Source organism: Microbacterium sp. MMO-113 (assembly GCF_037148555.1).
In the GTDB taxonomy this organism is placed as follows: Bacteria; Actinomycetota; Actinomycetes; order Actinomycetales; family Microbacteriaceae; genus Microbacterium.
The window spans coordinates 170,248-226,428 of the sequence record NZ_JBBCTD010000002.1; the positions used below are offsets into that span (position 1 = coordinate 170,248).

Genomic DNA, 56,181 nt, shown 5'->3' on the forward strand with positions numbered 1-56,181 from the left:
CGGCACTCCCGAGGCCATCGCCGTCGGGCTGCGGGAGCGCGTGCGCGCCGAGGCGGGCCTCGCGATCTCGGTCGGCGTCGCCCGCACGAAGTTCCTCGCCAAGGTGGCGAGTGCGGTGAGCAAGCCCGACGGACTCCTCGTCGTCGAGCCCGACCGGGAGGAGGAGTTCCTGCTGCCGCTTCCCGTCGAGCGGCTGTGGGGAGTTGGTGCGGTGACGGCGGAGAAGCTGCACCGTTACGGCATCCGCACGGTCGGACAGCTCGCGGAGCTCGAGGCCGCGACCGCGGAGCGCATGCTCGGAAAGGCGACCGGAGCGCACGTCCATGCTCTCGCCCGCCTGCGAGACCCCCGCCCCGTGGACACGACCAGGCGCCGGGGATCGATCGGGTCGCAGCGGGCGCTCGGCGTCCGTCCGCGGTCGCCGGAGGAGCTCGACGTGATCCTCACCCAGATCGTCGACCGGCTCGCGCGGCGTCTCCGCGACGGTGACCGCGTGTGCCGCACGGTGGTGCTGCGGCTGCGCTTCGGCGACTTCACGAAGGCCACCCGTTCCCGGTCGCTGCGGGCGCCGACTGACCGCACCGCGCTGCTGCTCGCCGTCGCCCGCACGCTCCTCGCCGCGGCGCAGCCCGAGATCAGCGGTCGCGGCATCACCCTGCTCGGCCTCTCGTTCACCCAGCTCGACGCGGCGGACAGCGTCCCGCCCGAGCTGCCGATCGACTGGGGCGACGAGTCCCGCCTCGACACCGTGCTCGACACGCTCCGCGACCGCTACGGCGCCGCCTCGGTCTCCCGCGCCGCTCAGCTCGGCCGCGACCCCGGTTGGTCGTCCCCGGTCCTGCCGGAGCATCACTGACCCCTTTCGAATCGCTTGACTGGTCCCATTTCGGCCGGAAGTACAGCCAATCGGGCGATTCGAAGCGGGTCAGGCCTTGAGCATCGACGCCCGCGAGATCACGCCGTCGACCACGTCGAACGTCGCGATCGTCTCCGTGGCGACGCCGGCGTTGATGACCCGCTCCTGTGCGACGAGCCAGCGGGAGCCGAACAGGACGCTCGTGTCGATCACGCAGGAGAGCTCGGGATTCTGCAGCCGCGGTTCGTAGAAGGCGCGGATCGCGGCCGACCCGACGAGGGGCTCCGGCGCGACCCCGGTGACCACGGCATCCTCGGCATAGGTCGCGACGAAGGCGTCGAGGTCGTGGGCGTTGAAGGCGTCGAGCTGCGCCTGCACGGTGTCGAGGGCAGAACGGTCCTGGGCGGTGCGGTCAGTCAATGCGAACTCCTCCGTTGACGTCGTAGGTGGCTCCGGTGATGAAGCGGGCCCGCTCCGAGGCGAGCGACGCGATGATCCAGGCGACGTCCTCCGGCTGCCCGAACGCACCGAGCGGGATGCCCGACTCGAGCTTCGCGCGGCCCTCGCCCTGGAGCTGATCCGTGATCGCGCTGGCGACCGGGCCGGGTGTGACGGCGTTGACGCGGATGCCCTCGGCGGCGAGGTGCCGGGCGAAGCTGCGGGTGATCGCGAGGATCGCCCCCTTGCTGGCCGCGTAGTGGATGCCCGTCTGCAGCGCGCCGACCTGCCCGGCGATCGAGGCGATGTTGATGACCGAGCGGTCGCCGTCGGCGGCCCGGAGCAGGGGGAGCGCCGCGCGGGTGAGCAGGAAGGTGCCGCGGGCGTTGGTCTCCAGGACGAAGTCCCACTCCTCGATGTCGATCTCGGGGTACGGGGTGTAGGGGCAGACGCCGCCGTTGTTGACGAGGACATGCAGGTCGTCCCATGCCGCCGTGATCTCGGTGATGAGCGCCGCGATGGAGTCGGGATCGCGGAGGTCGAGGCGCGACACGTGGACGTCCGGGGAGCCCGCCGCTCGGCACTCCTCCGCCACGCGGACGGCTTCGGCCTCCCGTCCGGCGTAGGTGATCCAGAGGGCGACGCCCTCGCGGGCGAGTTCGAGGGCGGCGGCGGTTCCGATGCCGGAACTGGCGCCCGTGACGAGTGCGCGGCGAACAGTCATGCCTAAACGCTATAGCAAGAAGGGGTCTCGCGACAGCGCTGTACGCGAGCTTGCTAGATGCTATAGCATCGCATCCATGACCGCGCCGCTCATCCTCGTCACCGACTGCGACCTTCCGGGAACCGTCATCGAAGACACCCTCCGCGCCGCCGGCCTCCGTGCCGAACGGGCCACCTCCGGGAGTGCGGACGACGTCGCCGCCGCCGGAGCCGACGCCGAGGCGCTGGTCGTGCAGTGGGCGCGCATCGACGGCCCCCTCATGGACCGCCTGCCGAACCTCCGCTTCATCAGCCGCGTCGGCATCGGCTACGACATGATCGACGTCGAGGCCGCCACGGCCCGCGGCATCGCCGTCGCGAACACGCCGAGCTACTGCATCGAAGAGGTCGCCGCGCACACGGTCGCGATGATCATGACCCAGGCCCGCGGCCTCTCCGCCTACGACCGGGCCGTGCGGGAGGGCGTCTGGAAGGCCGTCGACGCCCGGCCGCTCGCCGTGCGGCCGTCCTCCACCACCGTGTCGGTCCTCGGATTCGGGCGCATCGGATCGATCGTCGCCCGCGGGTGCCGGGCGCTCGGCTTCCGCGTGCTGGTGGCCGACCCGTATGCCTCCGACGACGCCGTGCGCGACGCAGGCTGCGAGCCCGTCGACATCCCGTCGGCGATCGCCCGCGCCGACATCCTTACCCTGCACGTGCCGCTGACGGACGAGACCCGCCACCTGATCGACGCCGCGGCCCTGGCGACGATGAAGCGGGATGCCGTGATCGTGAACACCTGCCGGGGACCGCTCATCGACGAGGACGCCCTGGCCGCGGCGCTCCGCGACGGCCGGCTCGCCGGTGCCGCTCTCGACGTCTTCGCGGAGGAGCCCCTCCCCGGCAGCTCCCCGCTGCGCGCGCTCGACACCGTGCTGCTCACGCCGCACGCCGCCTGGTACTCCCCGGAGGCTCTGGCGGATCTTCCCGTGCACGCCGCCGAGAACGTGATCCGCTCGCTCGCCGGCGAGGCCGTGCCCATCGTCAACCCGGCCTTCGCCGCCGCGCGCTGAGAGGACTCCCATGGAACTGCTGCGACTCGGCGCGATCGGCCAGGAGCGTCCCTACGTCCGCGATGACCAGGGCGTGGTGCGTGATCTCAGCTCCCTGACCCGCGACATCGACGGCGCCTTCCTCGCCGCGGACGGCATCGCCCGCGTGCGCGCGGCACTCGCCGACGGCTCCCTGCCGCAGGGGGAGACCACCGGGCTGCGCGTCGGTGCCCCTGTGGCGCGGCCGACCGCGGTGATGTGCATCGGCCAGAACTACGCGGCGCACGCGGCGGAGTCCGGCGCCGAGCCGCCCGCACACCCGGTGGTGTTCTTCAAGCACCCGAACACGGTCGTGGGTCCGGACGATGTCGTGCTCCTGCCGCCGGGAGCTGAGAAGGTCGACTGGGAGGTCGAACTCGCGGTCGTCATCGGCCGCACCGCGCGGTACCTGCCCTCCGTCGAGGCCGCGCGCGACGTGATCGCCGGCTACACCATCTCGAACGATGTGTCCGAGCGGGCGTATCAGCTCGAGGTCTCCGGCGGGCAGTGGTCGAAGGGGAAGTGCTCCGAGACGTTCAACCCCCTCGGCCCCGCGCTGGTGCCCGCCGACGAGATCGACCCCCAGTCGCTGCGCCTCCGGTCCTTCGTGAACGGCGAGCCGCGGCAGGACTCCTCCACCGCCGACATGATCTTCCCCGTGCTGCAGCTGGTGCACGAGCTCAGTCACTACCTCGTGCTCGAACCCGGCGACGTCATCAACACCGGCACCCCGCAGGGTGTCGCGCTGTCCGGACGCTTCCCGTACCTGCAGGACGGCGACGAGATGACCATCGAGATCGAGCGGCTCGGCCGCCAGCACCAGCGCACGGAGCGGGTCCGTCTCGGGTGAGGCCTGTGCCCGGGGCACGGTTCCTTTCGCTGAGTGCAACCGTGTCCCGGGTAGAGGCCTCTCCCACCGCTGTCGTCCGTGAACTCAGGCATCCGCGCGGGCTCAGGCGAGGGGAGGGGAAAGGTGCCTGATGCCGCGCGAACGCCTGAACCCGCGGGCGGGTCAGCCGGCGAAGGGGAGGACAGGGAGGCCGTGCACCCCGGGACGCACCGCGAAGACCGAGCCCGCGGCGGTGCCGTGATCGGACGGCAGACCCTGCGCGGAGGTCGTGATGAAGAGCGTGCCGAGGTCGTCGCCACCGAACGTGCAGGCACTGACCTGGGGCACCGGCAGCACGATGTCCTCGCGCACGGCCCCGGACGGCTCGAACCCCCGCACGCGGCTCCCGCCCCACAGCGCGACCCAGACACTGCCGTCTGCGGCGACCGTGAGGCCGTCGGGCACGCCGTCGTCTTCGGGGATGTGCGCGAACACCCGGCGCCCGCGGAGGTCGCCCTCGGTCACGTCGAACACGTCGATCCGGCCGGTGTCGGTGTCCACGTAGTAGACGCGGCGACCGTCCGGGGAGTAGCTGACGCCGTTGGACGAGGTCACGCGGGGGAGCACCGTGGTCACGTCGAGGGCGGCGTCGATGCGCAACACGGTCCCGGCGCCTTCGGTGGAGTCCGTGGACATCGATCCGGCCAGGAGCCGCCCTCGGGGGTCGCAGCAGCCGTCGTTCATGCGCACCGGGCCGTCGTCGAGCAGCGTCGCGACGGGACGGGCCTCCGCGTCGGGGCTGTCGGCGAGGTACAGGGTGCGCGCGCCCACCGCCGCGAAGCCCCCCGACGTCCGCGGACGGAAGAACGCGAGGTACTCGTCGTCGACGTGCTGGCGGACGATCTCGTCGCCGCGGAGGGTGAGCAGGTCGCCCGCGTCGCCGTCGACCCAGCGCAGGCCGCCCCACCCGGGCCACCAGACCGGGGCCTCGGCGTGGACGGCGACCGGGCCGGTCACGTCCTCGGGAGTCATGCGCCCTCCGCCGTCCGCCGCGGGTCGGTCACGGGCAGCGGCTCCGGAACGGGGTCGGCATGATCCGCCGAGGCGGCAGGGGCGGACGGGAGCTCCTTCGCCACCTGCTTCTCGAGCACGGTCACGGCCTCATCGGAGAGCAGGATGAGGCCGTCGAGCTCCTCGCGCACCCGCTTGTAGGCGATGTTCCGCTCGGACTGCGTCGCCGACTCGTCCACGGCGACCTTGAGGAGCTGCTGCGCACGGTCGAGGCGCTTGCGCTCGGCCTCGGTGAACGTCGAGTCGCGCAGCCGCCGGGCGTCCTTCTCCGCGATCTCGAACGCGACCGCGTAGTCGCCGACGGCCTGCAGGTACTCTGCGATCTGCTGCTCCGTGAGCTTCGCGTCGGCGGAGGCCGGACGCAGCGCGTCCGCGGTCTTCTTCGCGCGGAGGAAGGCGGCCGTGAGCGGCTGGCGGCCGTCGCTCATCGCAGGGAAGGCGATGAGCTTGGCGACGTCGAGCTCGTAGTCCAGCCACCGTGCGGTGATCTCGTCGTGCTCGGCGAAGAGGCGGGCGAGCAGGTCGTCGGGCGCCGCGGAGGCCGTGGTGTCGATGACGGTGGGACCCCCGTGCTTCGCCTGCCGGGCGGCCGCGCGCGCCTCGATCTCGGCGGTCTTGACCTGCGCCTTCATACGCAGGGCCTCCAGCCGGCGCTCGTGCCGACGCTTGGAGCCGCGCTCCCAGGCCTTGGCGACCCCGCCGGCCATGCCCATGATCGGGAAGACGAGCCACCAGTAGTCACCCGCGAAGTTCCAGAAGCCCCGGATGAACTCGTCCATGATGGGTTCAGCCTACTGCGCGACCGCGGGTCGCCGGGGGCCCGCACGAGAGGGAGGACGGCCGCATGAAGAGCGTCGGCATCGTCGGGATCGAGAACAGCCATGCCACGGAGATCGTCCGCTTCCTGAACGCCGAGGCCGCGGACGTGCCCGTGCGGATCACGGCCCTCGTGGCAGGGGTGCCGGAGCGCACGCGGGAGCTGGCGGCACTCGGCGGCATCGGACGCGTCGTCGACGAGGCGGCCGCACTCTTCGGCACGGTGGACGCGCTCATCGTGACCGCCCGCGACGGTGCCGATCACCGCGCCCTCGCCGTTCCCTTCCTGGAAGCCGGGGTGCCGGTCTGGGTCGACAAGCCGCTCGCGGCGACCGTTGCCGATGCCGACGCGATCCTCGCCGCCGCGCAGCGTGGGCGGGCGCCCGTCACCTCTTCGTCCACGCTCCGCTGGCTCGCCGACACCGCGGAACTCGTGGCGGAGGCGGACCGCATCGGCGAAGTCCAGGCGGTCACCGTCACGGGGCCGGCCGATCCGGACGGCCCGTACAGCGGCATCTTCTTCTACGGCATCCACCTCGCCGATCTCGCCCAGGTGCTGCGGCCCGGCACCGCGGAGGACGTCGAGGTGCAGTTCCTGCCGGCCGGCGTCGTCGCCCGCTACCGGGTCGGCGGCGTGCCGGTGACGTTGGAGTTCGTCCGGCCGGAGGACGACCGGCAGGTGCCGTTCCGGGCTACCGTCGTTGGTCGCCGGGGCATCGCGAGCCGGGAGATCCCGATCGGCCCCGGGTATGTGCGACCCGGCGTCCGGGCCTTCGCCAGGATGCTGAAGACCGGCGAGCCTCCGGTTCCCGGGTCCGAGATGCGCGCTTCGATCGCCGTGCTCGAGAAGGTCGCCGAGGCCCTCGCCTCCCGCTGATCCGGGCACAGCTTCGGAGATCGGGCCCGGCGCGCCGTCGACAGGCCCTGGGCGGCGGCGTGTCGCCTCCGGCTCTCCGAAGCCGTGCCCGGGGTCGGAATCAGGCCGTCGTGAGGTCCTGCGCGAGCATGAGGATGATTCCGCTGGGGCCGCGGAGGTAGGTCAGCCGGTAGATGTCCCGGTAGTTCGCGACGCCGCGCAGGGGATGGAATCCGTGCCGGGCGGCGATGGCGAGGGAGGCGTCGATGTCGTCGACGGAGAAGGCGATCCGGTGCATGCCGATCTCGTTCGGCCGCGTCGGCTCCGTCTCGATCGCCTCGGGGTGGATGTACTCGAACAGCTCGATCTGCCCGTGCCCGTCCGGGGTCTGCAGCACGGCGATCCGCGCGTGGTTCCCGTCGAGACCGACCGCGGTGGACGCCCACTCGCCGCTGACCTCGTCCCGTCCGACCACGGAGAGCCCCAGGTCGGTGAAGAAGGCGATGGTGGCGTCGAGGTCGCGCACGGCGATCCCGATGTTCTCGAGGGCGATGGCCATGCCCGCGATGCTACTCCGGCGTCAGCGACCCCGCTTTTCGGCGCAGGCCACGCAGTACTCCGCGAACGGGCGCACCTCCAGGCGCTCCGGGGGGATAGGTCGCCCGCAGTGCGCGCAGATGCCGTAGGTCCCGGCGCCCATCCGCACCAGCGCCTCGTTCACCTGGCGGAGCTCCCCCTGCGCCGCCTCGGCGAGCCCCGACAGCCGGGACCACTCCGACGAGAGCGTCACCCCCTCCGGGTCGTGCTCGTCGTCGTCGTTCGAGCCCTCGCGGTCGTGCATGAGCTCCGCGAGCGTGGCCGCCGTCGCCGTGACGCGGGTTTCGGCCTCGGCGCGGCGCTCTTCCAACAGCGCTCGCAGATCCATCCGCCCACTTTAGGCCCGCCCTGCGACACTGGCGTCGCCCCCCGATCAGGCATCCCCGCGGATTCAGGCGACATCGGCAGCAGGTGCCTGAACTCCCGCGCCTGCCTGTCCTCGCCAGACAGCCTGCCCCCGCGACTGCTCGCGCAGGATCAGGCATCCGCGCGAGATCAGGCGACCCTGGTGACAGGTGCCTGAACCCGCGCGAACGCCTGAACCCGCGACCGAACGCGACTCAGCCGCGGGTGCGCGGAGCCTCCACGGCGGGGACGGAGTCGGTGTGCACGCTGGGGTGATCCCGCTCCAGCGCCGCGCCCTCCATGTCGACGTTCGGGATGATGCGGTCGAGCCAGGTCGGCAGCCACCAGGCCGAGCGTCCGAGCAGGTGCATGAGTGCGGGCATCAGCAGCATTCGTACCACGAATGCATCGAGCAGCACGCCGAACGCGAGACCGAACCCGATGGAGCGGATGATGGTCGACTCCGAGAACACGAACCCGCCGAACACCGACACCATGATGAGCGCGGCCGCGATGACCACCGAGCGCCCGGCCCGGAAGCCCTGTGCCACGGCATCGCGCGCGGAGGCGCCGTGCACATAGGCCTCCCGCATCCCGGACGCGAGGAAGAGCTGGTAGTCCATGGCCAGTCCGAACAGGATGCCGACGAGGATCACCGGCAGGAAGCTCAGGATCGGACCGGTGCTGTGCAACCCGATGAGGTCGGCGCCCCACCCCCACTGGAACACCGCGACGATGAGCCCGTACGTCGCGAAGAGTGACAGCACGAACCCTCCCGTGGCGATGAGCGGCACGAGCAGCGAGCGGAACACGACGATCATGATGAGCAGCGACAGGCCCACGACGACCACGAGGTACAGCGGGAGCACGCTCGCCAGGGCCTCGGAGATGTCGATGTTGGTGGCGGCCTGACCGGCGACGCCGAGGGTGATGCCGCCGTCGATCTCGGGGAGACCCCGGAGGTCCTGCACCAGCTTCTCGGTGGAGGCGCTGTTCGGGCCTTCGGCGGGCAGCACCTGGAAGGCGAGGAGCGTGTTGTCGTCCGACGTCGCGATGGGGGCCACCGCGACCACGTCGTTCTGCTCGGCGATCTTCTCCGCGACGGTCACCTGCGTGGCCAGCAGGTCGTCGTCGCTCACGGCGTCGTCGAGGGTCGCCGTCACCAGGAGCGGACCGTTCGCGCCCTCGCCGAACTGCTCGTCGACGGTCTGGAACGCGCGGTAGCTGGTGGAGTCGGCGGGTTCGCTCGACCCATCGGGGAGGCCGAGGCGCATCGACATCGCGGGGATCGCGATCACGAGCAGCGCGACGACGCTGACGAGGGCGGTGACGACCGCGCGCAGCGTCGACATCCGGCGCACGGGCTTCCCGGCCGCGTGCTCCTGGCCGATGGTCGCCCGCGCCGTGCGGCCGAGCAGACGGGTGCCGACGAGGCCGAGGATCGCCGGGGCGAGGGTCACGGCCACGAGCACGGCGACCGCGACGCAGACCGCGCCCACCGTGCCCATGAGGCCGAGGAACGGCACGCCCGTCACGTTGAGGGCGAGGAGCGCGACGATGACCGTGGTCCCCGCGAACACCACCGCGGTCCCGGAGGTACCCGTGGCGAGACCGATGGACTCGCGCACGGGCGACCCCGCCAGCAGCTGCTTGCGGTGCCGGTTCACGATGAAGAGGGAGTAGTCGATGCCGACCGCGAGCCCCAGCATCACGCCGAGGACGGGAGTGACCGAGGCCATGTCGACGACGCCGGAGAACGCGAGGGACGCCGTGACGCCCACGCCGACGCCGACCACGGCGGTGACGATGGGCAGGGCCGCACCGATCAGCGAACCGAGCATGACGATGAGCACGACCGCGGCGAACGCGAGGCCGATGGCCTCGCCGACACCGAAGATCTCCGGCACGCCCTGGGCGATGTCGGTGCCGAAGTCGACCGTGACGCCGTCGATCTCCTCGTCCTGGAAGTGGGCGATGGTGCTCTGCTTGGTCTCCTCGGCGAGCTCCAGGCGCGGGTCGACGAAGGAGACGTTGACGATGGCCGTGGAGCCGTCCTCCGAGACGACGCCGATGCCGTCCGCGAGGTCGAGGAGGGATGTACCGAGCTCGAGCTGCTCCGCGTTGTCGGCGAGCTCGTCGCGGTTCGCGTCGATGGTGGCCTGCTGGGCCTCGAGCTGCGCGAGCTGGGCGTTCAGCTCCGCGAGCTGCGCGTCGAGCGCGGCGGTCTGCTCCGGCGGCGCGCCGGCGGCCTCGGCCTGAGCCCGCGCGCCTTCGAGCTGGGTGATCCCGGCCTCGAGCTGTGTCCGACCGTCGTCGAGCTGCGCCTGGCCGGCGTCGAGCTGGGCCTGCCCGTTCTGGAGCTGGGCCTGGCCGTCGGTCAGCTTCTTCGCCTGCTCGTCCTGCTGCCGCTGGGCGTCGAACGGGTCGACGACGGAGGCGACGCCGTCGAGGTCTTCCGCGCTCGCGGCGAGGTCGGAGATCGTCTGCTTCTGCTCGTCGGTGAAGGGCTCGCCGTCGTCCGTCCGATAGACCACCGTCCCGGTGCCGCCGGCGGTGTCCGGCAGCTTGTCGGCAAGCTGATCGGTGACCTCGCCCGAGGCGGTGCCGGGGATGTCGAAGCTGTTGCTCAGCGTGCCGCCGAAGGTGAGGAAGGCGCCGACGCCGAGCCCGAGGATCAGCACCCAGGAGACGATCACCGTCCACGCCTTGCGCGCAGCGAAAGAACCCAGACGGAACAGCAACGAAGCCACGTGATCTCCTTCAGACGAAATGAGCATACGGCACGTCTCGTCTAGGGATCTGTGGCTATCCTGAACGCATGGTGAACGAGCATCGCAGCGGCCCGGTGCGCAGCACGGCGGCCCGCGAGGCGATCCTCGACGCGACGGCCCGGCTCTTCCACAATCAGGGGTACGACCGGCTCACGATCGAGGGCATCGCCAAGGAGGCCAAGGTCGGCAAGCAGACCATCTACCGCTGGTGGCCGTCGCGCGGCGCCCTCATCGGGGAATGCCTGGCCGAGGGACGCCTCATCCCCGTGGACTTCGTCGTGCCGGACACCGGAGACCTCTCCGCCGACGTGGAGACCTGGCTGCGGAGCGTCCTGTCGATCCTCGAAAAGCCCCAGGGCGGTGTACTGCTGCGGTCGCTCGTGGCCGCAGCCACGGAGGATGCCTCCGTCGGCGCGCACCTCGGCGAGAGCCTCGGGGTGGAGAAGTACCTGTCGGAGCGTCTCCGCGGCGGCATCCGCGACGGTCAACTGCCGGAGGACGCCCCGGTCGAGCAGCTCGGTCGCGCGATCCTCGGGGCCATCATCGTGGAGTCCCTCGGCCGCGAGGCCCACGATCCGGGTTCCGTCGTCGCCCTGACCCGCTACCTCTTCGCTCACTGAGGTCGCGGATTCGCACGAGGTCGCACGGATTCAGGGAATCCCCGCGACGCGGGCGCGAATCTGCGACGCGGGCCCGGATCAGCCGAGGAGCAGGGTGAGCACGGTCGCGCCGCCGCCGCCGAGGATCAGCGCCACGATGACGGTCCACGCGATGATGCGGATGCGCCGGTTGCGCTTCTCGCCGAGGTCGCCGTAGTCCTCGCTGAGGCCGTCGTTGCTCATCAGGCCACCGGCTCGGTGACGGTCGGACCGAAGTACGACGGCAGCGTGGCCCGGGAGCGCTCGCGGAGCTCGGCGGCCGAGACGGTGAAGACGTCCTGCACCTCGAGCTGCGGCTCGCTGTCCGTGACGCCGATGCGGGCGACGGGGTAGCCGCGTCCCTCGCAGAGGCCCCGGAACTTCACGTCGTCCTCGCGCGGCACGGTCACGATCACGCGGCCGGTCGACTCGGAGAACAGAGCGGACGCGGCGTCCACGCCATCGCGCTCGATGATCTCGTTGAGCCAGACGCGGGCGCCGACGCCGAAGCGCATGACGCCCTCGGCGAGGGCCTGCGCGAGACCACCTTCGGAGAGATCGTGCGCCGAGGAGATGAGCCACTCGTCACGGGCCGCGGCGAGCAGTCCGGCGAGGCGCTTCTCGCCCGCGAGGTCGACCTTCGGCGGGCGGCCGCCGAGGTGCTGATGCACGACCTCGGCCCACGCGGAGCCGGAGAGCTCGGTCGACGTGGTGCCGAGCAGGTAGATGTTCTGCCCCTCGTCCTGCCAGCCGGACGGGATGCGGCGCGAGACGTCGTCGATGATGCCGAGCACGCCGACGAGCGGGGTCGGGTGGATCGGCACGTCGCCGGTCTGGTTGTAGAACGAGACGTTGCCGCCGGTGACCGGGGTGCCCAGCTCGTAGCAGCCGTCAGCCAGGCCGTCGACGGTCTGGCCGAACTGCCACATGACCTCGGGATTCTCGGGAGAGCCGAAGTTGAGGCAGTCGGTGATCGCGGTCGGCACGGCACCCGTGACGGCGACGTTCCGGTACGCCTCAGCGAGGGCGAGCTGCGCGCCCGCGTACGGGTCGAGCTGGCAGTAGCGGCCGTTGGCGTCGGTCGCGATGGAGAAGCCCAGGCCGGACTCCTCGTCCACGCGGATCATGCCGGCGTCGTCGGGGAAGCTCAGGGCCGTGTTGCCGAGCACGTAGTAGTCGTACTGGTTGGTGATCCAGCTCGTGTCGGCGAGGTTCGGGGAGGCGACGAGGGCGAGGAACTGCTCGCGCAGCGTCTCCGCGTCGTTCGCGCGCGGCAGGTTCTCCGCGGCGTCGGCCTGCAGGGCGTCGATCCAGGTCGGGTAGGCGACCGGGCGGTCGTAGACGGGACCGTCGACCGCGACGGTCGACGGGTCGACGTCGACGATGCGCTCGCCCTGCCAGTCGATGATGAGTCGTCCGTCGCCGGTGACCTCGCCGAGCACGGAGGTCTCGACCTCCCACTTGTTCACGACGGCCAGGAAGGCGTCGAGCTTCTCGGGGGCGACGATCGCCATCATGCGCTCCTGCGACTCCGACATGAGGATCTCCTCGGCCGTGAGCGTGGGGTCGCGCAGCAGCACGTTGTCGAGCGAGACGTGCATGCCGCTGTTGCCGTTGGCCGCGAGCTCGCTGGTCGCGCACGAGATGCCGGCGGCACCGAGGTCCTGGATCGCCTCGACGAGCTCGCCGCGGTAGAGCTCCAGGCAGCACTCGATGAGCACCTTCTCGGCGAACGGGTCGCCCACCTGCACCGCGGGGCGCTTGGTGGGGCCGCCGTCGGCGAACGTGTCGGAGGCGAGGATGCTCGCACCGCCGATGCCGTCGCCACCCGTGCGGGCGCCGAACAGCACGACCTTGTTGCCGACGCCGGTAGCGTTGGCGAGCTTGAGGTCTTCGTGCCGCAGCACGCCCACCGCGAGCGCGTTGACCAGCGGGTTCGCCTGATAGACGCTGTCGAAGACCGTCTCGCCGCCGATGTTCGGAAGGCCGAGGCAGTTGCCGTAGAAGCTGATGCCGCTGGTCACGCCGTGCACGACGCGGGCGGTGTCCGGGTGGTCGATGGCGCCGAAGCGCAGCGCGTCCATGACGGCGACCGGGCGGGCGCCCATCGAGATGATGTCGCGGACGATGCCGCCGACACCGGTCGCCGCACCCTGGAAGGGCTCGATGAACGACGGGTGATTGTGCGACTCGGCCTTGAAGGTGACGGCCCAGCCCTCGCCGACGTCGACGACGCCCGCGTTCTGGCCCATGCCCACCATGAGGCGTTCCTTCATCTCGTCGGAGACCTTCTGGCCGAACCGGCGCAGGTAGTTCTTGCTCGACTTGTAGGAGCAGTGCTCCGACCACATCACCGAGTACATCGCCAGCTCGCCCGAGGTGGGGCGGCGGCCGAGGATCTCCTTGATGCGCGCGTACTCGTCGTCCTTGAGCCCGAGGGCGCCGTACGGCTGCTCCTTCTCGGGCGTCGCGATCGCGTTCTCGACGGAGTCGGGGACGTGCTGGGGGGAAGGTGCAGGGGCGGTGGTCACGCGCACTCCAAAGGAAGGGGCCGGCGGGGCGTCTTCAGTCTACCGGCGCGGTCGGGGCCGTTCTCTCGTGCGTGCCGTCGGACGTTGTCGGGGCGGGGAGGCGGCGGCGTCATGGCAGCTCGGCGATGGTCAGGCCCTGCGCGCGTGCGGCAGCGGCCAGCTCGCGGTCGAAGGTGAGGAGCGCAGTGACCACGTCGCCGAGTTCGAGCGCGGCGGCGAGGTGGAGAGCGTCCAGAGTGCGGAGCCCTGAGCCTGCCCGGATGGCCCCGGTCAGCGTCTCGTCGTCGAGGGAGACGAGCGCGACGCGGTCGAGGAGGTCGACGACGGCTTCGCGGTCGAGGGAACGGCGGTCGGCGATCGCGTGTAGCTCGACGGCGAGCAGGCGCGAGGAGACGAACTCGCTGCCGTTCGCGAAGGCGCGGACGACCGCTTCCGACCCCTCTTCCTCGATGAGTGCCTTCGCGGCCGCTGAGGTGTCGAGGTAGATCACGACCGGTCGGCTCGAAGCTCGCCGAGGATCTCCGTCACGGACAGCGAGTCCGGCACGGGGGCGTGGCGGAGCGGACCGCTGGCGCGGGGCAGCGTCACCCGCCCGTTGGCGATCATGCGCGTCCAGGCTGTCTCGGCGGGTGGCGACAGCTCGGCGATCGGGCGCCCGCGGTCTGTCACCGTCAGGTGCTCGCCGGCGGTGACACGCGCCAGAACCCGCGCGGTCTGCTGATTCAGTTCGGTCTTCGACACGGTGCCCATCTCCTCAGGGTAGGTCCAAAGTAGTAGAACTACTAGTTCTCGGATTCGTGGGTCCAGTGAACCATCGCTCGGCGACATTGCGAGGCTGCACGGACGGAGCTCCCCGAAGGCTCTGGATAACTCCCCCGCAGGGCGGCGTCAGGAGGAGGAGTGCGCTGCCGCGAACCGCTGCGCCAGCATCCCCGCCGCCTCGCGCAGCGCCTCGGGCCCGACCACCGTGAACGGTGCGTCGAACCGGGTCACCGCGGCGAGCACACCCGTCCACGACCAGGAGCCGACCGTGACGCGGCACGAGTCGTCCGACAGCGGCACCACGGCTCCGTCTCCGACCCACGGCGCCACGTCCCGCGCGGGCAGGGCGATGTCCACCACGCCCGTGCACGGCCAGCGGTCCTCGGTCGTCGAGCCCTTGGCGCGGGCGGCGAGGAAGGTCTGCGCATCCTCAGCGGGCAGAGGTCGCGGCGTGAAGGAGGGGCCGGTCGGCGTCCGCGGCCGCAGTCGATCGAGGCGATACGTGCGCCAGTCGGCCGCGTCGAGGTCCCAGGCCAGCAGATACCACCGGCCCTCGCGCGCCACGACGGCATGGGGCTCGGTGCGCCGTGGCGGGCGGTCCCGCTCGGAGCCGTAGTCGAAGCGGAGCACCTTCCGGTCGCGTACCGCCGCGCTCGCCGCCTCCAGCACGGCCGGATCGGCGCGGACCTCGGCGGGCGCTCCGGTGAAGCGGATCCCGTCGATGCGGTGGCGCAGGCGTGAGGGCATGACCTGACGGACGGTCGCGAGCGCGCGCTGGGCGGCCTCGGTGACCTCGACCCCGGTCGCGCTCTGCAGGGCCACGGCGATCGCCACGGCCTGCGCGTCGTCGAACAGGAGCGGCGGCATATCCGACCCTGCTTCGAGGCGGTAGCCGCCGTACGGGCCCTTGCTCGATCCGATGCGGTAGCCGAGCGCGCGCAGGCGATCGACGTCGCGGCGCACCGTGCGCGGTGTGACGCCGAGACGGTCGGCGAGTTCCCCGCCCGCCCAGTCGCGCGTCGCCTGCAGCAGCGACAGCAGCGCGAGCATGCGCGACGAGCTTCCGGTCATGGCTCCATTCTGCGGCGAAAAGAGGACAGAAGCCGACCTCTACTGCTGTGAGGGTGGGGTCACACGGTCCGATCGGCGGACCGGGACACGGAGGACACCATGACTCTCACGACCACCACCCACCTCAACTTCCGCGGCACGGCTCGACAGGCACTCGACTTCTACCGCTCGGTCTTCGGCGGCGAGGTGACCGCGGCGACCTACGGGCAGTTCGGGATGCCGGATGGGGTCCCCGGGTTCGACAAGCTCATGTTCGGGCAGCTCGACGGGCCCGTGCGCCTGATGGCGTATGACATCCCGGGCGCGGACGACGAGGACGCGACTGCCGGCACCACCCGTCGTGAGAACGGGATGACGATCACGGACCGCTCCTTCTTCCAGTCGCTGCGGGCGGACTCCCTGGATGAGCTGAACCCCGTCTGGGACGCCCTCGCCGAGGGTGCGACCGTGATCGAGCCTCTCGCCGCCTCCGCGTGGTCCGCCGGTTTCGGCATGCTCACCGACCGCTTCGGCGTGACCTGGGTCCTCGACGTCGCCTGATCCCGTCGGAAGCTCGACCCACCCCCTTGCGCTCGACCCGGCCCTCTGCGCTCGTCCGCAACGGGCCGGGATGCACGGAAGGGGGTGGGTCAACGAACGGCGCGCCTCCTGCAGCCGACCCGGCCCCGTGCGGTCGACCCGGCCCTCTGCGCTCGTCCGCAACGGGCCGGGCTGCACGCAAGGGGGTGGATCGGCGCCGCCGCGTGGCGGGACACGGCATGTCAAGGGGGTCTTGGTCGTCGGGTGCCTCCCGTAGAAAGGAGGAGACGAAAGGCAGGGCATGGCCGCAGGAGACATCGAGACCTTCTCGCGCAACGGCATCTGGTTCAACCGGATCCAGGGCGAGTCGCACACGCTGGGCAGCAGCTTCGAGTCGATGGAGGAGGCGGTGAAGGTCGGCCGTGGCGCGGCGACGGCGCGTCAGGTGCAGCATTTCGTGCGCACGGAAGAGGGGCCGTCCGACGACGTGGCCCCGAACGAGGCGCACCCGCGCGACCTCATGTGGTGAGTCGCGGATGATCCTGCAGGCCTGCGTGAACGGTGCCAGGGACGTCGCGGAGCATCCATGGCTGAGCGCCGACGAGACGGTGGTGGCCCAGGATGCCGCGGCGGCCGTCGACGCCGGCGCGACCGAGATCCATGTGCACCCGAAGGATGGCGGCGGCCGCGATTCCCTCGCCCCCGAAGACGTGCAGCGCTGGCTGGGTGCCGTCCGGGCCGCGGCGCCGGGCGTGCCCGTGGGCGTGACGACCGGAGCATGGGCCGAGCCCGATGTGGCTCGCCGGATCGAGGCCATCGAGGGCTGGACGGAACTCCCCGACTACGCCTCCGTGAACTGGCACGAGGCCGGAGCGGACGGGGTTGCCGCGGCGCTGCATCGACGGGGGATCGGCGTGGAAGCGGGCATCTGGGACGCGGCGGGGCTCGAGGCGTGGCGGGTCTCCCCAGTCCGCGGCGCGTGCCTGCGGGTGCTCGTGGAGCTTCCGGCGGAGGCCGCCGACATCGTTCGCCCGCACGCCGAGGGGCTGATCGCCCACGTGGCGCGCGAAGAGCCCGACCTGCCGATCCTCCTGCACGGGGAGGACCTGTCGGCCTGGCCCGCCCTCGATCTGGCCGCAGAGCGCGGACTCGACACGCGAATCGGCCTGGAGGACACGCTCCTCCTGCCGGACGGCGCCGCCGCTCCGAGCAACGCCGCCCTCGTCCGCGCCGCCCGCTCCCGCCTCCCCCGCTCCTAGCCCCGTCGCCCCACCCCGCCTGCCGTCGCATGGCGCCGGTGCGGGTGCAGATTCGTCCCTCTTTCCGCGGTTTCCGGTCCCTTTTCGCACTCCACACCGCCGGAGCTGCCCCTGCCCCTCGAGTGATAGTGCATAACCGCACCCCCCGTCGCCGGTTCCGGGGCGTTCTCGCATTCTGTTCGGGAGGCGGCGGTCCGAACCGTGTCAGGGCCTTCCCGGCGAGTACGAGCGCCCCTACGCTGGAGCGATGTTCGCCGGTGCCTCCGTCTACTTCCTGCTCGTCTACGTGGTCGTCCCGCTCCTCGCGCTGCTGCTCCTGTGGTTGATCATCTACTCGGCGGTCCGGGCGGCACTGACGGCGCATCGCCGCGCCCTCGCCGCGGAGCGCACCACCGCGCCGGATACTCCCTGATCCTGCGCTTCCAGCGACCGCGCGCCGCATGCCTCGCCCTGGCGCCGGGTGCCGGTGCAGAACCGCTCCTCACGCTGGCGCGGCTCCGGCACGTTTCTGCGCTTCCGTGCCTGGGTCGCGCCCCGGACCCCGGTGCGGGCGCAGAAACGTGCCTGGTCTCGCCCACCCCGGAGCGTTTTCGAACTCGCCAACGGCCTGCGCCCCACTCTGCCCCAGTGCGGGCGCAGAAACGTCCCTCCCACCGCCCACCCCGGAGCGTTCCGCACTCCGCACCCGCATCCGCACCCCCGGGATCCCACGCGAGCGCCCCGGACTCACCCGGCACTCCACCCGCGCCAGTCAGGTCGGTCCACGATGCAGAAGCGGTTGCCCTCGGGGTCTTCCATGATGATGTAGTCCGCGTCGTCGGGGCGGCCGTCCCAGTGCACCTCGCGCGCACCGAGCTCAGCGAGGCGTTCCACCTCGGCGGACTGGTCGTCGGCGTAGATGTCGAGGTGGATGCGCGGCGGCAGGACCCGCTCCGAGTGATGGGCGTCGAGCGCGATACACGGTGCGTCGGCGTCGCGGGGTGTGAGGACGACCCAGTCGTCCTCGGCGGGGTCTCGCTCGACGTAGTCGAGGGCGGCCTTCCAGAACGCGGTCTGGGCGGCGAGGTCGTTCACGCGGATCACGATCGACACGATCTTCAACATGCGGCGAGGGTACGGCGAGGGAGGGTGTCCGGGCAGGGGCTTGCGCCGCCGCGGGGGATCAGCTCCCGGAACGGGGCCGTGGGGCGCGAGCACCTGCTCCGAGGCGTGCCCGTGCTGGTCGGTGGAGGTGACGGCGCCACGAGCGCCCTGGGCGACCGCAGCCCACTCCGTGGGCGCCGTGGCGGAGTCGTGTGACCGGCATCCCGCCGGAAGCGACCCCCGTCCGATATCGTGCGGCCATGGAGACCACATCCGAGGTGACGCCCGAGACCGATGACGACGCACGGTCGGGGACCGCGCCCGAGGTGGAGGAGGCCGAGCGTGCGGAGCGGCGCCGGCTGGCCGCGAACCGCTTCGGATGGATCGTCGCGTGGGGTGTGTCCGTCGTCGCCCTGATCGTCGGCATCAGTCTCACGGGAGTCGGGACGGCAGAGCACATCGTCGAGTACTCCGACAGCTACGACGTCTTCCGGCGGGAGGTCTGGCCCGCGGGTCTCGTGCTCCTCGGCGTGGGTGCGCTCGGCGTCATCGCCACCGCCCTCGCCACCACGGTCCTCACGCAGAAGCGCTGACCCCAGACCGAGAACGCCCCCGCCGTTCGGGTCGGCGGGGGCGTCGATTCCATGGAGTCGCGTTACTGCACGGACCAGCCGCCGTCGGAGGCGAGGATGGCGCCGTTGATGTTCACGGCGTCGTCCGACAGCAGGAACGTGATCGATGCGGCCAGGTGCTCAGCGGTCGCGACGGTCGGGATGGCCTGCTGGAACGGGGCGAGGCGGCCGGAGCCGTACTCGGACATGTGCGGGGGCATCGGGATGCCGGTGGCGACGCCGCCCGGGGCGACGGAGTTCACGCGGATCCCCTTCGGCCCGTACATGAACGCGGCCGACTTGGTGACGCCGATGATGCCGTGCTTGCTGGCCGTGTAGGCGTTGCCCGAGGCGTTGCCGCGCAGGCCCGCCTCGCTCGACACGTTGAGGATCGCGCCGCGACCGGCCCTCTCCATGACGGGGATGACCGCGCGCATGAGCTTGAACGGCGCGGTGAGGTTGATCGCGATGACGCGGTCCCACACCGCATCGGAAGTCTCGCCCGCGGGTGAGAAGTCGTCGTTGATGCCGGCGACGTTCGCGAGCCCGTCGATGCGGTCGCCCGCCGCGGCGACGACGGCGTCGACCGCGTCCTGCTTGGTGAGGTCACCCGCGACCGTGACGATGTCGGCGTCCGCCAGCTCGGCCTTGAGGGCGTCGAGCTTCTCGGCGGCGATGTCGCTGGCGATCACGCGTCCGCCTTCCCGGGCGATGCGCGAGGCGGTGGCCTTGCCGATGCCGGAGGCTGCGCCCGTGACGATGACGGTCTTGCCGGCGAAGCGGCCCGCCGTGACCTTCTCGGTCCAGCCTTCGGAGGCGTCGTCCTCGGGGATCTCGCCGTTGTTCGCGGCGCGCACGAGGTCGTCGACGACCGACTGCGGAAGCTGGCCCTGGCTCATGGCGACGAGCTGCTGCAGGGGGAGTCCGAGCACGGGGGTGAGGAGCTCGGGGTCGGCGCCTGTCTGCTCGAAGAGGCCCCGGATGAGCGGGCCGCCGGTGGGGTCGTTCATCCAGTCGCCGATGGTGGAGTGTGCGGTGAGGGCCATGCTCTTTCTCCTTGCTCGGGTGCCGTCGTAGTTTCGCAACGATGCGTCTACTTATGTTCCAGTGTACGCCTGAGTACGCTCGAAAGGTGCCCCGTCCTCGCAGTGAAAAGGCCCGCCAGTCCGTGCTGGAGGCGATGCGTCGCGCGCTCGCCGCAGACGGATATGAGGCCGTGACGATCGAGGGCCTCGCGGCGGAGGCGGAGGTGTCGAAGCAGACGATCTACCGGTGGTGGCCGTCGAAGGCCACGATCCTCGGGGAGGCGCTGCTCGAGGGGGCGATCCCCGGTTCAGATGTCGTCGTGCCGATAACGGACGACCTCGGCGCGGACCTGCGTTCGTGGTTCACAGCGGTGTCCGCGGGGCTCGCTCGACCCGAGGGCGTGTCGCTCGCGCGGGCGCTCATCGAGGTGACGGCGGCTGATCCGGAGCTGGGGCTCGTCTTGAACGAGCGGCTGGCGGCGCCGATCCGGGAGTGGGTGGCGGAGCGGATCTCCCGCGGACGCACGGACGGAGACGTACGGGCCGACGTGGATGCCGCCGCAGTCGCCGACGAGTTCATCGCGATCGCCTCGTACTCCGCCCTGATCGGGCAGCCGTTGAGTGCGGAGCGGGTGGAGGAGACGGTGGTGCGGTTGCTGCGGGGGATTGCGGCGGGCTGAGTCTCTCGCTGGATTGCTGTGCGGCGCGACGGTTGCGGTTCTCCACGCTGCACTCGTCGGGTACCTCGAGGCGAGAATATCGGTTGTGACCTCATATGTATGCTTCCATGTGTCGCATGACACAGCGAACCCGATCCCGCGGCATCGTGTCGGGGCCGGCGGGCGTGTGGTGGCCGTGGGTGAGGAACTGCTAGAGGTGGACATCATGCTTTTTGTCGCGGTGGGCGTGGCTCTTCTCCTCTGGGGGGCGTTGGTGGGGCGGGTCGGCAGCAGGCTCGGCACTCTTCTCGCCATCGTTCCCGTTCTGGTGTGGTTCGGGGTCCTTGCGTGGTTCGGCTCGTCGGGCAACCTCGACAGCCCGGCTGGAGATGCGCTTGCCGTGTACCTCGTGATCGGGCTCCTTGCCTTTATGACCGGCGTCAACCTCGCCGATCGCTCCGTGTCCGTGCGCAATTCACGATGGAAGCCATGACCCGCTCGGCGTGTGATGCCGGCGACGAGTGTGGCGGTGACGTCTTGACGGAGCCGCCGGCCGCGGTCTGACCTGCGCGGGCTGAGAGGTCGCCCTCCGCCACCTGCGAGCAGACCAGCCCGCGAGACTGGGTGCAAACGCGGTGTCAGGTGCGAGGGGATGAGCTGTTCCAGGTTGTGGCCCCGAGCCAGACCGCCGCGTACCCAAGGGCGGCTGATCCGAGCTGGATTTGGAACGGCCCCATCTGGGGCATGAAGCTCATGTTCCTGAAAACTCGCGGGTCCGGGACTACACGGCTGCGCTCGGGATGCGTGGAATCAACGAGCGGTGTGCGGGTATGGGCGACCCGCCACCCTGATGGGTAGCGGGGCCGATCGAGCAGAGCTGTAGACCCTTGGTCACTCCTTTCGGAGGAGGATGCTTCCGAAGCCGACGAGCATGAGGCATGCGCCGAGCAGGCCAGTCAGAGCAGCAGGTGCGAGGTTGCCAGTCGTGTGCTCCGCGTCTGAAATGTAGCCCTCAGCAATCGCCATGACGATGGCGAGGACGATGACGCCAGCGCCGACGAATCCTATGCTGACCATCGCTCGTCTCGTTGGTTGCTTCACAATCGCTCCTACGGGTTGCATCCTGCCGTTAAGACGTCGCTGTACCTTACGTCAGGCCGCCAAGCGTCGAGGTTCCATGACCGGCGCGGGCGAGCGGCTGTCCGGCATCGTCGCGCTCTCTGACAGGAGCCCCGGCCGTGGCTCACGGTGTGGGCCCGGGCGGAGAGGTATGACGGCGCGCGTTGCGATATCGCTTCATCATCGCGCCGAACCACACAGCGGCGCCCGCCGCCGCAGTCGCTTCGAGCGCCGGAGCGAGCTGGGGCACGGAGTTCGCTCCCACGAGCACCGCAAGGAACCAGCCCCATACGCACAGGGTCGCGATGAGATGGCTTCGAGGGCGTGTGATCGTTGAGAACCACGTGGGCTTCATCGTCTGTTCCTCACCGGCAAGGTCCGCCGCGGTAGGTATCGACCCACCAGACGAGACCGGGGGCGACATAGGGCTGGGTCGCCGTCACCTGCACACACTTCTTCGGTCGGGACTTCTCAGCGATGCCGGCGTTCCACACCAGTGATCCCGCGGCGAGGAGGCAGACGGGTGCCATGGTCCCGCACGCGAGCCCTCCGAGTGCGCCAAGGCCTTTGTCATAGATGATGGCCGTCTCCGCTCGGTTGAATCGCATGCGGTACTGGAAGAAGTTGGGGCGGTCGAACGTCGGGTCCGCGACGATCGGGTACGCGTAGTCGCCGCCGCGGTGCTCGACGACCTGGATCAGAGCCGATCCGGATGACTCGTATCGTGTCGGCACGTTGACGCCGGCGGCATCCCGCGCCCATGGCACCGCGACGTCGGCGATGATCTTCTCGACAAGGGACGTCGCGCCCGTGTCCGGGTCGGTGACCTCTTCGGCCATATAGGCGATCGCACTACCGTCCTGCTGGACCTCGACCGACACCCCTCCGCCGAAGTCGTACTCGAAGCGCTCGGTCTGCGAGGCATCGCTAATGATCGCGCTCGCGCGAATCTCCTCCTCGCCGGCGATGACGTTGATCGATGGCGTGTTCGCGTCGCCGAGATAGGTCACTGACCCGTCCTCTCCGACGGTCGCGTCATCAAGGTGGCCAGCGCCGGGAAGCGACACGGACATCGTTTCCTCACCGTCGGGCAAGAGGACGGAGATCCCGTCGTCCGGTGCCGCGGCAATCGTGGCCTTTCCGCCGCCGTCGAGGGTGGCCACGATCTGCTCGGAACTCTCGGTCGTTTGGGCAGCGGTGATGGGCACGGGCGCGACCTCCGTGACCAGCGCGACGATCTCCTCGGTCGCGAGGTCGGTTCCGTCCGCACCGGTATCCGCGGAGGCGGCCGGGACGGTTGCGAGGGATGATGAGCCGACGATCGCAGCGGTGAGCAGGCTGGCGAGTCTGAGGTGTTTGCGCACGTTCTCTCCGATCAGATCAATTGCCCGCCTGTGACCAATTGAAGACCTCATACGATGACGTATGCAATATATTCGAGGGGCCTGCCCAGGAGCATGCGGAGCGCTAGGATCCAGGCATGGACGCGTCGTTCTTCAGCTGGACCGGGTTCGCCATCACCGCAGCGGTCGCGGTCGTGATCCTCGTGCTCGCGTTCCTGCTCGTGCGCGCGGTGGCGCGAGTGATCGCGCGTCGCCGGAGCCGTGGCCGGGGGCGCATGCCATCCGCACCTCGCCGTCCGTCCGGACGTTGAGCGCGACCTGCCTCACGCCGTTGGGTCGTGCGCGGGCGCTGCCGCGGGGGCCACTGTCCGTCCGTCCGTGAATCGCGCCTGCGCACGGTGGTGGCGTCGCGGTACGGGAACGTGCTCCGTCGCGGCTGCGAGGCCCATGCGCTTCGTCGAGACGTACACGCTCTCGGCGGTGTCGACGAGGAACGTCTCGTGCCACACGCCGACCGCTCCCGGAGCCTTGCGGGCGGCGCGGTTGAAGGCGGTCCACGCCGGACGATGCTGCTGGTCCGGGTTCGACGCATAGGCGTAGAGCTTGTCGACGGACGACCAGAACTGCACGACGTAGGGCCCGCCCGACCCGAGGAGGAGCTGGTAGCCCAGCAGCCCGGAGTCTGTCTCGGTGCTGAGCTCGCGGAGCATGCGCGGCATCGCGACGAACGCCGGCAGCCACAGGTCGGGGCGCCACCAGCGGTTGATCTGCATGCCGATGTGGAACACGACGAGCTCGCCCTCGTGGTGGTGGGTCATGCGGCCCGTGACGACTTTCGACATGGCGACTCCTCGATTGGATAGCGATGCTATCCATAATGGATAGCGCTACTATCGAAGTCAAGAGGTGGCCATGAGGATTTCCGAACTGTCAGCGCAGACCGGCGTGACCGTGCCGACGATCAAGTACTACCTGCGCGAGGGGCTGCTGCCCGAGGGCGAGCGCACCTCCGCGACGCAGGCCACGTACGGCGAGAAGCACGTCGAGCGGCTGCGGGTGATCCGAGCGCTGCTCGACGCGGGCGTGAGCATCGCCGAGACGCGTCGGGTGGTCGCGGCGCTGGATGACCCACCCGTGAACCCGCACGAGCTGCTGGGGACCGCGCACGCCGCGATCACCCCGCCGGCCGACGACGCGTTGGACCTCGCCGGCGCTGAGGCGCTCGCCGCCCGACTCGGGTGGAAGCCGGGGCTGTGTGATCCGGCTGTGCTGCATGCAGTCGCGCGGGCGCTGCAGGCGCTGGAGCGCGTCGGGTTCACCGTTCCGGAGGCGGTGATGGCGGAGTACCTCGCGAGTGCGCGACGAATCGCGGATGCGGAGATCGCGGGGGTGCCGGAGGAGTCTGCGGAAGCCGCGGTGCGGTACGTGGTGCTGGGGTCGGTGCTGGTGGAGCCGCTGTTACTGGCGTTGCGGCGGGCGGCGCAGCAGGTGAGCTCGGGGGAGAGATTCGGGGGAACTAGCGCATGAACGCGGTCGCTAGACGCTCCCTCAGCGCTGGCTCACACACGTACACGTATGTCCCTCGCATCGCACGCGTTAGCAGCACTCGGAGACGTTCCGGATGAACGTCAGCAGTTCGTGGTTCCCGAACGCATCCTTCAGGTGCCCGGCATTCTGCTTGCCCTTCTTGTTGCGGTAGCTTCGGTGATACTCCCTTCGTCCGCGAATCCTCGCAGGCGGAACTGCGGCACGTAGTGACGCCGCTTTCGCGGCAGGCGTCGTCCCCATGACCCGACGATATCGCCGCGCGGTTGATCCCGGTCGATCTCGAATCCCGCCGAACACGGGGCGAGGAGTCGGCGGTCAGTTGAAGTAGTCCTCGTCGACCTCGACGGCGCTGAAGTGCTTCTCCTCCTGAACGCCGACGCGATACGCGATCATGAGCTCTACAAGCCGGGAGCCGTCGATCAGGATGATCCGCGACGGCACCTTGTTCGCGTACTCGATTGCACCACTAGTGAAAGCGCTGGTCGTGAGGAACACACCGCGAGATGCCCCGAAGCCATGCAGCGCTCCGACGAACGCTTGGATCGCCTCGCGCCCGACGTTGTTGCCTTCTTTGTAGCGTTTGGCCTGGATGTAGACCTGATCAATGCCGAGCGCGTCTTGGTCGATGAGGCCGTCGACCCCCTCATCATTGGTGCCGCCGATGCGCTTGCCTCTTTGGGCCGCACCGCCGTATCCCATCTTCAGCAGAAGGTCGACGACCGCTTGCTCGAAGAAGTCGGGATGGCTGTCGCGCAATCGGTCGAGGAGGTCGTCGCCGACGCGCGCCTCGATGCGAGCGATCGCGTCCTCGATCACCTCAACCGGATCGGAGACTTCGTCTGCTTGTGGTGAGGTGGTCGCGTGCATCGAGTCGGCCTTCGTCTTTTCGGGCCAGAAGGGTGCGAACACTACCTTGGCCAGGCTGTAGTCGAATCCGTCGGGGTACTGTGCCAACGCCGTGCGACCTGCGTCGTTGATCAGATACCTTCCGCGTTCGGGCCGGTCAACCCACTGCGCCTTACTGAGGTTGCTTAACGCCCACCCCATGCGTTGCTCGAAGCGCGTACCGCCGGACTTCAGGGTCTCGGCGCGCGCCTCGTCTCCCACGTTCGCGTAATCGGCGACCGCATCGAAGATCTCGCGACGATGGCGGCTCTGTCCATCCGAGAGCACCTGCAGCGTAGGAACGACGAGCATGGGCCAGATGGGGACGAGCGAGTCTGCTTCAGCCATGTGATGCTTCCTTGTGTTGCCCGGGCTATACGGTCTTAGATAGCGAGGTCTGGGAGAGTGTCGACGAGCTTCATGGTTTCGATGCTCACGGTCGTGACGCGGCCGATGAGGTCGATAATGTACCGGGGCTGCTCGTGCTCGCGTGACCAATCGTTGGGATCGTTGACGATGCCGGACGCCTTGTCCGTCTGGACCTGGTACCGCTCGATTATCCAGTCCAGCGCAGATCGACTGCCGAGCATATAGCGTTGCGCTTCTTCAGGGATCCCGTCGAGGTCGATGAACGCGTTGTAACTGATGCGGGTCTTGTCCCACGCTCCGGCCTTACCTGCGTACTTCATCTTCTGCACCGCGAACCGCTCGTACGCATCCTCCGGCGCGCCCATGTAGATGGTCTCGGTGAGCGGATACGGCTCAACCGTTTCGTACCCGATGTGCAGCTCCGACAGCTTCCGCCCGGCGTTGGCGAATGCCTCGAAGCGTTCATGGCCATGCACCATCGGAATGTGTGGCAGCTGCTTCTTCAGGTCGGCTGCGTAGCGCTCGCGGTACGCGGGTGAGTGCAGAAGCCCATACACGTAGAAGTAGATGTCGTCCTTCGTGACCTGACGGCCGTACTCTCGCTGATACTCATCGAGTGCCCAGTCGGTGATGTTGTCGACGCGTTCCGGCTCGGCCAGTAACTGGTTCACGTCAGGCTGGGTGTAGGAATAGCGGGCGAAGAACTGGCCCTGACCTGATCCCCAAAGCGAGAAGTCGGGCAGAGAATCCGTCGAGAGCACTGAGAAGGGTTTGTCGCTTCCGGCGCCAACAACATAGAAACCGAAGTTGACTGTAGCCACGCTCGGGAACCACGTCTTGTGTGCGCCGGGGAGCTCCAACATTCCAGCCCCGAGGTATAGGTATTGCTTCGAAAAGGGGCGATAGAGCGCTGTTGACATAGCTCGCGAGTCAATTGATAGTCGACGGCGATTCACGAACATCCTCCGCAGACCGCGCGACCAATTTATCCGTGTCCCATCGGATTCATTTGAAGGATCTTCTGCATCCCCACCAGCCTTCTGCTCCGCAAACGATACTTCCTTGTTGAAGTTTGCGATCATACGGGAAACATTCTCGAGCACTATGCGGCGCGAATATCCGTACACCCAGGCGTCACGGCTTGACACCGGACCGTTACCAGGGAAAGCGAAGATGCCGGTCGAGTTCTTTGCAGAGGATAGCGAAGGATATCGCTCATAGTTTGGGTCGCGCTGGTTGATCCAGTCACCCTCCGGGTTCGGGGTGATTATCTGCCAGTCAAGTGTCTTGATGGTCGCGCCGTCGACGGTGGTGAGTTTCTCGTCGCGTGTGAGATAGTCGCCAATGTCCTTATAGTGCAGAGTGCTATCGGCGACGTTGCCGGCTCGCTTGATGAGAAGCAGGATCGCGACGGTGTTTCTTGAGCCTGCGTCGAAGATCTTGCCGCCTTCTTTACGGCTCTGCTCACCGGCGGTGCGCTGATTGCCGCGCAGGTTGTAGACGTAGATGTCGTGAAACTCGCGGCTGAAGGTCTTGCGGAGCCCGTCTGCTGAAGTGGAATCGATGTAGCCGCCGTTGGAGACATAGCAGATGATGCCACCGTGTTCGGACTTCAGCACGCGGTTGGATGCCCACCGGATGGCTCGGACGTAGGAGTCGTACATTGACCGCGGGCTCTTGCTCGTAGAGCATGCAACGTAAGTGTCCCGAATCGACGCATCGAGCGTCGGGTACTTCAGGTTGGCGTTGTTGTCGTTGCCGCTGGTCTGACCGACCGAGTAGGGCGGGTTGCCGACGATTACGCGGATGTCGAGCGCGTTCTGTTCGACGACGCGGTCGCTGTTCGAAGTGAACATGCGCTCGTCGAGCGCGTCGCCGTCTTCAGTCATCTGGAACGTGTCGGTGAGCACAATCCCGCCGAACGGCTCATAACCGACAGCATCCGCATCGGCATACTCGCCGCCCTCACCTGCATGATCCTGCTGGAGGGCGTGGAAGGTCGCTTCGATGTTGATCGCGGCGATGTAGTACGCCATGAGCAGGATCTCGTTCGCGTGAAGCTCTTGCGTGTACTTGCGCAGCAGATCCTGCTGGTCGATCAGCCCGGACTGGAGGAGCCGGACGATGAACGTGCCGGTGCCAGTGAAGGTTATGTGTACGTTCGGTCAGTGTCTCAATCGACCACCCGAACAACCTCGGAGAGCGATGCATCTGCGTTTCATCAACCACCAACTCGCCGTGCCCACTGACGTCGACGAAGACACGCGCGACGTCTACGCGAGCTCACGTTCGCTTCCCGACGGACTGCCCGTGCTGCTCGACGATCGATGGCGACCGGTTGACCCCTGGCAGACCTACTTCCGGATCATTGCGGGTTCGACGTCAACGTCGACAGTGCGCAACTACGCGTACGACGCGCTTCGCTTCGCTGGATTCCTCGAAGATCGTGGGACTGACGTGGTGCACGCGTCGGCCGACGATATCGTCGCGTACCGAGAGTGGCGGCTCGGCGGTGGGGATCGCGCAGTCTCGCCGGCAACCTGGCGACGCGACGTCGTCGTCGTTCACGGGATCTACCAGCTTCTCGTGCAGACCGGGCAGGTTCGTCGTGAGCCGTGGATCACCATCGGGAGATCGTCAGCGCTTCGCAACCCGTGGCGGAGTGAGCCAGACATACGCCCGTTGAGTCAGGCGCAGTGGCGCGCATTCCGCGACATCGGCCTCGGTGGGCAAACCGCACTCGGCGAGCTGGATGCGAGTTGGCGGGGAAGAACGAGCTTGCGTTCCCAGGCTGGCGCGCAGGTCGCCGTGACGACAGGGATGCGACTCGGCGAGTTTTCGACGTTGCTGGATGCCGAGCTGCCCGCACCCGCCGGCACGGGTGCCTCCGTACTCCTCGAAGCATGCGCCAAGTACCAGAAGCGGCGCCGTGTCCATGTTCCGCTCACCGCACTGCGCGCCGTCGACCTCTATCGCCGAACGGAGCGCCGTGTCGTCGTTCGCGCATCTGCCAACTCACTATGGTCGCGTCGAGCCGATCTGTTTGTCGTCGACGAGCTCGACGTCTCTGCCGGCGTCATCCGTGGGCGGCTCGACGGGCGCCGGTCGAGATGGCCACTACATCTCCTCCCGCCGCACCTGCGCCGAATCGCGGTGATCGAACGCGATCACGGGCTCGAGGCGCTGGGATTGTTCCTGGGCCGAGGGGGGCTACCGATAAGTCGACGAGCCTGGCATGCCACGTTTGCCGCGGCGAGTCGTCGCACCCTTGAGCTCGCTGAAGTTGAGATGGGAGGGCGCCGAGCGCAAATCACACCGCATGATCTGCGTCACACCTTCGCCGTCGTGCTCCTCAAGGCACTCACCGATGTCGCGCTCGCCCGTGAGGCCGACCGCCGCGCTGGCAACCTCGGACCGGCCACTCTGTCCGAGCACATAGCGATCAACCCGAGACTGACTGTGCAGCGACTTCTTGGCCATTCGAACCCTGCCACGACCATGATCTACCTGCGATACATCGAGGACACAGACGCACTCATCCAGGACGTGTTCGAGAGCTGGAGCGACGAGGCCGCGACCTTCGCCGACGCCGTCCTCGCGGATCGGAAGGCAGAATGACCGGCCACGACCTCTCCCCTCGTCGGATGACGTTCACGATCGCGGGCGGGAGCAACGACGGCACGATCAGACCGCTGGACTTCGCGCACCCGATCCTGGCCGCTGAGCTCTCGGACGCACTCGTCGACATGAGACGCACGTTCGCGCTGGCTGACGGCACGGCATATCAGTACCGTGTTGCGGTCATCAGTCTCCTTCGCAGTCTCACCAATGCGTGCCCGCGAACCGCAAGCCTCGCATGGGCCGATCGCGTCGTGGTCGACGGGATCCATGAGTGGGAGTCGGGGCTGGCTGCCGCGTACCCCGCCGAGAGCACCATGCCGTACAAGTACGGTCGACAGCTTCGAAGGTTGGTCCGAGTCCACATCGCGAACGGTCGAGACGTCGGCCTCGACGTCGAGCGGTGGGCCGACGGGCAGGTCTTGCATCAGGGCGGCGGCGCGACGCCTCTCGACGAGTTCTCGAATGCCGAGCGACTTGCGATTCGTGATACCTGCCGCAGCCGCATCCGAGAGCTGGAGGAGCGACTCTCGATCGGACATCAACTGCTCGAGGTCGGGCGCGATCCTCGCGGTGACGGGTGGTCACGCGCGGAAGATATCCTCTGGGGCATCCACCACCTGGGACGGACGGACGGCATCATGGTGGAGCGCGAGGCCATGCTGGCGTGCGACCGAGGCGTCCTCAACGACCTGCACGAGGCGTTCGAAACCGAACACGCGACGACGTATGGAGGCTCCGGCCGGGTTGTCAGGCGATTGCTGTCATATCTCTATCCCTCGAGCGACGACCTGGTCGCGTTCAGGACGCTGCTGCAGCTCGAGACGGGCGCCGCTCCCGAGGAGTGGTCGAACGTCTCGCTGAGCGACATCGACATCTCAGACCCCGACACGCTACGCGTCCGTCTGTACAAGGCCCGCGCCCACCGCAGCCGGATCGTACGCTGCGCCACGTCCGGATCTGCCAGCGGCAGCGGATGGAAGTCGGGCGATCTCATCGAGCGGGTTCTCGCTGCGACTTCCAGGGCGAGGGAACTGAGGGAAGCCAGCCCGTCGCCGGTGCATGACGCCCTGTTCTTGAGCGTGTTCCGAACTTCGTCAAGACGCCTTGAGGTACGCCCAGATTCGTTCTCGAATTCGTTCTCGTCCCTTCTGACGTCGATCACACCTGCCATCTCCAGACCTCACGACGCGCGCCGACTGCGAAAGACAGTCAAGAGTGTGCGAGCGGCGGTGCTCCGAAGCGCCGACATTGCGGCAGGCGATGACCACAGCATCGCCGTCTACCAGCGCCACTACGCGCAGACGACGACAGTTCACGTGCTGGCCGGCGCAGCGGTCAACGCAGCTCAACAGCAGGTCTTCGACCGTGTCAGCGGCCCAGTGTTCGTGAAGGCCAGTGCTGCGTCGATCCGGGCTGGTGAGCGACCCGAGCTTGCGGTGGCTGCGGTTGCCGAGTTGGAGTCGACGTCGACGGATCGAGCCATGAACGTCGCGCACTGCAGCTCACCGTACGACTCTCCCTACGGCCGAAGCGGGCGTCTATGCGAGCATCGGCCATCGATGTGCTTCGCGTGCCCCAACGCGATCGTGTTCACCGACCACCTGCCTCGAATCCTCGCCTATCGCGAGATCCTTCGCGGACACCAGAACGAGATGGAGCCCGCCCAGTTCGCGGCAACCCATGGACAGCAGCTCAGGAACATCGAGCGCATCCTGGATGAGTTCACTCCGGCGGAGCGAGAGCGAGCGCAACGCTCCCACGATCTCGACGCAGTCGTCCACGTCCCCATCGCTCAGCGAGGAGTCCACCTGTGAGTCTTGATTCTGCCGCACGCCATGCCTCGAGACTCGCCCCCGCCAGCACCTACTGGCGCGCCCAGCAATCTGTGCTCCCTCATCACTATCGAGAGGAGTCGTACCCCGTCTCTTCGTTCGGTGACGACTCCCGCTGGGACTTGCGCGCACTCGGTTGGAACCCCGCGGCGGGGCGCCACTCAGCGGTGCTGCTCTTCGGCGCGTTCACCGGAGACTGGAATCTTCGCGCCCGCGAGATCGCGATGGCCATGCTCAATCCGGGACACCAGGTCCTTCGTGATCAGAGCCTCTACCTGACCGCCGCGCCCGCGCAGACCAAGACGATCCGCACAAGACTCGACGGACTCAAGAGATTCGCGTCCTGGCATGCCGAGCACCTCGACAGTGTCCCCCTGAATGAGCTCCACCAAGCGGATCTCGACTGCTTCCTTGGTGACATCAAGCCGAGCATTCCCCCGTCCTCCACGCGCGCAGCGATTGAGTCCGTCCGTGCGCTCCACCAGTACGACCGGGTCATCACAGGTGGAGGGATCCCGTTCCGCCCGTGGGGTGAGGCGACCACGATCGCGCTGAGCGGGCAGAAGTTCAGCGAGGAGCTGAGCACGCCCGTCATCCCACCTCACGTCTGGTGGCCGCTACTTCGCGCCTGCTGGCAGTACATCGATGTCTTCTCGCACGACATCTTCGCGGCCGCCGACAAATGGTCGACTCTCGAGCGTCCACCCGAGGAACGCCGTGCTGTCCGCGATCCCGACGACGCAATCGAGACCTGGCTCGTCGCCGCCGGGTCGACTGTTCCCCTCCATCGCATGTCCGCCGGCCGCTTCACGGAAGGTGAGATCCACTGGACTCTCCTATCGCTGCTCGTTTCCGATGGCCACAGCAAACACCTATTCGCCGAGACATCACGGAGTGAGGTGCGGCGCCGACGCGAACGAATCGCCAGAGCCATCGACGCCGGCGAGATCTCCACTGCGCGCGGTGGCCTGCGCTCGAAGATCACGGACGTGCGGAAGGCCGACGGCTCCACCGGCCCTTGGATCGATGGCTTCGATCCGGCCACGATTCGAGTTCAACTCAAGGTTCTTCGCAACGCGTGCTACGTCTTCTGTGCGGCACTTTCGATGATGCGCGACTCCGAGCTGCTGAGCATCAAGAAGGGAGCGCTCACGACCTTCTACGGTGCGCCCGCGGTCGCATCCCAGTTACGGAAAGGCAAGCGCGGAACGCATCGCCGCAACTGGTGGATCATCGAGCCGGTAGCACAGGCGATCAGCGTCGCCGAGCGGCTCGCGGTGGGCGAAGCCGTCTTCGGATCGAGTCGACGCAGCCAGAAGAGCGAAGGCCAACTGGTGACCTTCGACCGGCACGACGAGTTGAAGAAGCTCATACCCCAGCTCAACGACATTGGGCGAGAGGCCGGCTTCGAGCCGATCCCACACTTCCATCTCGCCCCGCACATGTTTCGACGCACGATGGCCGTCATCACTGCCCAACAACCGGATGGCGAAGTCGCGCTCGGTATCCAGCTGAAGCACGCAGCGCGTCGGGCCGTAGCGAACGGCACAACGTCTGGGTATGCGAGCGAAACGCCCGAGTGGGCCGCCGAGTTCGAGCACGAACTGCAGGAGGCCGTCGCCTCACGCCTCGTCGGCATGTGGTCGTCCGACTCTGTCGACGACATCAAGCTCGCCGGCGCAGGCGCACAACGCTTCCGAGACGAGCTCGTGAACGCCACCGCCGAGGTCGACATCGCAGTGAAGGTCGGAGATGAGCGGACCCTGCGCACTCTGCTGCGTGACCGCTTCAGCACGCTGCGGTGGGGAACGATCAACCACTGCCTCGGCGATCCGGAACAGGCGGCCTGCCTCAAAGGTCTGTCTGCCGAGGCTGCCGCAAGCGGTGTGATCCCCAACCGGTGCAAGCCGACCACCTGCGGCAATTCGGTCGTGACCGATGAACACGCGCCCGTGTGGGTCGCCGAAGAGCGCGATCTGGTGGCAAAGCTCCGCGACCGCAGCATGGCGTCGCACAATCGCGAGCAGCTCGAGGCCGAACTCAAAGACGTACGCAAGATCACGAGGAGATTCACGGATGCCTGAACCCATCAGCACGTCGGAACGCAAGCTCCGCGATGCGATGGAGCGGCTCTTCGCTGGCACAGCAGTGCGCACCGACGGCCGTCTCATCAAGGAGAACCTCTACCGCGAAGCCGGTGTCAGCCGCGCGACGATGAACCGCGCGAAGTCCGTGCTCGAAGAGTGGGCATTGCGGGCAGGCGGAACCCAGCCGCGCGATCGTGAACTCGAAGCGCTCAACCGATCACTCGCGGACCGTGGGACACAGATCGCGGGCCTCCGCGCGCGAATTCGCGAACTCGAGGCGCAACTCACGATCGCAGCGACCGCGGTGGCCGAGCTGCACGTCGAGAATCAGCTGCTCCGCGGTGAAGACCCAACGCGCAACGTCACTCCGATGAAGCGTTCCCCCACACCCACGCCTCGCGGCAGCTGATCGCTTCACGCGCCGGGACTCCCGCTGCAGGCCGAGATTGCCATACCGATTAGGCCTACTTGCGAAGGCCTAATCGGAAGCCTGGGTGCGTGCCCTCCCACGCGACTCCACCGACCGCCTGGGAACAATACGCCCGCGAGCTTGGTCAGAACATTCAGCGCGAGCGGGCGCGCGTCGGCTACAGCCAAGATCGTGTCGCGTACGAGGCGAACCTCAGTCGCTACACGTATCAGAAGCTCGAGAAGGGCGAGTCTCGGCCAGGCACTCCCGCGAACCCGTCAGTCAGGACGCTGTTGGCCGTGGCGCAGGTGCTCGACGTGGAGATTGGCGACCTCCTGCCAGCCGATACTCCTGATCTCACGATCCGCTGATTCCAACACCGGAGAGTCGAGGCACCACCCACTACCGCATGAGGCCTAATCCGTATGGCATTCTGCACTGTATGAGCGCGGCGGAACTGAACCAAGATTCCTTCGTCCTGGCCGCCGAAGATCCCTACCTCAGCGCACTCATCGGGATCATCGAAGAACCCGGGGGCTCCACGAACGCAACCCAAGCAGGGCGACTGACTCTCGCGTGGTGGGATCGACACGGTACCGGCCCATCGTGCGCCGAGCTGATCGATGCCGTGTTCTCGAGCCCCGATTGGGACGACATCATCGAAGACCCGGACCGCACCTTGCTCGAACGCCGCGAGCAGACCGATCTCTTGCACCTTTGGCTGATCAGCTACTGGTCCCGACTCGGCGCGATTGCCTACATTCCGGGACACGACGACGTCGTTCGGCCAGGGCGTATCCACGGCCGCGCCGGCGTCAATTGCTGATAGCTTGGCCGGCTCGATGTCAGGAGGTCGCATGCGCGAGATCATCATCGGCGATCGCACCATCGTCGTCACTCATGTCGGCACCGAGACAACCGAGCACGGCGACATCCAGAACTACCGCGTCGACGTGTCGGGCGCGGATGCCGCAACGACGCTGTCCATCCTGCGCGCGAGCCGCACCGTCGATGCACGCGTCATGGCGTCCGCCCTCGGCACAGAGCTACTACTCGGATACGACGGCAGTGCAGGGCATGGGCTTCTGCGCGACTCTGGCGTTCGGGAGTGGCGCGACGAGAACCGGGGACTGATCGAAGATGCGCGGGAGCAGCTGCAGAGCGAGATCGCCCAGCTGCCTCCCGAGCCCGCAGGCGACGCGGAGCGCACGCTCCGGCGGGCGTTCGGCCTCAACGAAACTGAGTCCGGAGCTTCAGTCGGCGATGCGTGAATATCCGTGGTTTGACTTCGACCAGGTCGACTTCGTCACCTCCGACACCCACTTCAGCCACGCCCGCATCAGCGAGCTGGCCGGTCGGCCATACTCCACGGTCGACGAGATGAACGACGACCTTGTGCGCCGGTGGAACGACACGGTCTCACCAGGCAGCGTCGTCCTGCACCTTGGTGACGTAGCACTCGGTCCGATCGAGGAATCGATCGGGCTCACCGCGCGGCTCAACGGGCGCAAGCTACTCGTGCCTGGGAACCACGATCGCGTCTCGCCCGCAACCCAGTCGAAACGGGCGATCGAGAGATTCACGCCCATGTACGAAGCGGCGGGGTGGGAGATCCTCCCAGAGGTGATCGAAGGGACGCGCCACGGGTACAGGATCATTGCCTCGCACTACCCGTACGGCGGTGACAGCCAGGAACAGGATCGACACACGTCGCATCGCCCGCGCTGGGACGACGGCATCCCGCTTCTCCACGGGCACACGCATGCCCGCGACCACGGCCCCAACGGCCACCAGTTCCATGTCGGCGTCGACGCCTACGGCTTCGCACCGATCCCGTTCAGCGTGATCGACGCCTGGATCCAGAGCCTGCCCGGAATCGAGACCCGGCTGCAGACAGCGATCCGCGAGGCTCGAGAGGTACTCGCGGACCTCGACGACACACCGCCGTCAGCCATGGATCACATGTTCTACATGCAGGCCTACGACGTCCTTCACCTACAGCTCGAGGAGCTTCTCGAGGTGATTGGCGGCGAGGGCACGACAAGGGCGAATGGCGATGGCTCGGATACCGAGCGCTCGGGGTAGGCTCGGTCATACCCGGAAACTTCCGGCTCAATCTGCATAGGGGCGTGAATGTCCGAACCATGGCTCTCTGCCGACGACATCGCTGAGCACTTGGGTGTGACGAAAGACACGATTTATGCCTGGATCTCCGACAAGGGGATGCCGGCGCACAAGGTCGGGCGCCTGTGGAAGTTCCAGGCGAGCGAGGTCGACGACTGGGTGCGTCGAGGGGATGCCGGCGCCACAGACTAGCCCCCGATCGGCCGCAATGTCGCCGGCCCAACGTATCCTGATCAACTTGCCAACCGAGGGAGTGAACGAGAGTCGTGACGACCTCATCGATGTTTGATCTCGTCCGTGTTGGCGCGACCGTGACCGGCCTCGCAGGGCCCCATCCGGTGAAGATCGTTGCCGTCGAGCGCCTCACTGACGACTCGGCGAACGTGGCATATCGTACCGACACCGGGCTTGGCGAGAAGATCGTCTTCGCCAACGCGATCTCGCAGGTGCGCGAGGTCGTGGCCGGCCAAGTATTCAGCTTCGATGCGGACCCCAACTCGTTCCTCCTGGCCGCTGAGGCGCGTCGGATGAAGCTCGCGTACCTCTTCGATCCGCAGGCCGCCCTCGGCACCAGCGACGTGCAGCCGCTGCCGCATCAGCTGCGCGCGGTCTACGAGATCATGCTCCACAAGCAGCCGCTGCGCTACGTTCTGGCCGACGATCCGGGTGCCGGCAAGACGGTCATGGCGGGCCTGCTCATCAAGGAACTCCTGCTCCGTGGCGATGCGGCGAATGTCATGGTCGTCTCGCCAGGGGTGCTCGTCGATCAGTGGGACGAGGAGATGCGGGAGAAGTTCGACCTGGAGTTCGAGAGCCTCACTCGCGACAAGATCCTTCACGAGGGCAACCCCTTCGCACGAGGCGGGCTCTGGCTAGCACGACTCGACGTCCTCGCGCGGAACAGCGAAGGCATCCTCGACAAGGCCCGTGAGGTCGACTGGGACCTGATCATCTTCGACGAAGCCCACAAGATGTCGGCCACGGTCTGGGGCAACGAGGTCAAGAAGACCAAGCGTTACCAGATGGCCGAGGAGCTGGGGAAACACGCGCGCAATCTGTTGATGATGACCGCGACGCCCCACTCCGGGAAAGAGGAGCAGTTCCAGCTCTTCATGGCGCTGCTCGACTCCGACCGCTTCGAGGGCGTCGCCCGGGAGGGAAGCCGCAAGGTCGACGTCTCGGATCTCATGCGCCGTCTGGTCAAGGAGGAGCTTCGTACGTTCGAGGGCACGCGACTGTTCCCCGAGCGTTTCGCGTTCACGGTCAAGTACGAGCTGTCCCAGGCCGAGAAGGACCTCTACGTCGCCGTCACCGACTATGTCCGTGACGAGATGAACCGCGCCGATGCGATCGAGGGTGACAATCGTCGTCGGACTGCCGTCGGGTTCGCGCTCACGACGCTCCAGCGTCGCCTTGCTTCATCACCCGCGGCGATCCACCGCTCCCTCGAACGCCGCAAGGCACGCCTTGAGTCCGAGCTGCGCGAAGCGCGCATGTACGCCGCAGTGAAGTCGGACACCCCCGATGTGCCCGAGGACTGGGACGACCTGGAAGACCTCACCGACGAGGAACGCGAGGCGCTCGAAGACCAGGCGATCGCTGGAGCCACGACCGCACGCACGCCGGAGGAACTCGAGACCGAGATCCTCGTCGTCGATCGGCTCCTCGTGAAGTCGTCTGCTGTGAAATCGTCACCCACCTACGCCAAGTGGGATGCCCTGCGCGACACCTTGGACGACACCGACGAGATGCGCGATGACACCGGTGCGCGTCGCAAGGTGATCATCTTCACCGAGCACAAGGACACCCTCGACGACCTGGTTATGCGTCTGACTCAGCACCTCGGCCGAGACGACGCCGTGATCACCATCCACGGAGGTACCAAGCGGGAAGACCGCAAGAAGGCGAAGGAGACTTTCGAGCAGAACGAGCGTTGTGTGTTCCTCATCGCCACCGATGCTGCGGGCGAAGGCGTGAACCTCCATAAGAACGCCCACCTGCTGATCAACTACGACCTGCCGTGGAACCCCAACCGCATCGAACAGCGCTTCGGGCGGGTGCACCGTATTGGTCAGCCCAACACGTGCTTCATGTGGTCGCTCGTCGCCGATGACACCCGCGAGGGCGATGTGTACACGCGGCTGCTGGAGAAGCTCGAGGAGCAGCGCGCCACGCTCGGCGGGCGCGTTTACGACGTCCTCGGTCAGCTCTTCCAGGGCAACGCACTGCGCGACCTGATGATCGCCGCTATCCGCGAGGCAAACAGGCCGGAGCGCGAGCGCTACCTCACCGAGGTCGTCGACCCCAAGATCGCCGACGGCATCCCCGAGCTGCTGAAGGCGAACCAGCTTGTGCCCGGCGCGATGAGCGACACTGAGGTCGACGACATGAGACGTGAGATGGAGCGAGCCGAGGCGGCCCGCCTCCAGCCCCACCACGTCGAGGCGTTCTTTCACCGTGCGTTCGCTGACGTGGGCGGGCAGCTCCGCATGCGCGAGAGCCACCGCTTCGAGATCAAGCGAGTGCCTGGCGAGATCAAGGAGCGCGACCGCATTACCGGCTACGGCCAGCCCGTGGTCGACGAGTACTACCGCGTCACCTTCGACCCGAAGTACGTCCGAGTAGACGGCAACAACCGCCTCGCGACGCTCCTACACCCGGGCCACCCGCTGATGTCGGCCACGATGAGCGTCGTCTCCGACCGCTACATCGACTCGCTCCGTCGCGGAGCGGTCCTCGTCGACCGCTCTGACCTGACGACTCAGCCTTACGTTGTCAGCCTCCTCGAACACGACGTCACCGACGGACGCATCGCGCAGGATGGGCAGCCTCGTGTCGTGTCGCGTCGCGCCCAGTACGCCCGTATCGACGAAGACGGAACCATCACGCCTCTCACTGGCTCGCCGATCCCGAACTTCGAGGTCCCCACTGACGAGGAAGTGGAGGCAAGCCAACCGCTGCTCGGTGAGCCTTGGGCACAGGCAGCCGATCTAGACCGTCGCGTCATTCGCGAGGCATCGGTCACGATCGTTCGGCAGCACGCTGACGAAGTCAGCCGACGCACCATCGAGCGCGTTGACAAGACCGAGCGCCTCGTTCGCGAGCGCCTTACTCGCGAGATCAACTATTGGGACCGCCGTGCCTTCGAGCTGAGCGAACAGGAGCGAGCGGGCAGGAAGACCCGCCTCCCGGCATCTCAAATGCAGGAACGGGCCGAGGCCCTGGCCCGTCGACTCGACCGACGGCTACGAGAACTTGAGCAAGAACGTGACATCTCGGTTCGCCCGCCTCGGGTGACCGGCGCTTGTCTAGTCGTCACGCAGGGATGGCTGGATGCTCAGACTGACCCGGAAGGCGCAGCTGACCGTGCCAGGGAGACAACGCGGGTGGAGCGTCTGGCCGTCGATGCCGTTCTCCGAGTCGAGCACGCGCTCGGGCACGATCCGACAGAGATGCACCACAACAACCCCGGCTACGACATCGAGTCCGACACCGGGCGGAGTCTCGACTTCATCGAGGTGAAGGGCCGCGTCGTCGGCGGCCGCACTTTCGTGCTCACCCGGCAGGAAGCGGTCACTGCGCTGAACAAGGCCGACCACTCGGTGCTCGCGCTCGTCCAGGTAGCGGAGGATGACACGACGACAGTGCGCTACCTGAGGCACCCCATAGATCAGCCCATCGATCCTCGCGCGGCGCGCGTCGAATACGACTGGGAGCCCTTCTGGAACGACGCAACGGAGATGAGCCAGCAGTGACCGAGACAGCCCGAAAGAAGAAGCTGATCGAGGTCGCGCTGCCCCTCGACGAGATCAACGCGGCTTGCAAGGCGGACAAGGACCGCAAGACGGGGACTATCCGCAACCTGCATAAGTGGTTCGCGCCTATGCCTCTTCCCGCGTGGCGCGCTCTTCTCTTCGCCGCACTGGTCGATGATCCGGAAGACGACAATCAGCGGGTGTATCTCTTGGATCTGATCAAACGGATGGTGAGCAGCGGCGCAGACGTCCCTGGCGACACCGACCTGTCTGAGGCGCGCCGCGTGCTCGCGCGACAGTTCCCGAACGGCGTCCCACCCGTTCTGGATCCTTTCTGTGGAGGCGGCTCCACGCTCATAGAGGCACAGCGACTCGGCCTCCCGGCGTACGGCTCCGATCTCAATCCGGTTCCGGTGCTCATCTCACGAACAATTGCCTCTATAGTTCCGGCGATGGCCGGGCGGCAGGGCATTGCTGAGGCGGTCAGCGATGGACTCTTTAGCCTTGGAACGGGACATCCGCTGCAAGGTCTAGTTGATGATGTGACGTTCTACGCGAAGGAGATTGAGCAGCGGGCTCTCGAGCGCCTTGGCTCGGCCTACTCGTGGCCGGCGGGCGAAACACCGATCGCATGGCTATGGGCACGCACGGCGGCATGTCCGAGCCCCGCCTGCGGGGCGACGACACCACTACTCACGTCGAACTGGATCTCCAAGAAGGGCGGGGACCTGGCCTGGTACGACATTCGCGCTGAATCTGGCTCCATCCAGCTCAAGGTGGTCTCCGGCCAGACGGGTGGGGGCCCTGCTAGCTCGCTGAAGATCGGCGATGGCGTCTTCTCATGCGCTAACTGCGGTTCGACCCTCGACGGACCTTATCTCCGCGGAGAAGGCAAGGCAGGGCGACTAGGCCTTCGGATGACAGCGGTCGTAACGATGCGCGGCAAGAGGCGTGTGTATCGGGAACCGCTGGCGGAAGAGATGGATGCGATCGCCTCGATCTCGTCACGGGTCGAGTCGGACGACGTACCGATCAACACCGAGGGGCAGAGCATCCGCGTCGGCCTCTATGGGATGGAAACGTGGAGCTCGCTGATGAACCCCCGCCAGGAGTTGACGCTCGCGACATTCGCGGACCTGGTTGCCGGGGTTTACGACCGGATCCTGGCGGACGGCGGTGACCACGAGTGGGCGACGGCAGTCACATCGCTGCTCGGTCTCGCTGTCGGCAAGATGGCGCAGTTCTCCTCGTCAATGGCCATTTGGCGCGTTCAACCGCAGGCAAAGGCTGAAGCAGCGCTTTCAACACACAACCTACCGATGACCTGGGATTTTCCTGAGGTCAACGTGTTTGGAGGATCGGTCGGGGATTGGCTCGGTATGGTCAAGACCATGCTCCGAGCGTTGCCGTACGCAGCGCTCGGCGGCGCGCCCGCCGCCGTTCGCAGGGCGGACGCTCGAGTCGCAACACTTGACCAACCGGGACTTGTCGCCACGGATCCGCCGTACTTCGACGCGATTGGGTACGCGGATATCTCGGACTTCTTCTATGTTTGGCATCGGAGAGCGCTACGAAAGGTGCACCCCGACCTCTACTCGACTGTTGCCGCCCCGAAGGCAGGCGAGCTAACTGCAGTCGCTTCGCGGCATGGCAACAGCAAGCAGGAAGCGACGAACTACTTCGTTCAGGGGTTTACCGAGACCTTCGGGAACCTCGAAAGGTCGTCGGCACCGGGCCTTCCGATGCTTGTGGTCTATGCCTCAAAAGAGCAAAAGGCGGGAAAGGGCGAGGAGACTCGGTGGTCGGCAATCCTCTCCGCCATGATCGCCGCCGACCTCGAGATCACTGGCTCATGGCCGATCCGCGGAACTACAGAAGCACGTATGGTCTCCGCGGGCACCAACGCCGTGGCTTCATACATCGTCATGGTCTGCCGGCCCAGGGGTGTCGAATCACTCACGTGCTCGCTCAGCGATTTCAACCGTGCCCTACGGCGTGAGCTGTCGACCGCCGTCCGCGACCTTCAGGCGGCATCGATACTCCCCGTCGATCTCGCTCAGGCCGCCATGGGCCCGGGAATGCAGATCTTCTCCCGCTACAGGGCGGTCCTTGACCAAGCAGGCCAGCGCGTTCAGGTGGACCAAGCGCTTCGGATGATCAATCAAGCACTCGCCGAGGTCCTCGACGAGCAGGAAGGCGATCTCGATCCGGAATCGCGGTTCGCAGTTCGTTGGTGGGAGAGCCACGGTTGGGCGCCGGCAGCATTCGGCGAGGCTGATAAGGCTGTGCGCCCTCTGGGAATAAGTGTTGATGACGTCGTTCGTGCTCAAGTCGCAACAAGCCAGGCCAATAAGGTGCAACTTCTCGGAAATGGTGGCTTGGACAGGCAGTGGAGTCCGGCGAACGATTCGCGACCGACGGCGTGGGAGGCTGTGCATCACCTTGCCGACCGCCTGATCGACGGTGGCGGCGAACTCGCCTCGGCCAAGTTGATGGCTCGGTTGTCCGACCTACACGACCCGGCGATGGCGCTGGCCTACCGATTGCACGATATTGCTGCACGCAAAGGTCGAACCACAGATCAGGAACGGTACAACGCGCTGATCAACTCCTGGGCTGAACTTGTTCGGCTCAGCGGGGACGGACGCACGACTGCGGAAGGGCTCTTCTGACATGGCGGCACTTTCAAACAAGGAACGCGTTGGACGGGTACTCGACCTCGTGGTTGAAGGGCTCGGCCCGTGGATGATCGGGCTCCTTGAAGCCAAGCACGGCGGCAGCTGGGCCGCCGAGGTCGGGCGAACGGCTGGCCTCACCGGGCGTGACGGCTCACCGAGTCCCACAGACCCCGCGTACCTGTTCTGGGTTTTCGACAAGCAGTGGCATCAGGTCTTCAAGGAGCAGCTCACTTTCGAGGACAAACGAGTGATCTCTGCACTGTGGGATGCCCGCAAGGAGTGGGCGCACGGAGAGCGAATCTCGTCGGAGCGCACCGAGCGGGTGCTCATGGACGGCGAGCACATCCTCCGGTCGATCGGTGCTGCTCAGCACGCGGACAAGGCCGATGAGATGCGTCGAGAGTTCCGCCGACTCATGTTCGAGGAGGACCAGAAGCGGCTCCAGCGCGCCCAGGAGCGGGCCCTCTCAGTGCAAGTCGACTCGACTGGTCTCCCCGCATGGCGCGACGTCATTGAACCTCACGACGATGTCGCCTGCGGCACGTTCGAGTTGGCCCAGTTCGCCGCAGACCTGCGTCAGGTGCACCAGGGCGTGGCCGGCCCCGAGTACGGCGACCCTGTGGAGTTCTTCGGTCGCACCTACCTCACTCGCGGCCTGCGCTACCTTCTAGAGCAGGCGATCAAGCGCCTCAGTGGCGGAGGTGGAGAACCGGTCATCGACCTGATGACGACCTTCGGTGGCGGCAAGACGCACTCGCTGCTGGCCGTCTACCACGCAGCAGCAGGAGTACCCGCTGAGCAGCTGCTGGGGATGCGGGAGCTGCTCGACGGCATTGGCGTCGCGGAGCTTCCCGCCAGCGTCAATCGTGCGGTCCTTGTCGGCAACGACCTCTCAATCCTGGGGATGCCAAAGCCCGAGGGCATCACCGTCAACACACTGTGGGGCGAGCTGGCGTACCAGCTCGGGGGCGTCGACGGGTACGAACTCCTGAAGCGGTACGACGAGCAGTCGGTGCCACCAACGACCACCGCGTTAGCCGACCTCTTCGAGAAGTACGGGCCGTGCATCATCCTCATCGACGAGTGGGTAGCGTATCTGCGCCAGCTCTGGTCACGTGAGAAGGTCGCGCCCGCCGGGACGTTCGACGGCCACATGACCTTCGTGCAGTCGCTGACCGAGGCAGTGAAGGCCGTCCCGACCGCGCTCCTCGTAGTCTCGCTCCCGGCGTCCGACGTCGTCCGCGACATGCAGGGAGCCGAGACGCCGACCGAGAACGAGCACGAGGTTGGCGGCACCGCGGGCCTGGAGGCATTGCGACACCTCCGCTCCGTGATCCACCGTCTGGAGTCTGCCTGGCAGCCGGCGACGATCGAGGAGTCGTTCGAGATCGTCAGGCGGCGCATCTTCAAGCCGTTCGGACGAGAACAAGACGCCGCGCGCGACCTCGTCGTTCACAAGTACATGGACCACTACGTGCGCTACGGCTCGGATGTGCCAAGCGAGGTCATGCAGCCCGGCTACCGCGCATCGATGCGCACCGCCTACCCGATCCACCCGGAGCTGTTCGATCGGCTCTACAAGGACTGGTCGACCCTGGAGCGCTTCCAGCGCACCCGCGGCGTACTGCGCCTCATGGCGACGGTCGTCTACGCCCTCTGGACGAGCGGTGACCGATCACCGATGATCCTCCCCGCTTCGATCCCGCTCGACAACGCGAAGGTCTTCGACGAGTTGGCCAACCATCTCGACGACTCCTGGAAACCGATCGTGGACGCTGACGTCGCAGGCGAGACCTCGACGGCCAACATCGTGGACAGCGACATCAAGATCCTCGGCCGGTCCATGGCGACCAAACGCGCCGCTCGTTGTGTGTTCCTCGGCACCGCTCCGATGGCCAACCTCCGCAATCGCGACGGCAGCGCCGCGACCATCCGCGGTATCGAACAGAAGCGCGTAGTGCTCGGTTCGACCTACCCGGGCGACAACCCCGCGCACGTCGCTGACGGTTTGCGACGACTCGGCGACCTCGGCAAGTACATGAACCGGGACCAGGACCGGTACTGGCTGTCGCTGCAGCAGACCGTCGCGCAGATCGTGCAGGAGCGCGCCGACTCCTACCACGAGGAGCAGGTGTTCGACGAGCTGGCGCAGGTCGTCCGCCAGGAGACCGATAAGGGCCTGTTCGAGCGCGTGCATCGATTGCCGCACGGCAGCATCGACGTCGAGGACGACCCGGGCATCGGTCTCGTGATCTTCGGACCCGACCGTCCCTTCTCGAAGCGCGGGCGCTCCGTGGCTGAGGACGCGGCGATCGAGTTCCTGACGAAGCGCGGCACCAACGCGCGCATCCACAAGAACTCTCTCGTCTTCCTCGCTCCCGAGGTCGACCGCATCGACATCCTGCTCAATGCCGTGCGCCAGCGGATGGCATGGGAGTACATACTCGAGAACCGCGATTCGCTGAACCTCGACCAGCACAACATCAAAGTCGCCGAGTCACGCGTTGCCCAGCAGAAGCAGACGGTGAAGGACGCGATCCGCGAGGCCTACCGCTGGATTCTCGTTCCGACTCAGGAGCCCGGCGCCGCCGAGATCGAGCTGGAGTCGATTCTAATGAACGGCGACGGCACACTCGCTGCGCGCGTGACCAAGAAGGCCGACGCAGGCGAGTTCGTCGTTCGCACTTTCTCGCCGTCACTTCTCCGTATGCAGATCAACCGGCTGAACCTGTGGCGCGAGAAGCCGTACGTGCCACTCGACGTCTTGGTCGGGTACTTCAGCCAGTACGTCTACATGCCGAAGGTCGTGCAGCCGAAGGTCGTCATCGACGCCGTGTGGCACCTTGACGACGCCCTCGTCGTGGAACTCGACGGCTTCGCCTACGCCGACTCGTACGAGGACGGCAGATTCAGCGGCCTGACCATGAAGGCTCCTGCTGCTGTACGGCAAGGAGGGCTGCTCGTCGACCCTGTTATCGCGACCCATCAGATCGAAGCTGACACTAGGGTCACCGAGGGTGAGAGTGGCGAAGGCGAGCAAGGCGGGACGGGCACTGCGACGGGCGGATCGGGAACGTCGTCGCCCGGCACGGATTCAGGAGCGCCGGGAACGACGACGAGTTCGGGGGGCGGGCGTGCAGCGGCCACCGCGCCAACGCGATTCCACGCGACGAAGAACCTCACCGTGAACCGCGTCGTGCGCGACGCCGGGCAGATCTACGAGGAGATCGTGTCGCACTTCGTCACGGCCGGCGTCCCGGTGCGCGTCTCGATCGACATCGAGTCCGAGCAGCTCGCCAAGCTCAGCGACGACCAGCGCTCGGCGATCCGCGAGAACCTCAAGACCCTCGGCTTCGGCGACGACGACTGGTCGATGGACTGACGGTCGATGAGCCAGGGACCCGAGATAGAGAATGATACCGCGTGGGTTGACGTGCCGGATGAGTTGGCCGCGGAGTTGGATACGTACGCCGACCTCTGCCACCACCTTGTGCTCGCGTGGATGGAGATGGCGCGCGGACTCGCGGTACTCCCCGCCAACGGCTCGCCAGCGGCGACCGAGGCCCGGCAGTTTCGTGAAGCGAAGCCGGACGCTCCAGCTAATGTCGAACATGGTGCAGGTCAGCGCGCCGGGCTGTACGTGGATGCAATCAGCCAGCAGCTTCTCGCCGTCGAGGCGCTGCTCCGTGCGCGGCGAGTTGCGGTGGCGCTATGGCCGCTCGTGCGCGCGGAACTCGAGTTCGCGGGACGAGCCGCTTGGCTGCTCGATCCGCGCGTCCAGGTGGAAGCCGGCGAGGTGCGGGTCGCACGCCTATACCTGGAGGCGATCTCCTCGCTACGGCGAGAGCGGTATACAGCAGGCAAGTTCGATAGAGGGCACGGGAATCGTGCGAAGGTGCTCCGCGACACCAAGATCGCTGAGGCCAGGGCAATCTTCGGCGAGACCGCCGTTGAGATCGACCTGTCCTCTCCCGATCTGATCGAGACCTGGACTGTGGCCGGACAGGGGATGGCGAGCCTTGGTGGCGCGGCTGCATCGTTCGCAGACCTGTGCTTCGAGGGAAAGACAAAGGTTCTCTACGACTCGCTCTCGGACTACTCGCACCCGTCCCTGCTCACCGTCGACAAGCAGTCGATCCCGATAGAGATTGACGGTGTAGCCCGTCGACCCTGGACCGTCGGTCGTGGCGTGGTGGCCTGGCAGGTGCGTCTCGCTTGCCTGATCTTCTACAAGGCGTGCCACCTTGTTGCTGGCTACTACGCGATCGACGACTCGGCCCTGGAGCAGTGGGCAGATGGCGTCCCGCCCGAGTGGTTCGGCCCCGACACTGTGAATAGAGACGAGTCGTGAAACAGCTAGGTTGGCTGAACGTGTCGATGGTCGAGCGCGACCAGGAAGCGGGAATCTTCGATGAGCAATGAGGTTGTCCTTGTCGATCAGTTCCTCAAGGCGGCGCAGGACAGTCGAGATACGCCCCTGCCCGATGACGTTGCGTTCGAAGTGTTCGCTGCTGCGACGGTCCTTAGCGGGCAGAACCTCAGCGACGAGGAGATCGAAGCGGGCAGGATCGGCGGAGGACTGGACGGCGGGCTTGACGCCGTCTACACCTTCCTCGACGGCCGCCTCCTCAGCGAGGACTCTGACGTGTTTGAGGACGGCTTCAAGCCGAGCGAAGTGAGAAAGGGCGCCGAGATTTCCCTGTGGCTCATCCAGGCGAAGCGCTCGGAGGGATTCGGCGAGGACGCATTCGACAAGGTGAACGCGAGCACGAAGAAGCTGCTCGACCTGAACTTCACCGACGAGCAGCTGGCTGGGATCTATTCGGCCGATGTCATCGCGCGTGTTCGCTTGTTTACCAGGGCGTGGACGTTGCTCAGTATCCGGTCGCCACGCATCTCGATCACGTTCGCATATGTGTCACGCGGCGACACCACGAGCGCGTCAGCGGGTGTTACACAGAAGGTCGCCGACACCCGCGCGGCGCTCTCCTCGCTGGTCATTGGGTCAGATGTCGAGGCGCGCCTCGTGGGCGCGAGGGAGCTGTGGGCGATGGCGAGCGCCACGCCTGAGTATGACCTCCAGCTCCGGTTCCGGGACTACATCTCGGAAGGCGACTCCTATGCCGGTCTCGTCTCGCTACCCGAGTACTTCCGATTCCTTTCTGACGAGTCGGGGGCACTCCGCGGTCATTTGTTCGATTGGAACGTTCGCGACTTCCAGGGCGCAGTCACCGTGAACAGGCAGATGCAGGCAACTCTCGAAGCCGACGATGAGCGAGACTTCTGGTGGCTAAACAACGGGGTAACGATCCTGTGTTCAGGGGTGAATATCGGCGGGGAGAAGACCTTCACTCTGTCGGGTGTGCAGATCGTCAATGGCATGCAGACCTCGCATGCCATCCACGATGTCCTTACCGCGACCGGCGTCGACCTTGAGCGCCACAAGCGGCGATCTGTCCAGGTCAGAGTAATCAAGACCCTCGACGAGGCCATTCGTGACGACGTGATCCGAGCGACCAACAGTCAAACGAAGGTTCCAGACGCGTCGCTGCATGCGACCGAGGATCTCCACCGCCAGATCGAGTCGCACTTCGCCGCGAAGGGCTGGTACTACGACCGCCGAAAGAACTTCTACAAGAACGCCGGAAAGCCAGCCGACAAGATCATCAGCATCGCCACACTCGGGCAGGCCGTGATGGCGATTGGACTGAGCCGACCTGATGATGCGCGTGCACGCCCGTCGACATTGCTCAACAACGAGGCAGACTATGCAGCGGTCTTCAACCCATCTCTGAGTCTGGACGTATACCTTTGGGTAGCAACCGTTCAGCGTAGAGTCGATTCGGCTCTCTTGACCGAAGCAGTTGCCGCCGATGCCTCTACTCGAACGAACACACGCTTTTACGTCAGCAGCTTCCTAGTGACGAAAGCGCTCGGGGCACAGGTGTTCAACCCGACGCAACTCACGCAGCTTGCGCAGGCGCCACTCGCGATCGGCGAGGATGATGTCAAGGCCGCCCTCGCAGTTGTGTTGGAAGAGCTGGGTACGGTGGCTGCAGACAATTCGTGGCAACCCGATCGGGCGGCCAAGAGTCACCTGCTGGCAACCGCCGTAACTGCACGCGCGGTCGCAGCAGCTGCTGCTGAACGCGCTACTCCCGAATTGTCGTAGAAGCCGGATGGCTTACCGCCGCTATCGTGAGCCCCCAGCCCACCCGAGTTGATGGCCGATCTTCCGCTGTCTCGTGAGACACCCGACTTGCGCATAAACGCTGGGTCGAGCACGTGTACACCTTCGTCGCTGATGCTCGCGCCGAAGTGCTCACCGAGGGCGTCGTTAACGGCGCGGAGGATGAAGTCAACAACTTCCGTGGGCGTGTAGACGATGCCGAGGCTCTCGGCGACGCGCGGAAATGCGAGCTTGAAAAACCGCTCATAGAGCTCGGTGATGATCTTCTGTTTGCCCGCCGCGCTCGTGATGCCCTCCGCGCGTACCCGGACGGATCGGTAGAAGTTCTTCAGCTGTGCCGTCTCGGAGTCGAGGTTGTACCCATCGAGCACGGTGAGCATGCGGTCCATCACCTGGGAAACCGGGTTGTGGTCGCTGAACGCATAGTCCTCAAACAGCGCATCAAACACCGGCTTGGTGATGAGGTGCTGCACGAGCATGTCGACGGCGTCACGGCTGGTAATGCCGTCATTGAGGTTCGCCTGCAGCGCTTCGTGGAATCCGGCGAACTCAGTCTGCGCCTCGGATACGGTGTCGAGGATCGTCTGGATGCGAGTAACCTGCCGATCGGCGATGTCTTTGACGTCGCCGGCCCAGTCTTCCCAGTACCGGCGGTCGCCGACCTTCTTCACCATCCGGGCAAAGATTGCGTCTTGCCACTCGGCGGCGTTCGCCATTGAGAACAGGGCGGCGCTCGCGTCAGCATCCGATGATGCCGTGCCGGGGTCGCGGTCGTTGCCGGTTCCGCCGATGCCGATGACATCGATTCTGTTATTGGCTTTCTTGTCGAGGTCGATCTTGTTGATCATCGCCTCGAAGCGGTCATCGTGCGCACGCAGGGCCTGAAGCACGTCCCATACGACCTTGTACTTCTTATTGTCGTTCAGTGCCGTCTCGGGGTCCTGCGATGCGGGCACCGCGATCGGCAGGATGATGTACCCATACTCTTTGCCCTCAGCGCGGCGCATCACCCGACCAACAGCCTGGACCACATCGACCTGTGAGTTGCGGGGGTTCAGAAAGAGCACGGCGTCGAGACTCGGAACGTCCACGCCCTCAGTGAGGCACTTCGCGTTCGTGAGAATGCGGCATTCATCCGTCGCCTCTCCCGCCTGCAACCAATCCAACCTGGCCGAGCGTTCGAGTACGTTGAACGTGCCGTCGACGTGTTTGGCCTGCAGCTCGAGAGCGGAGTCGCCATTGCTGGCGTTCATGAGCAGCTCGCGTCCGATGACGTTCATCTGGTTCGCGATTGCCTTGGACTCCTTGATGTTCCGCGCGAACGCTACCGCGCGCTGCATCGGCGCGTCATCCGTGATCGAAAGGCGCTCGCCATTCACACCGCGCTTTGAGAGCCCGTTCCAGCACCCGACGATGCGGGCGACGTCATCGAGATTCATATCGCCCTCGCGTGCGAGGAGGTCTTGGAAGCTGGTCGCGACAGATTCTTCATCGACGGCGAGGATGAGCACCTTGTAGTCAGAGAGGTGTCCCATCTCGACGGCGCGCCCGAAACCGAGGTGATGGAATTCCGGGCCGAAGGTGTGCTCGTCATCCATCGAGTAGGTGACGATGCCGTCCTTCGCGGCCTTCGCCTTCGAGTCCTCGACGTACACGCGTGGGGTGGCCGTCATGTACAGCCGCTTCTTCGCCGCGAGGAACTCGGTATTATGCACGCGGACGAACGCGCTGTCGTCACTGCCGGGCTGAGAGATGCCGGTAGTGCGATGCGCCTCGTCACAGATCACCAGGTCGAACTCTGGAAGGCCTAGCTGCTGTGCCTGCTGGATCACATCGATCGACTGGTAAGTGGAGAACACGACCGAGATCGTGTTCTCGCCTGTGGGGATCTGGAAACGATGGAACAGCTTCGCCGGGTCGGTTGTCGCGGGGAACCCAAGATCGTGCGCGGAGACGTCCTCGTTCTCCTTGCGCCCCACCGAAGAATCCGAACACACAGCGAACGGCCGGATCAGGACATCGGCCTGCGCAGTCCATTCGTTCAGCGTCTGCTGCAGCAGCGCGATTGACGGCACGAGGAACAGCACCGAACCACCAACGGCAACATGCTCCTCCACGAGCTTCAGCGACGTGAACGTCTTGCCCGTGCCGCACGCCATGATCAGCTTGCCGCGGTCGTGCGTCTCGAACCCGGCGATCACATCGTCGATCGCCTCGCGCTGATACTTGCGCGGCGCTTTACCGGCCCCCTTGTACAGCACCTCCGGCGTGCGTGGGTCGAACAGCGACCAGTCGATCCGGGAATCGGCGAGATTGTTCAGATCTACCCGCTGCACCGGCTTGGACTGATCGTTCAGCGCCGCCTCGGCATGCTTGGACCAATTCCGTGCCGTCGTGACGATCATCCCGCTCGTGAACGGAGCCTTGCCCAGCTCCGTGAAGAACGAATCGATCTCCTGCTTCGGCAAGGACCGGGCCGGATCGTAGAACTTTGCCTGGATGGCGGTGAGTTCACCGGTGTATCGATCCTGCGCGACCAGATCGATCCCCGTATCGGGGCGGCCCGCTCGGCCTGGCCACTCCTGCCACATCCACACATCCGAGAACAGGTCCACATACTTCGGCTCTGTCTGGAGGTAGCTCTTGAGGAACCGTTCGAACTTTGAGCCCTTGTCGCGCTCGTTCGTCGCCGAGCGATACATCTCATCCAGCAGGTCCCAGAGCGTAACCCGCGGATTCGTCGGCCTCAGCGAACGCCGCAGCGGTCCCGACGTCCGCTTGCTATCGGGTGTCGTTGCATCCGGCGTCGATGTAAGAGAGACAGACATACGCCTATGCTCTCGCACACTCGACTCCGCTTGTTGAGACGGATCGACGTGTGTCTGCTCTTATGCGTCGTCGCGAGCTAAGAGTTTTAGATCCGCCGAGCGCTCCGAGCGATGCGGAGCCGGAAAGAGCGCCATCTCACGGCGCTCCGCATCGTTCAGCTCTCTACTCAAACCCACCCGTCAACCGCCCGTGCATCGTCCCGCTCGAGTCATTCATCCCGACGATCTCCACCGTCTTCCCCAGGCTCGCGTACTTCGTCTCGATCGCATCCAGTGCCGCAACGGTCGACGCATCCCAAACGTGCGACCCGGACAGATCCACGACCACCCGGTCGGGATCCTCCGTATAGGAGAACAACGTCGTCAGGTCATTGCTCGAGGCGAAGAACAGCTCCCCCTCCACGACATACGTCACCACATCGCCCGCCGGCCCCGGAACTCGACGAACCGAAACGAAGTGCGCCACCCGCCGCACGAACAGCACCGACGCAACGAGCACCCCACCGACGACTCCCACCGCCAGGTTGTGCGTGATCAGCACCAGCACCACCGTCGCGATCATGACGAACGTCTCGCTCTTCGGCATCCGCTTCAGCGTCGACGGCCGCACGCTGTGCCAGTCGAACGCCCCGATCGCGACCATGATCATCACGGCGACGAGCGCCGCCATCGGGATCGTCCCGACGAAGTCTCCGAACACCACGACCAGGAGGAACAGGAAGATCCCGGCGCAGAACGTCGAGATGCGGGTTCGCGCGCCCGAGGCCTTCACGTTGATCATCGTCTGACCGATCACCGCGCACCCGCCCATGCCGCCGAACATCCCGGAGAGCACGTTCGCGACGCCCTGCCCCCACGACTCGCGCGTCTTGTTCGAGTGGGTGTCGGTGATCTCGTCGACGAGCTTCGCGGTGAGCAGCGACTCCATGAGCCCGACGAGCGCGACCCCGAGCGCGAACGGCGCGATGATCGTGAACGTCTCCCACGTCAGCGGGACGTTCGGGATGAACAGCGACGGCAGGCTCCGAGGCAGCTCACCCTGATCGCCGACCGTCGGCACCGTGATCCCGAACGCGAGCACGACGCCGGTCACGATGATCACCGACACGAGCGGCGCCGGCACGATCTTGGTGAGCTTCGGCATCACGAGCATCACGACGATCCCGAGAGCCACCAGCGGATACACGAGCCACGGCACGTCGATGAGCTGCGGGAACTGCGAGCTGAACACGAAGATGGCCAGCGCGTTCACGAACCCGACCATGACGCTGCGCGGGATGAAGCGCATCAGCGTCGCCACGCCGAGCACCCCGAGGACCACCTGGAAGATGCCAGCGAGGATGACCGTCGCGATGAAGTAGTCGAGGCCGTACGTCGGCGCGACCGGAGCGATCACGAGCGCCACGGCACCGGTCGCCGCGGTCACCATCGCGGGTCGCCCGCCGAGGAACGCGATCGACACCGCCATGATGAACGATGAGAACAGGCCGACCTTCGGGTCGACGCCCGCGATCACCGAGAACGCGATCGCTTCCGGGATGAGCGCGAGGCCGACGACGAGCCCGGCCAGCACTTCTCGCGTCAGCAGTCGAGGGTTCTTCAGGGCTTCGAGCACCGAGGGGTGGGCGCGATAACGGGCGCGGTCGTCGACCGTCGTTGCAGACATGGAGCTCCAGGGGAAGGCGCCTCACAGAAAGAGGCAGACGTTCCAGCCTATGACTGATGCGCAAGTCGCCCACCCCGCGCCCCTTCCACCCCACCCCTCACATCCGCCAGGATGAACACGACCGCCCCGAGAGGAGTCCCGCATGTCGTCGCTCGCCCCGTCCACCGCCCCGGAAACGGCACCCGCCGCGCTCCCCGGCGCCGTGGTCATCGCCGCCATCCGCCGCGTCCTCCTCTGGTCGCTGATCGTCGCGTTCCTCTACCCGGCGTTCATGAGCGGTAGCAAGGGCATCTGCCCTGGCGGGGTCGACGCGAACGGCGGGTTCGTCGACTCCGCGGGCCAGTCGGTCGACGAGGCTCCGCAGTGCATCCAGCTGACGCTCGCCCCGAGCCCCCTCGTCTACGTCGCCATCGCCGTCATCCTGCTGCTCGCACTGGGCCGCGTGATGAAGGCAGTCGACGAGCGCGGCGCTGCGGGCCCTGGAGTGGACCCTGCGCGGAGTCGGGCTGTTCGTGGTGATCGCGATCGTCATCTCGCACGTCTGGTTCGCGCTGATCCCGATCGAGCAGTTCACCGGCGACTCCTGGACCTTATTCAGCCCGTTCCCCTTCGGCTCGATCGACGTCGAGGTGACGCCGATGACGACCTCGTGACGGCTTAGTCGCGCCAGTCGATCCCGACGCCGGCGATCCGTCGCCCGGCCTCGTCGGCGGCGACCGGCTCGCCGACGTCCGCCCCGCGTTCGAGCGAGACAGCGGAGTGCACGATGGTGTCGGCGTACACGTGCACGAGGTTGTAGCCCTGCGCGGCGTCCTGGCCGCGGGTCGCACCCACGGGCTGCGCGAGGTCCTGCCCGTACGCGCTCGACGAGGCGACGGCCACGGGGATCCCGGCGAAGGTGCCGAACGACGGATGGTGCACGTGCCCGGACAGGATGCCTCGCACGTCCGACCCCCGCAGGACCGCGGCCAGCGCGTCCTGATCCCGCAGCTCGACCGTCACGGCGAGGTCGAGCACCGTCGGCAGGGGCGGATGGTGGATGAGCAGCAGCGTGCCCTGCGGTGCCGCCGTCGACAGCTCTCCCTCCAGCCGATCCAGCTGCGACGACGGCACCTCCCCCCAATGCGCGCCGGGCACCGTCGAGTCGACGACGATGACGCGCATCCCCCCGAACCACCGCACCTCGACGATCGGCTCGTCATCCGCCCCCGCGAGTCCGAGCTCCGATCGCATGGCACGACGGTCGTCATGGTTGCCGGCCGCCCACACGACCTCGCAGCCGAGCGCATCGGCGGCGGGCGCCACGAGCTCGCGCAGTCGCCCGTAGGCGGCGGCATCGCCCCGGTCCGTCAGGTCTCCCGTGAACAGCAGCGCGTCGGGACGGAGCCCCGAGGCGACGAGCCGGTCGAGCATCTCCGCCAGGTTCGCGTCGGCGTCGGCCCCGCTGCCGTACAGCGGCGACCGTTCACCCGGCAGGTGCGTGTCGGAGATGTGCACGAAGGTGTGCGACGGGCGAGGGTGTTCGGTGAGGATCATGTCTCTTCCTGGTCGGCGGACGGAGGCAGGTCGGGGCAGATGTCAGACGGCGGCGGCCGTGGAGCCCGGGACGAGCGTTCCCGTGAACGAGCGGCGCACGAGCGTCTCCGACTCGTCCGCAGTGAGCAGCTGCTGCATGGTCTCGACGGCGGCCGCGGCCACCGCCTCCACGGGAATCCGCAGCGTGGTGAGCCCGAGCAGGTCGGCGCCGGGCAGGATGCCGTCGCAGCCGGTGACGCTGACGTCCTCCGGCACGCGGAGCCCGGCCGCGCGGGCGGCGCGCATGACGGCGAGCTGCCGGTAGTCCGAGGCGCACATGACGGCGGTCGCCCCTGCGCGCACGGCGGCGAGGGCTTCGTCGACGCCGTCATCGGGACGCGCGCCGGCCGAGATCATCGTCACGGCGACGCCCGCCGCGGTCAGCACCTCCTGCATCGCGAGCGCGCGCAGGTGCTCCGGGTACGAGGCCTCGGGGCTTCCGGCGAGGACGACGACGGTCCGGTGACCGAGCGCCACGATGTGCTCCGCGAGCAGACGCCCGTGGCCCTCGTCGTCGTAGTGGGCGGTGTGGATGCGGCCCGCCGACTCCACGCGCCCGGCGCGCAGGATCGGCACCTGGTCGGCGAACGGCTCGAGCTGCGCCGCGGAGATGCCGCCGGTGGCGACGATGAGTCCCGCGACGCGCATGCCGAGCAGCCGGTGCAGCGCATTCACCTGCTTGGCGCCCTGTTCGTCGGCGCCGATCGTGACGGTCACGAGGTCGAGGCCGCGCTGATGGGCCTCTTCCTGCAACCGGGAGAAGAGGAGACCGTACGCGGGGTTGCTCGCGTCTCGCAGCATGAGGCCGACGGTGCCGGTGCGTCCGGCGGCGAGCTCGGCGGCCATCGTGTTGCGCACGTACCCGAGCCGCTCGGCCGCCTCCAGGATGCGCTCCTGCGTCTCCGGCGCGAACCGCCCCTCGCCCTTCAGCGCCCTGGTCGCCGTCGCGCGGGACACCCCGGCCGCCGCGGCGACGTCGCTGATCGTGACCCGCAGGGCGGGCGTCCCGGCCTCCGTCCCGCTCATGCGCGCTGCTTCCGTCGGCGGGGCGCTCCGGCGCGCGAACCTCGTCCATACACGAGATACATGGTGACACCCATGATGATCATGAGCAGCACGGTGTAGACGAACGTGATGGGCATCGCGTCGAGGTTGTTCTCTCCGCGCGTGCTCTCCTGGATCGCGACGCCGAGCGGCTTGTACAGCGGGTGGTAGAGGAAGATCGCGGCGTCGTAGTCGTCGAGCAGGCTGTTGAAGTTCAGAGCCGTGATCGCGGCCGCGGTCGGCAGCACGAGGGGGATGAGCACGCGCCGGAAGGTGGTCAGCGAGCGGGCGCCGAGGATGCGCGACGCGTCTTCCAGGGAGTCCGGCACGGACGCGAACCCGGCCTTGAGCAGCCGCAGCGTGAACGGGATCTTCACGCAGATGTACGCGACGAGCAGCAGCACCGGCGTTCCCGTGAGCACCATGTTGCCGACGAGGGGCTGCGGGGCGTCGAACGCCATCACGAAGGCCAGCGCGATCAGCACGATCGGCAGGATCCACGGGATGTGCAGCACGTACTCGATGGCCGTGGTGAGCAGGTTGCGGTGCTTCTGCATCAGCCGCGCGACGAACAGCAG

54 protein-coding genes (2 of these 54 cut by a window edge) are annotated in these 56,181 nt (G+C 66.9%); 29 read left to right on the top strand and 25 right to left on the bottom strand.

What is annotated here, in order from left to right; translation table 11 throughout:
* Nucleotides 1-856, top strand: partial view of a DNA polymerase IV gene (dinB, locus tag WFJ36_RS07700; protein WP_336643042.1) — the 3' portion only. The gene continues 341 nt to the left of window position 1, outside the view; 856 of the gene's 1,197 nt are visible here — the last part of the coding sequence; its start codon lies beyond the left edge, outside the window; its stop codon occupies nt 854-856.
* 69 nt (nt 857-925) lie between these two features.
* Here dinB and WFJ36_RS07705 read toward each other — a convergent pair whose 3' ends face one another.
* Nucleotides 926-1,276, bottom strand: coding sequence for a nuclear transport factor 2 family protein (locus tag WFJ36_RS07705; RefSeq protein ID WP_071327909.1), 351 nt, complete (start codon nt 1,274-1,276; stop codon nt 926-928).
* The gene (locus tag WFJ36_RS07710) at nt 1,269-2,018 is read right to left on the bottom strand and encodes an SDR family NAD(P)-dependent oxidoreductase (RefSeq protein ID WP_336643043.1); all 750 of its coding nucleotides are present in this window, start codon (nt 2,016-2,018) and stop codon (nt 1,269-1,271) included. Before WFJ36_RS07710 ends, WFJ36_RS07705 begins: the two co-directional genes overlap by 8 nt.
* Nucleotides 2,019-2,094: 76 nt before the next feature.
* Here WFJ36_RS07710 and WFJ36_RS07715 point away from each other — a divergent pair, with 76 nt between their 5' ends.
* A complete protein-coding gene (locus WFJ36_RS07715) occupies nt 2,095-3,069 on the top strand; it encodes a C-terminal binding protein (protein WP_336643044.1) in 975 nt (324 codons plus the stop codon).
* 10 nt (nt 3,070-3,079) lie between these two features.
* Nucleotides 3,080-3,937: a fumarylacetoacetate hydrolase family protein gene (locus tag WFJ36_RS07720; RefSeq protein ID WP_336643045.1), complete on the top strand. Its 858-nt coding sequence runs from the start codon at nt 3,080-3,082 to the stop codon at nt 3,935-3,937.
* Nucleotides 3,938-4,099: 162 nt separating this feature from the next.
* On the opposite strand, the gene WFJ36_RS07725 is transcribed toward WFJ36_RS07720, so the two are convergent.
* Both WFJ36_RS07725 and WFJ36_RS07730 read right to left on the bottom strand, forming a co-directional pair.
* Nucleotides 4,100-4,948: an SMP-30/gluconolactonase/LRE family protein gene (locus tag WFJ36_RS07725; RefSeq protein ID WP_336643046.1), complete on the bottom strand. Its 849-nt coding sequence runs from the start codon at nt 4,946-4,948 to the stop codon at nt 4,100-4,102.
* Complete coding sequence (locus WFJ36_RS07730; RefSeq protein ID WP_336643047.1) at nt 4,945-5,766, bottom strand: hypothetical protein; 822 nt, start codon at nt 5,764-5,766, stop codon at nt 4,945-4,947. The genes WFJ36_RS07725 and WFJ36_RS07730 overlap by 4 nt, the downstream gene beginning before the upstream one ends.
* A 65-nt stretch (nt 5,767-5,831) precedes the next feature.
* On the opposite strand from WFJ36_RS07730, the gene WFJ36_RS07735 reads away from it, so the two are divergent.
* A complete protein-coding gene (locus tag WFJ36_RS07735) occupies nt 5,832-6,680 on the top strand; it encodes a Gfo/Idh/MocA family oxidoreductase (RefSeq protein ID WP_071327903.1) in 849 nt (282 codons plus the stop codon).
* Between the two features lie 100 nt (nt 6,681-6,780).
* Here WFJ36_RS07735 and WFJ36_RS07740 read toward each other — a convergent pair whose 3' ends face one another.
* From WFJ36_RS07740 to WFJ36_RS07750, 3 genes are all read right to left on the bottom strand, one after another.
* A complete protein-coding gene (locus WFJ36_RS07740) occupies nt 6,781-7,218 on the bottom strand; it encodes a VOC family protein (RefSeq protein ID WP_292790564.1) in 438 nt (145 codons plus the stop codon).
* Between the two features lie 21 nt (nt 7,219-7,239).
* Entirely contained in the window at nt 7,240-7,584 is a 345-nt protein-coding gene (locus tag WFJ36_RS07745; RefSeq protein WP_336643048.1) for a TraR/DksA family transcriptional regulator, read from the bottom strand.
* A 232-nt stretch (nt 7,585-7,816) separates the two neighbouring features.
* Nucleotides 7,817-10,351: an MMPL family transporter gene (locus WFJ36_RS07750; protein WP_336643049.1), complete on the bottom strand. Its 2,535-nt coding sequence runs from the start codon at nt 10,349-10,351 to the stop codon at nt 7,817-7,819.
* 68 nt (nt 10,352-10,419) lie between these two features.
* On the opposite strand from WFJ36_RS07750, the gene WFJ36_RS07755 reads away from it, so the two are divergent.
* Entirely contained in the window at nt 10,420-10,992 is a 573-nt protein-coding gene (locus tag WFJ36_RS07755; protein WP_312674150.1) for a TetR/AcrR family transcriptional regulator, read from the top strand.
* 78 nt (nt 10,993-11,070) lie between these two features.
* On the opposite strand, the gene WFJ36_RS07760 is transcribed toward WFJ36_RS07755, so the two are convergent.
* From WFJ36_RS07760 to WFJ36_RS07780, 5 genes are all read right to left on the bottom strand, one after another.
* Nucleotides 11,071-11,214: a hypothetical protein gene (locus tag WFJ36_RS07760; RefSeq protein WP_168428964.1), complete on the bottom strand. Its 144-nt coding sequence runs from the start codon at nt 11,212-11,214 to the stop codon at nt 11,071-11,073.
* Complete coding sequence (gene purL / locus WFJ36_RS07765) at nt 11,214-13,541, bottom strand: phosphoribosylformylglycinamidine synthase subunit PurL (protein ID WP_336643050.1); 2,328 nt, start codon at nt 13,539-13,541, stop codon at nt 11,214-11,216. Before purL ends, WFJ36_RS07760 begins: the two co-directional genes overlap by 1 nt.
* A 109-nt stretch (nt 13,542-13,650) precedes the next feature.
* Nucleotides 13,651-14,031: a PIN domain-containing protein gene (locus WFJ36_RS07770; RefSeq protein ID WP_071327897.1), complete on the bottom strand. Its 381-nt coding sequence runs from the start codon at nt 14,029-14,031 to the stop codon at nt 13,651-13,653.
* On the bottom strand, nt 14,028-14,291 hold the full coding sequence (locus tag WFJ36_RS07775) for a type II toxin-antitoxin system Phd/YefM family antitoxin (RefSeq protein ID WP_071327896.1): 264 nt from the start codon (nt 14,289-14,291) through the stop codon (nt 14,028-14,030). Before WFJ36_RS07775 ends, WFJ36_RS07770 begins: the two co-directional genes overlap by 4 nt.
* 138 nt (nt 14,292-14,429) lie before the next feature.
* Nucleotides 14,430-15,374 (bottom strand): helix-turn-helix transcriptional regulator, encoded by a 945-nt coding sequence (locus WFJ36_RS07780; RefSeq protein ID WP_336643051.1) that lies wholly within the window; start codon nt 15,372-15,374, stop codon nt 14,430-14,432.
* Between the two features lie 99 nt (nt 15,375-15,473).
* Here WFJ36_RS07780 and WFJ36_RS07785 point away from each other — a divergent pair, with 99 nt between their 5' ends.
* The 4 genes from WFJ36_RS07785 to WFJ36_RS07800 all read left to right on the top strand — a co-directional run bounded on the left by WFJ36_RS07785 (nt 15,474) and on the right by WFJ36_RS07800 (nt 17,564).
* On the top strand, nt 15,474-15,914 hold the full coding sequence (locus WFJ36_RS07785; RefSeq protein WP_336643052.1) for a VOC family protein: 441 nt from the start codon (nt 15,474-15,476) through the stop codon (nt 15,912-15,914).
* A gap of 280 nt (nt 15,915-16,194) precedes the next feature.
* Entirely contained in the window at nt 16,195-16,422 is a 228-nt protein-coding gene (locus WFJ36_RS07790; RefSeq protein ID WP_025104100.1) for a hypothetical protein, read from the top strand.
* Nucleotides 16,423-16,429: 7 nt separating this feature from the next.
* Entirely contained in the window at nt 16,430-17,152 is a 723-nt protein-coding gene (locus WFJ36_RS07795) for a 3-keto-5-aminohexanoate cleavage protein (protein WP_336643053.1), read from the top strand.
* A 247-nt stretch (nt 17,153-17,399) separates the two neighbouring features.
* Entirely contained in the window at nt 17,400-17,564 is a 165-nt protein-coding gene (locus WFJ36_RS07800) for a hypothetical protein (protein ID WP_158698493.1), read from the top strand.
* A gap of 314 nt (nt 17,565-17,878) precedes the next feature.
* On the opposite strand, the gene WFJ36_RS07805 is transcribed toward WFJ36_RS07800, so the two are convergent.
* Entirely contained in the window at nt 17,879-18,256 is a 378-nt protein-coding gene (locus tag WFJ36_RS07805; protein ID WP_336643054.1) for a VOC family protein, read from the bottom strand.
* A gap of 239 nt (nt 18,257-18,495) precedes the next feature.
* Between WFJ36_RS07805 and WFJ36_RS07810 the strand changes: the two genes are divergently transcribed.
* Nucleotides 18,496-18,828, top strand: a complete 333-nt coding sequence (locus tag WFJ36_RS07810; RefSeq protein ID WP_336643055.1) for a hypothetical protein — start codon at nt 18,496-18,498, stop codon at nt 18,826-18,828.
* A 62-nt stretch (nt 18,829-18,890) separates the two neighbouring features.
* On the opposite strand, the gene WFJ36_RS07815 is transcribed toward WFJ36_RS07810, so the two are convergent.
* The gene (locus tag WFJ36_RS07815; RefSeq protein WP_336643056.1) at nt 18,891-19,892 is read right to left on the bottom strand and encodes an SDR family NAD(P)-dependent oxidoreductase; all 1,002 of its coding nucleotides are present in this window, start codon (nt 19,890-19,892) and stop codon (nt 18,891-18,893) included.
* Between the two features lie 86 nt (nt 19,893-19,978).
* On the opposite strand from WFJ36_RS07815, the gene WFJ36_RS07820 reads away from it, so the two are divergent.
* A complete protein-coding gene (locus WFJ36_RS07820; protein WP_292790517.1) occupies nt 19,979-20,551 on the top strand; it encodes a TetR/AcrR family transcriptional regulator in 573 nt (190 codons plus the stop codon).
* A gap of 196 nt (nt 20,552-20,747) precedes the next feature.
* Nucleotides 20,748-21,023, top strand: coding sequence for a hypothetical protein (locus tag WFJ36_RS07825; RefSeq protein ID WP_162817552.1), 276 nt, complete (start codon nt 20,748-20,750; stop codon nt 21,021-21,023).
* A gap of 398 nt (nt 21,024-21,421) precedes the next feature.
* On the opposite strand, the gene WFJ36_RS07830 is transcribed toward WFJ36_RS07825, so the two are convergent.
* The 3 genes from WFJ36_RS07830 to WFJ36_RS07835 all read right to left on the bottom strand — a co-directional run bounded on the left by WFJ36_RS07830 (nt 21,422) and on the right by WFJ36_RS07835 (nt 23,013).
* On the bottom strand, nt 21,422-21,607 hold the full coding sequence (locus tag WFJ36_RS07830; RefSeq protein ID WP_025104093.1) for a hypothetical protein: 186 nt from the start codon (nt 21,605-21,607) through the stop codon (nt 21,422-21,424).
* A 32-nt stretch (nt 21,608-21,639) separates the two neighbouring features.
* A complete protein-coding gene (locus WFJ36_RS17145) occupies nt 21,640-21,939 on the bottom strand; it encodes a DUF2599 domain-containing protein (protein WP_081811583.1) in 300 nt (99 codons plus the stop codon).
* A 75-nt stretch (nt 21,940-22,014) separates the two neighbouring features.
* Nucleotides 22,015-23,013: a hypothetical protein gene (locus WFJ36_RS07835; RefSeq protein WP_336643057.1), complete on the bottom strand. Its 999-nt coding sequence runs from the start codon at nt 23,011-23,013 to the stop codon at nt 22,015-22,017.
* Nucleotides 23,014-23,129: 116 nt separating this feature from the next.
* On the opposite strand from WFJ36_RS07835, the gene WFJ36_RS07840 reads away from it, so the two are divergent.
* The gene (locus WFJ36_RS07840; protein WP_157544415.1) at nt 23,130-23,303 is read left to right on the top strand and encodes a hypothetical protein; all 174 of its coding nucleotides are present in this window, start codon (nt 23,130-23,132) and stop codon (nt 23,301-23,303) included.
* 12 nt (nt 23,304-23,315) lie between these two features.
* On the opposite strand, the gene WFJ36_RS07845 is transcribed toward WFJ36_RS07840, so the two are convergent.
* A complete protein-coding gene (locus tag WFJ36_RS07845) occupies nt 23,316-23,834 on the bottom strand; it encodes a monooxygenase family protein (RefSeq protein ID WP_336643058.1) in 519 nt (172 codons plus the stop codon).
* Between the two features lie 70 nt (nt 23,835-23,904).
* Here WFJ36_RS07845 and WFJ36_RS07850 point away from each other — a divergent pair, with 70 nt between their 5' ends.
* Nucleotides 23,905-24,519: a MerR family transcriptional regulator gene (locus WFJ36_RS07850; RefSeq protein ID WP_336643059.1), complete on the top strand. Its 615-nt coding sequence runs from the start codon at nt 23,905-23,907 to the stop codon at nt 24,517-24,519.
* A 336-nt stretch (nt 24,520-24,855) separates the two neighbouring features.
* On the opposite strand, the gene WFJ36_RS07855 is transcribed toward WFJ36_RS07850, so the two are convergent.
* On the bottom strand, nt 24,856-25,773 hold the full coding sequence (locus tag WFJ36_RS07855) for a restriction endonuclease (protein WP_336643060.1): 918 nt from the start codon (nt 25,771-25,773) through the stop codon (nt 24,856-24,858).
* Between the two features lie 35 nt (nt 25,774-25,808).
* Complete coding sequence (locus WFJ36_RS07860; protein ID WP_336643061.1) at nt 25,809-27,830, bottom strand: type ISP restriction/modification enzyme; 2,022 nt, start codon at nt 27,828-27,830, stop codon at nt 25,809-25,811.
* An 88-nt stretch (nt 27,831-27,918) separates the two neighbouring features.
* Between WFJ36_RS07860 and WFJ36_RS07865 the strand changes: the two genes are divergently transcribed.
* The 14 genes from WFJ36_RS07865 to WFJ36_RS07930 all read left to right on the top strand — a co-directional run bounded on the left by WFJ36_RS07865 (nt 27,919) and on the right by WFJ36_RS07930 (nt 48,472).
* Entirely contained in the window at nt 27,919-29,412 is a 1,494-nt protein-coding gene (locus WFJ36_RS07865) for a tyrosine-type recombinase/integrase (protein WP_336643062.1), read from the top strand.
* Between the two features lie 26 nt (nt 29,413-29,438).
* The gene (locus tag WFJ36_RS07870; protein ID WP_217316625.1) at nt 29,439-31,229 is read left to right on the top strand and encodes a hypothetical protein; all 1,791 of its coding nucleotides are present in this window, start codon (nt 29,439-29,441) and stop codon (nt 31,227-31,229) included.
* A gap of 185 nt (nt 31,230-31,414) precedes the next feature.
* The gene (locus WFJ36_RS07875; protein ID WP_336643063.1) at nt 31,415-33,331 is read left to right on the top strand and encodes a hypothetical protein; all 1,917 of its coding nucleotides are present in this window, start codon (nt 31,415-31,417) and stop codon (nt 33,329-33,331) included.
* Entirely contained in the window at nt 33,324-33,743 is a 420-nt protein-coding gene (locus WFJ36_RS07880) for a hypothetical protein (protein WP_217316623.1), read from the top strand. Before WFJ36_RS07875 ends, WFJ36_RS07880 begins: the two co-directional genes overlap by 8 nt.
* Before the next feature lie 89 nt (nt 33,744-33,832).
* Nucleotides 33,833-34,114 carry a helix-turn-helix transcriptional regulator gene (locus tag WFJ36_RS07885; protein WP_217316622.1) on the top strand — a complete coding sequence of 94 codons (282 nt, stop codon included), beginning with the start codon at nt 33,833-33,835 and terminating at the stop codon, nt 34,112-34,114.
* A gap of 71 nt (nt 34,115-34,185) precedes the next feature.
* Nucleotides 34,186-34,569: a hypothetical protein gene (locus WFJ36_RS07890; protein WP_336643064.1), complete on the top strand. Its 384-nt coding sequence runs from the start codon at nt 34,186-34,188 to the stop codon at nt 34,567-34,569.
* Between the two features lie 31 nt (nt 34,570-34,600).
* Nucleotides 34,601-35,014 (top strand): hypothetical protein, encoded by a 414-nt coding sequence (locus tag WFJ36_RS07895; RefSeq protein WP_217316620.1) that lies wholly within the window; start codon nt 34,601-34,603, stop codon nt 35,012-35,014.
* On the top strand, nt 35,007-35,828 hold the full coding sequence (locus WFJ36_RS07900; protein WP_217316619.1) for a hypothetical protein: 822 nt from the start codon (nt 35,007-35,009) through the stop codon (nt 35,826-35,828). Before WFJ36_RS07895 ends, WFJ36_RS07900 begins: the two co-directional genes overlap by 8 nt.
* 48 nt (nt 35,829-35,876) lie before the next feature.
* Nucleotides 35,877-36,059 (top strand): helix-turn-helix domain-containing protein, encoded by a 183-nt coding sequence (locus WFJ36_RS07905; protein WP_217316618.1) that lies wholly within the window; start codon nt 35,877-35,879, stop codon nt 36,057-36,059.
* A gap of 428 nt (nt 36,060-36,487) precedes the next feature.
* Nucleotides 36,488-39,622 carry a helicase-related protein gene (locus WFJ36_RS07910; protein ID WP_336643253.1) on the top strand — a complete coding sequence of 1,045 codons (3,135 nt, stop codon included), beginning with the start codon at nt 36,488-36,490 and terminating at the stop codon, nt 39,620-39,622.
* Nucleotides 39,619-42,294: a DUF1156 domain-containing protein gene (locus tag WFJ36_RS07915; RefSeq protein ID WP_336643065.1), complete on the top strand. Its 2,676-nt coding sequence runs from the start codon at nt 39,619-39,621 to the stop codon at nt 42,292-42,294. The genes WFJ36_RS07910 and WFJ36_RS07915 overlap by 4 nt, the downstream gene beginning before the upstream one ends.
* Nucleotide 42,295: 1 nt before the next feature.
* Nucleotides 42,296-45,682: a DUF499 domain-containing protein gene (locus WFJ36_RS07920; RefSeq protein ID WP_336643066.1), complete on the top strand. Its 3,387-nt coding sequence runs from the start codon at nt 42,296-42,298 to the stop codon at nt 45,680-45,682.
* Nucleotides 45,683-45,688: 6 nt separating this feature from the next.
* Nucleotides 45,689-46,651: a hypothetical protein gene (locus tag WFJ36_RS07925; protein ID WP_217316613.1), complete on the top strand. Its 963-nt coding sequence runs from the start codon at nt 45,689-45,691 to the stop codon at nt 46,649-46,651.
* Nucleotides 46,652-46,711: 60 nt separating this feature from the next.
* Nucleotides 46,712-48,472 (top strand): AIPR family protein, encoded by a 1,761-nt coding sequence (locus WFJ36_RS07930; protein ID WP_336643067.1) that lies wholly within the window; start codon nt 46,712-46,714, stop codon nt 48,470-48,472.
* Here the strand turns inward: WFJ36_RS07930 and WFJ36_RS07935 are convergent.
* Together WFJ36_RS07935 and WFJ36_RS07940 are read right to left on the bottom strand one after the other, a co-directional pair.
* Complete coding sequence (locus tag WFJ36_RS07935) at nt 48,394-51,318, bottom strand: restriction endonuclease (RefSeq protein ID WP_336643068.1); 2,925 nt, start codon at nt 51,316-51,318, stop codon at nt 48,394-48,396. The two genes, WFJ36_RS07930 and WFJ36_RS07935, sit on opposite strands and share 79 nt — an antisense overlap.
* A 163-nt stretch (nt 51,319-51,481) precedes the next feature.
* On the bottom strand, nt 51,482-52,984 hold the full coding sequence (locus WFJ36_RS07940; protein ID WP_336643069.1) for a SulP family inorganic anion transporter: 1,503 nt from the start codon (nt 52,982-52,984) through the stop codon (nt 51,482-51,484).
* 142 nt (nt 52,985-53,126) lie between these two features.
* Here WFJ36_RS07940 and WFJ36_RS07945 point away from each other — a divergent pair, with 142 nt between their 5' ends.
* Nucleotides 53,127-53,645: a hypothetical protein gene (locus WFJ36_RS07945; protein WP_336643070.1), complete on the top strand. Its 519-nt coding sequence runs from the start codon at nt 53,127-53,129 to the stop codon at nt 53,643-53,645.
* On the opposite strand, the gene WFJ36_RS07950 is transcribed toward WFJ36_RS07945, so the two are convergent.
* The 3 genes in view from WFJ36_RS07950 to WFJ36_RS07960 are tightly spaced (at most 42 nt apart) and all read right to left on the bottom strand, a layout consistent with a single transcriptional unit that may run on beyond the window.
* Nucleotides 53,642-54,520: a metallophosphoesterase gene (locus tag WFJ36_RS07950; RefSeq protein ID WP_336643071.1), complete on the bottom strand. Its 879-nt coding sequence runs from the start codon at nt 54,518-54,520 to the stop codon at nt 53,642-53,644. The two genes, WFJ36_RS07945 and WFJ36_RS07950, sit on opposite strands and share 4 nt — an antisense overlap.
* A gap of 42 nt (nt 54,521-54,562) precedes the next feature.
* Nucleotides 54,563-55,585 carry a LacI family DNA-binding transcriptional regulator gene (locus WFJ36_RS07955; RefSeq protein WP_336643072.1) on the bottom strand — a complete coding sequence of 341 codons (1,023 nt, stop codon included), beginning with the start codon at nt 55,583-55,585 and terminating at the stop codon, nt 54,563-54,565.
* A protein-coding gene (locus WFJ36_RS07960) for an ABC transporter permease (RefSeq protein WP_336643073.1) crosses the window boundary here: on the bottom strand, nt 55,582-56,181 show its 3' portion. Its footprint extends 1,260 nt past the window's final position; 600 of the gene's 1,860 nt are visible here — the last part of the coding sequence; its start codon lies beyond the right edge, outside the window — the gene reads right to left on this strand; its stop codon occupies nt 55,582-55,584. The genes WFJ36_RS07955 and WFJ36_RS07960 overlap by 4 nt, the downstream gene beginning before the upstream one ends.

What these genes read in the sequence shown, in the direction of transcription:
- WFJ36_RS07815 (WP_336643056.1), bottom strand. Translation starts at nt 19,892, where the DNA reads ATGGCCCTCACCGCACACTCCACCATCGGCGACTGGATGAACGACCCC.
- WFJ36_RS07720 (WP_336643045.1), top strand. Translation starts at nt 3,080, where the DNA reads ATGGAACTGCTGCGACTCGGCGCGATCGGCCAGGAGCGTCCCTACGTC.
- WFJ36_RS07760 (WP_168428964.1), bottom strand. Translation starts at nt 11,214, where the DNA reads ATGAGCAACGACGGCCTCAGCGAGGACTACGGCGACCTCGGCGAGAAG.
- WFJ36_RS07730 (WP_336643047.1), bottom strand. Translation starts at nt 5,766, where the DNA reads ATGGACGAGTTCATCCGGGGCTTCTGGAACTTCGCGGGTGACTACTGG.
- WFJ36_RS07900 (WP_217316619.1), top strand. Translation starts at nt 35,007, where the DNA reads ATGCGTGAATATCCGTGGTTTGACTTCGACCAGGTCGACTTCGTCACC.
- WFJ36_RS07935 (WP_336643068.1), bottom strand. Translation starts at nt 51,318, where the DNA reads ATGTCTGTCTCTCTTACATCGACGCCGGATGCAACGACACCCGATAGC.
- WFJ36_RS07940 (WP_336643069.1), bottom strand. Translation starts at nt 52,984, where the DNA reads ATGTCTGCAACGACGGTCGACGACCGCGCCCGTTATCGCGCCCACCCC.
- WFJ36_RS07865 (WP_336643062.1), top strand. Translation starts at nt 27,919, where the DNA reads ATGAACGTGCCGGTGCCAGTGAAGGTTATGTGTACGTTCGGTCAGTGT.
- WFJ36_RS07925 (WP_217316613.1), top strand. Translation starts at nt 45,689, where the DNA reads ATGAGCCAGGGACCCGAGATAGAGAATGATACCGCGTGGGTTGACGTG.
- WFJ36_RS07795 (WP_336643053.1), top strand. Translation starts at nt 16,430, where the DNA reads ATGATCCTGCAGGCCTGCGTGAACGGTGCCAGGGACGTCGCGGAGCAT.
- WFJ36_RS07830 (WP_025104093.1), bottom strand. Translation starts at nt 21,607, where the DNA reads ATGGTCAGCATAGGATTCGTCGGCGCTGGCGTCATCGTCCTCGCCATC.
- WFJ36_RS07735 (WP_071327903.1), top strand. Translation starts at nt 5,832, where the DNA reads ATGAAGAGCGTCGGCATCGTCGGGATCGAGAACAGCCATGCCACGGAG.
- WFJ36_RS07810 (WP_336643055.1), top strand. Translation starts at nt 18,496, where the DNA reads ATGGAGACCACATCCGAGGTGACGCCCGAGACCGATGACGACGCACGG.
- WFJ36_RS07755 (WP_312674150.1), top strand. Translation starts at nt 10,420, where the DNA reads ATGGTGAACGAGCATCGCAGCGGCCCGGTGCGCAGCACGGCGGCCCGC.
- WFJ36_RS07780 (WP_336643051.1), bottom strand. Translation starts at nt 15,374, where the DNA reads ATGACCGGAAGCTCGTCGCGCATGCTCGCGCTGCTGTCGCTGCTGCAG.
- WFJ36_RS07840 (WP_157544415.1), top strand. Translation starts at nt 23,130, where the DNA reads ATGGACGCGTCGTTCTTCAGCTGGACCGGGTTCGCCATCACCGCAGCG.
- WFJ36_RS07775 (WP_071327896.1), bottom strand. Translation starts at nt 14,291, where the DNA reads ATGGGCACCGTGTCGAAGACCGAACTGAATCAGCAGACCGCGCGGGTT.
- WFJ36_RS07910 (WP_336643253.1), top strand. Translation starts at nt 36,488, where the DNA reads ATGCTCCACAAGCAGCCGCTGCGCTACGTTCTGGCCGACGATCCGGGT.
- WFJ36_RS07855 (WP_336643060.1), bottom strand. Translation starts at nt 25,773, where the DNA reads ATGGCTGAAGCAGACTCGCTCGTCCCCATCTGGCCCATGCTCGTCGTT.
- WFJ36_RS07920 (WP_336643066.1), top strand. Translation starts at nt 42,296, where the DNA reads ATGGCGGCACTTTCAAACAAGGAACGCGTTGGACGGGTACTCGACCTC.
- WFJ36_RS07955 (WP_336643072.1), bottom strand. Translation starts at nt 55,585, where the DNA reads ATGAGCGGGACGGAGGCCGGGACGCCCGCCCTGCGGGTCACGATCAGC.
- WFJ36_RS07945 (WP_336643070.1), top strand. Translation starts at nt 53,127, where the DNA reads ATGTCGTCGCTCGCCCCGTCCACCGCCCCGGAAACGGCACCCGCCGCG.
- WFJ36_RS07745 (WP_336643048.1), bottom strand. Translation starts at nt 7,584, where the DNA reads ATGGATCTGCGAGCGCTGTTGGAAGAGCGCCGCGCCGAGGCCGAAACC.
- WFJ36_RS07805 (WP_336643054.1), bottom strand. Translation starts at nt 18,256, where the DNA reads ATGTTGAAGATCGTGTCGATCGTGATCCGCGTGAACGACCTCGCCGCC.
- WFJ36_RS07860 (WP_336643061.1), bottom strand. Translation starts at nt 27,830, where the DNA reads ATGGCGTACTACATCGCCGCGATCAACATCGAAGCGACCTTCCACGCC.
- WFJ36_RS07930 (WP_336643067.1), top strand. Translation starts at nt 46,712, where the DNA reads ATGAGCAATGAGGTTGTCCTTGTCGATCAGTTCCTCAAGGCGGCGCAG.
- WFJ36_RS07895 (WP_217316620.1), top strand. Translation starts at nt 34,601, where the DNA reads ATGCGCGAGATCATCATCGGCGATCGCACCATCGTCGTCACTCATGTC.
- WFJ36_RS07870 (WP_217316625.1), top strand. Translation starts at nt 29,439, where the DNA reads ATGACGTTCACGATCGCGGGCGGGAGCAACGACGGCACGATCAGACCG.
- WFJ36_RS07785 (WP_336643052.1), top strand. Translation starts at nt 15,474, where the DNA reads ATGACTCTCACGACCACCACCCACCTCAACTTCCGCGGCACGGCTCGA.
- WFJ36_RS07905 (WP_217316618.1), top strand. Translation starts at nt 35,877, where the DNA reads ATGTCCGAACCATGGCTCTCTGCCGACGACATCGCTGAGCACTTGGGT.
- WFJ36_RS07950 (WP_336643071.1), bottom strand. Translation starts at nt 54,520, where the DNA reads ATGATCCTCACCGAACACCCTCGCCCGTCGCACACCTTCGTGCACATC.
- WFJ36_RS07845 (WP_336643058.1), bottom strand. Translation starts at nt 23,834, where the DNA reads ATGTCGAAAGTCGTCACGGGCCGCATGACCCACCACCACGAGGGCGAG.
- WFJ36_RS07790 (WP_025104100.1), top strand. Translation starts at nt 16,195, where the DNA reads ATGGCCGCAGGAGACATCGAGACCTTCTCGCGCAACGGCATCTGGTTC.
- WFJ36_RS07890 (WP_336643064.1), top strand. Translation starts at nt 34,186, where the DNA reads ATGAGCGCGGCGGAACTGAACCAAGATTCCTTCGTCCTGGCCGCCGAA.
- WFJ36_RS07715 (WP_336643044.1), top strand. Translation starts at nt 2,095, where the DNA reads ATGACCGCGCCGCTCATCCTCGTCACCGACTGCGACCTTCCGGGAACC.
- WFJ36_RS07800 (WP_158698493.1), top strand. Translation starts at nt 17,400, where the DNA reads ATGTTCGCCGGTGCCTCCGTCTACTTCCTGCTCGTCTACGTGGTCGTC.
- WFJ36_RS07725 (WP_336643046.1), bottom strand. Translation starts at nt 4,948, where the DNA reads ATGACTCCCGAGGACGTGACCGGCCCGGTCGCCGTCCACGCCGAGGCC.
- WFJ36_RS17145 (WP_081811583.1), bottom strand. Translation starts at nt 21,939, where the DNA reads ATGGGGCTGGTTCCTTGCGGTGCTCGTGGGAGCGAACTCCGTGCCCCA.
- WFJ36_RS07710 (WP_336643043.1), bottom strand. Translation starts at nt 2,018, where the DNA reads ATGACTGTTCGCCGCGCACTCGTCACGGGCGCCAGTTCCGGCATCGGA.
- WFJ36_RS07740 (WP_292790564.1), bottom strand. Translation starts at nt 7,218, where the DNA reads ATGGCCATCGCCCTCGAGAACATCGGGATCGCCGTGCGCGACCTCGAC.
- WFJ36_RS07850 (WP_336643059.1), top strand. Translation starts at nt 23,905, where the DNA reads ATGAGGATTTCCGAACTGTCAGCGCAGACCGGCGTGACCGTGCCGACG.
- WFJ36_RS07880 (WP_217316623.1), top strand. Translation starts at nt 33,324, where the DNA reads ATGCCTGAACCCATCAGCACGTCGGAACGCAAGCTCCGCGATGCGATG.